This is a genomic window from Chryseobacterium carnipullorum (assembly GCF_003815695.1).
GTDB classification, from domain to species: Bacteria; Bacteroidota; Bacteroidia; order Flavobacteriales; family Weeksellaceae; genus Chryseobacterium; species Chryseobacterium carnipullorum.
The window spans coordinates 3,942,628-4,000,298 of record NZ_CP033920.1 but is presented as its reverse complement, the minus strand read 5'-3'; the positions used below and the strand labels follow the sequence as shown (position 1 = coordinate 4,000,298).

At 36.6% G+C, this 57,671-nt stretch carries 55 protein-coding genes (1 of these 55 running past the window's edge); 6 read left to right on the top strand and 49 right to left on the bottom strand.

Going from position 1 to position 57,671, the window contains the following annotated elements; genetic code table 11:
* Positions 1-42: 42 nt before the first annotated feature.
* From uvrA to EG346_RS18210, 5 genes are all read right to left on the bottom strand, one after another.
* The gene (gene uvrA, locus EG346_RS18230; protein WP_073336614.1) at positions 43-2,874 is read right to left on the bottom strand and encodes an excinuclease ABC subunit UvrA; all 2,832 of its coding nucleotides are present in this window, start codon (positions 2,872-2,874) and stop codon (positions 43-45) included.
* 281 nt (positions 2,875-3,155) lie between these two features.
* Complete coding sequence (locus EG346_RS18225) at positions 3,156-4,088, bottom strand: YiiG family protein (RefSeq protein ID WP_123880603.1); 933 nt, start codon at positions 4,086-4,088, stop codon at positions 3,156-3,158.
* Positions 4,089-4,109: 21 nt separating this feature from the next.
* On the bottom strand, positions 4,110-5,993 hold the full coding sequence (locus EG346_RS18220) for a type VI secretion system baseplate subunit TssF (protein WP_123880601.1): 1,884 nt from the start codon (positions 5,991-5,993) through the stop codon (positions 4,110-4,112).
* 25 nt (positions 5,994-6,018) lie between these two features.
* Positions 6,019-6,459, bottom strand: coding sequence for a GPW/gp25 family protein (locus EG346_RS18215; RefSeq protein WP_123880599.1), 441 nt, complete (start codon positions 6,457-6,459; stop codon positions 6,019-6,021).
* 169 nt (positions 6,460-6,628) lie between these two features.
* Positions 6,629-8,041 (bottom strand): APC family permease, encoded by a 1,413-nt coding sequence (locus tag EG346_RS18210; protein WP_123880597.1) that lies wholly within the window; start codon positions 8,039-8,041, stop codon positions 6,629-6,631.
* 143 nt (positions 8,042-8,184) lie between these two features.
* Between EG346_RS18210 and EG346_RS18205 the strand changes: the two genes are divergently transcribed.
* Positions 8,185-8,700 (top strand): DUF4920 domain-containing protein, encoded by a 516-nt coding sequence (locus EG346_RS18205; protein WP_123880595.1) that lies wholly within the window; start codon positions 8,185-8,187, stop codon positions 8,698-8,700.
* 59 nt (positions 8,701-8,759) lie between these two features.
* Here the strand turns inward: EG346_RS18205 and EG346_RS18200 are convergent, their stop codons facing one another.
* Both EG346_RS18200 and EG346_RS18195 read right to left on the bottom strand, forming a co-directional pair.
* Entirely contained in the window at positions 8,760-9,962 is a 1,203-nt protein-coding gene (locus EG346_RS18200) for an IS256 family transposase (protein WP_123878212.1), read from the bottom strand.
* Positions 9,963-10,149: 187 nt separating this feature from the next.
* Entirely contained in the window at positions 10,150-11,259 is a 1,110-nt protein-coding gene (locus tag EG346_RS18195) for a M14 family zinc carboxypeptidase (protein ID WP_123880593.1), read from the bottom strand.
* 842 nt (positions 11,260-12,101) lie between these two features.
* Between EG346_RS18195 and EG346_RS18190 the strand changes: the two genes are divergently transcribed.
* Positions 12,102-12,638, top strand: coding sequence for a helix-turn-helix transcriptional regulator (locus EG346_RS18190; RefSeq protein ID WP_123880591.1), 537 nt, complete (start codon positions 12,102-12,104; stop codon positions 12,636-12,638).
* Between the two features lie 57 nt (positions 12,639-12,695).
* Here the strand turns inward: EG346_RS18190 and EG346_RS18185 are convergent, their stop codons facing one another.
* The 38 genes from EG346_RS18185 to EG346_RS18000 all read right to left on the bottom strand — a co-directional run bounded on the left by EG346_RS18185 (position 12,696) and on the right by EG346_RS18000 (position 49,840).
* A complete protein-coding gene (locus tag EG346_RS18185) occupies positions 12,696-13,715 on the bottom strand; it encodes a T9SS type A sorting domain-containing protein (protein ID WP_123880589.1) in 1,020 nt (339 codons plus the stop codon).
* Positions 13,716-13,938: 223 nt separating this feature from the next.
* Positions 13,939-15,105: a proline dehydrogenase family protein gene (locus EG346_RS18180; RefSeq protein ID WP_123880587.1), complete on the bottom strand. Its 1,167-nt coding sequence runs from the start codon at positions 15,103-15,105 to the stop codon at positions 13,939-13,941.
* A gap of 64 nt (positions 15,106-15,169) precedes the next feature.
* Complete coding sequence (locus tag EG346_RS18175; RefSeq protein ID WP_123880585.1) at positions 15,170-16,099, bottom strand: UbiA family prenyltransferase; 930 nt, start codon at positions 16,097-16,099, stop codon at positions 15,170-15,172.
* 10 nt (positions 16,100-16,109) lie between these two features.
* Entirely contained in the window at positions 16,110-17,036 is a 927-nt protein-coding gene (locus EG346_RS18170) for a mevalonate kinase family protein (RefSeq protein ID WP_073336688.1), read from the bottom strand.
* Between the two features lie 347 nt (positions 17,037-17,383).
* Positions 17,384-19,549, bottom strand: coding sequence for a T9SS type A sorting domain-containing protein (locus EG346_RS18165; protein WP_123880583.1), 2,166 nt, complete (start codon positions 19,547-19,549; stop codon positions 17,384-17,386).
* A 202-nt stretch (positions 19,550-19,751) separates the two neighbouring features.
* Positions 19,752-20,135: a DUF3060 domain-containing protein gene (locus tag EG346_RS18160; RefSeq protein ID WP_164466227.1), complete on the bottom strand. Its 384-nt coding sequence runs from the start codon at positions 20,133-20,135 to the stop codon at positions 19,752-19,754.
* A 208-nt stretch (positions 20,136-20,343) separates the two neighbouring features.
* Entirely contained in the window at positions 20,344-21,834 is a 1,491-nt protein-coding gene (locus EG346_RS18155; RefSeq protein WP_073336638.1) for an MFS transporter, read from the bottom strand.
* A 106-nt stretch (positions 21,835-21,940) separates the two neighbouring features.
* Positions 21,941-23,119: an acetyl-CoA C-acyltransferase gene (locus tag EG346_RS18150; protein WP_123880579.1), complete on the bottom strand. Its 1,179-nt coding sequence runs from the start codon at positions 23,117-23,119 to the stop codon at positions 21,941-21,943.
* Positions 23,120-23,176: 57 nt separating this feature from the next.
* Complete coding sequence (locus EG346_RS18145; RefSeq protein WP_123880577.1) at positions 23,177-23,590, bottom strand: hypothetical protein; 414 nt, start codon at positions 23,588-23,590, stop codon at positions 23,177-23,179.
* Complete coding sequence (locus tag EG346_RS18140; protein WP_073336644.1) at positions 23,587-23,991, bottom strand: hypothetical protein; 405 nt, start codon at positions 23,989-23,991, stop codon at positions 23,587-23,589. The genes EG346_RS18145 and EG346_RS18140 overlap by 4 nt, the downstream gene beginning before the upstream one ends.
* Before the next feature lie 149 nt (positions 23,992-24,140).
* Positions 24,141-25,238: an OmpH/Skp family outer membrane protein gene (locus EG346_RS18135; protein ID WP_123880575.1), complete on the bottom strand. Its 1,098-nt coding sequence runs from the start codon at positions 25,236-25,238 to the stop codon at positions 24,141-24,143.
* Positions 25,239-25,320: 82 nt separating this feature from the next.
* Positions 25,321-26,034, bottom strand: a complete 714-nt coding sequence (locus EG346_RS18130; RefSeq protein WP_123880573.1) for a hypothetical protein — start codon at positions 26,032-26,034, stop codon at positions 25,321-25,323.
* On the bottom strand, positions 26,000-26,554 hold the full coding sequence (locus EG346_RS18125; protein ID WP_123880571.1) for an RNA polymerase sigma factor: 555 nt from the start codon (positions 26,552-26,554) through the stop codon (positions 26,000-26,002). The genes EG346_RS18130 and EG346_RS18125 overlap by 35 nt, the downstream gene beginning before the upstream one ends.
* A 116-nt stretch (positions 26,555-26,670) precedes the next feature.
* Positions 26,671-28,053, bottom strand: coding sequence for a nucleoside permease (locus EG346_RS18120; RefSeq protein WP_073336663.1), 1,383 nt, complete (start codon positions 28,051-28,053; stop codon positions 26,671-26,673).
* Between the two features lie 22 nt (positions 28,054-28,075).
* Positions 28,076-28,675 (bottom strand): bifunctional nuclease family protein, encoded by a 600-nt coding sequence (locus EG346_RS18115; protein ID WP_073336665.1) that lies wholly within the window; start codon positions 28,673-28,675, stop codon positions 28,076-28,078.
* Between the two features lie 203 nt (positions 28,676-28,878).
* Positions 28,879-29,826 carry an electron transfer flavoprotein subunit alpha/FixB family protein gene (locus EG346_RS18110; RefSeq protein ID WP_076504179.1) on the bottom strand — a complete coding sequence of 316 codons (948 nt, stop codon included), beginning with the start codon at positions 29,824-29,826 and terminating at the stop codon, positions 28,879-28,881.
* A 42-nt stretch (positions 29,827-29,868) separates the two neighbouring features.
* On the bottom strand, positions 29,869-30,615 hold the full coding sequence (locus EG346_RS18105) for an electron transfer flavoprotein subunit beta/FixA family protein (RefSeq protein ID WP_123880569.1): 747 nt from the start codon (positions 30,613-30,615) through the stop codon (positions 29,869-29,871).
* A 154-nt stretch (positions 30,616-30,769) separates the two neighbouring features.
* Entirely contained in the window at positions 30,770-31,474 is a 705-nt protein-coding gene (locus EG346_RS18100; RefSeq protein WP_123880567.1) for an SDR family oxidoreductase, read from the bottom strand.
* A gap of 76 nt (positions 31,475-31,550) precedes the next feature.
* Positions 31,551-32,456, bottom strand: a complete 906-nt coding sequence (locus EG346_RS18095) for a T9SS type A sorting domain-containing protein (protein WP_073336669.1) — start codon at positions 32,454-32,456, stop codon at positions 31,551-31,553.
* A gap of 285 nt (positions 32,457-32,741) precedes the next feature.
* A complete protein-coding gene (locus tag EG346_RS18090) occupies positions 32,742-33,659 on the bottom strand; it encodes a T9SS type A sorting domain-containing protein (RefSeq protein ID WP_164466225.1) in 918 nt (305 codons plus the stop codon).
* Between the two features lie 138 nt (positions 33,660-33,797).
* Entirely contained in the window at positions 33,798-35,177 is a 1,380-nt protein-coding gene (locus EG346_RS18085) for a dipeptidase (RefSeq protein WP_073336673.1), read from the bottom strand.
* A 77-nt stretch (positions 35,178-35,254) separates the two neighbouring features.
* The gene (locus tag EG346_RS18080; RefSeq protein ID WP_073336677.1) at positions 35,255-35,917 is read right to left on the bottom strand and encodes an OmpA family protein; all 663 of its coding nucleotides are present in this window, start codon (positions 35,915-35,917) and stop codon (positions 35,255-35,257) included.
* Positions 35,918-35,972: 55 nt separating this feature from the next.
* A complete protein-coding gene (locus EG346_RS18075) occupies positions 35,973-37,121 on the bottom strand; it encodes a class I SAM-dependent methyltransferase (protein ID WP_228426073.1) in 1,149 nt (382 codons plus the stop codon).
* Between the two features lie 65 nt (positions 37,122-37,186).
* Positions 37,187-37,366 (bottom strand): GxxExxY protein, encoded by a 180-nt coding sequence (locus EG346_RS18070; protein ID WP_123880561.1) that lies wholly within the window; start codon positions 37,364-37,366, stop codon positions 37,187-37,189.
* Between the two features lie 102 nt (positions 37,367-37,468).
* Positions 37,469-37,909 carry a DinB family protein gene (locus EG346_RS18065; protein WP_123880559.1) on the bottom strand — a complete coding sequence of 147 codons (441 nt, stop codon included), beginning with the start codon at positions 37,907-37,909 and terminating at the stop codon, positions 37,469-37,471.
* Positions 37,909-39,072, bottom strand: coding sequence for a methylmalonyl-CoA mutase family protein (locus tag EG346_RS18060; protein WP_123880557.1), 1,164 nt, complete (start codon positions 39,070-39,072; stop codon positions 37,909-37,911). The genes EG346_RS18065 and EG346_RS18060 overlap by 1 nt, the downstream gene beginning before the upstream one ends.
* A 213-nt stretch (positions 39,073-39,285) precedes the next feature.
* Entirely contained in the window at positions 39,286-39,642 is a 357-nt protein-coding gene (locus EG346_RS18055) for an FtsB family cell division protein (protein WP_123880555.1), read from the bottom strand.
* A gap of 1 nt (position 39,643) precedes the next feature.
* Positions 39,644-40,258 carry a uridine kinase gene (gene udk / locus EG346_RS18050; protein WP_073336684.1) on the bottom strand — a complete coding sequence of 205 codons (615 nt, stop codon included), beginning with the start codon at positions 40,256-40,258 and terminating at the stop codon, positions 39,644-39,646.
* A 138-nt stretch (positions 40,259-40,396) separates the two neighbouring features.
* Positions 40,397-42,235: a T9SS type A sorting domain-containing protein gene (locus EG346_RS18045; RefSeq protein ID WP_123880553.1), complete on the bottom strand. Its 1,839-nt coding sequence runs from the start codon at positions 42,233-42,235 to the stop codon at positions 40,397-40,399.
* A gap of 136 nt (positions 42,236-42,371) precedes the next feature.
* Positions 42,372-42,677, bottom strand: coding sequence for an ATP-dependent Clp protease adaptor ClpS (locus EG346_RS18040; RefSeq protein WP_073336331.1), 306 nt, complete (start codon positions 42,675-42,677; stop codon positions 42,372-42,374).
* Between the two features lie 12 nt (positions 42,678-42,689).
* The gene (locus EG346_RS18035) at positions 42,690-44,048 is read right to left on the bottom strand and encodes a hemolysin family protein (RefSeq protein WP_123880551.1); all 1,359 of its coding nucleotides are present in this window, start codon (positions 44,046-44,048) and stop codon (positions 42,690-42,692) included.
* A gap of 355 nt (positions 44,049-44,403) precedes the next feature.
* A complete protein-coding gene (gene atpG, locus EG346_RS18030; protein WP_073336327.1) occupies positions 44,404-45,270 on the bottom strand; it encodes an ATP synthase F1 subunit gamma in 867 nt (288 codons plus the stop codon).
* Positions 45,271-45,346: 76 nt separating this feature from the next.
* A complete protein-coding gene (gene atpA, locus EG346_RS18025; protein ID WP_034745157.1) occupies positions 45,347-46,924 on the bottom strand; it encodes a F0F1 ATP synthase subunit alpha in 1,578 nt (525 codons plus the stop codon).
* A gap of 18 nt (positions 46,925-46,942) precedes the next feature.
* Positions 46,943-47,482, bottom strand: a complete 540-nt coding sequence (atpH, locus tag EG346_RS18020; RefSeq protein ID WP_073336326.1) for an ATP synthase F1 subunit delta — start codon at positions 47,480-47,482, stop codon at positions 46,943-46,945.
* Positions 47,483-47,484: 2 nt separating this feature from the next.
* A complete protein-coding gene (locus EG346_RS18015; protein WP_034745161.1) occupies positions 47,485-47,982 on the bottom strand; it encodes a F0F1 ATP synthase subunit B in 498 nt (165 codons plus the stop codon).
* Positions 47,983-48,069: 87 nt separating this feature from the next.
* Complete coding sequence (gene atpE / locus EG346_RS18010; protein WP_002979108.1) at positions 48,070-48,264, bottom strand: ATP synthase F0 subunit C; 195 nt, start codon at positions 48,262-48,264, stop codon at positions 48,070-48,072.
* A 47-nt stretch (positions 48,265-48,311) separates the two neighbouring features.
* Positions 48,312-49,409, bottom strand: coding sequence for a F0F1 ATP synthase subunit A (gene atpB / locus EG346_RS18005; RefSeq protein WP_123880549.1), 1,098 nt, complete (start codon positions 49,407-49,409; stop codon positions 48,312-48,314).
* Positions 49,410-49,468: 59 nt separating this feature from the next.
* The gene (locus EG346_RS18000) at positions 49,469-49,840 is read right to left on the bottom strand and encodes a hypothetical protein (RefSeq protein ID WP_034725372.1); all 372 of its coding nucleotides are present in this window, start codon (positions 49,838-49,840) and stop codon (positions 49,469-49,471) included.
* A gap of 190 nt (positions 49,841-50,030) precedes the next feature.
* Between EG346_RS18000 and ffh the strand changes: the two genes are divergently transcribed.
* Positions 50,031-51,392, top strand: a complete 1,362-nt coding sequence (gene ffh, locus EG346_RS17995) for a signal recognition particle protein (protein ID WP_073336322.1) — start codon at positions 50,031-50,033, stop codon at positions 51,390-51,392.
* A 62-nt stretch (positions 51,393-51,454) separates the two neighbouring features.
* Here ffh and EG346_RS17990 read toward each other — a convergent pair whose 3' ends face one another.
* The 4 genes from EG346_RS17990 to EG346_RS17975 all read right to left on the bottom strand — a co-directional run bounded on the left by EG346_RS17990 (position 51,455) and on the right by EG346_RS17975 (position 55,608).
* Positions 51,455-52,108 (bottom strand): porin family protein, encoded by a 654-nt coding sequence (locus EG346_RS17990; RefSeq protein WP_073336320.1) that lies wholly within the window; start codon positions 52,106-52,108, stop codon positions 51,455-51,457.
* A 91-nt stretch (positions 52,109-52,199) separates the two neighbouring features.
* Positions 52,200-52,808: an outer membrane protein gene (locus EG346_RS17985; RefSeq protein WP_073336318.1), complete on the bottom strand. Its 609-nt coding sequence runs from the start codon at positions 52,806-52,808 to the stop codon at positions 52,200-52,202.
* 641 nt (positions 52,809-53,449) lie between these two features.
* Positions 53,450-54,103 carry a porin family protein gene (locus EG346_RS17980; RefSeq protein WP_123880547.1) on the bottom strand — a complete coding sequence of 218 codons (654 nt, stop codon included), beginning with the start codon at positions 54,101-54,103 and terminating at the stop codon, positions 53,450-53,452.
* Between the two features lie 548 nt (positions 54,104-54,651).
* Positions 54,652-55,608 (bottom strand): PhoH family protein, encoded by a 957-nt coding sequence (locus EG346_RS17975; RefSeq protein WP_073336313.1) that lies wholly within the window; start codon positions 55,606-55,608, stop codon positions 54,652-54,654.
* A 191-nt stretch (positions 55,609-55,799) separates the two neighbouring features.
* Between EG346_RS17975 and EG346_RS17970 the strand changes: the two genes are divergently transcribed.
* The 3 genes from EG346_RS17970 to EG346_RS17960 form a co-directional block, all read left to right on the top strand.
* Entirely contained in the window at positions 55,800-56,288 is a 489-nt protein-coding gene (locus tag EG346_RS17970) for a YagU family protein (protein ID WP_123880545.1), read from the top strand.
* Positions 56,289-56,471: 183 nt separating this feature from the next.
* Positions 56,472-57,299: an SAM hydrolase/SAM-dependent halogenase family protein gene (locus EG346_RS17965; protein WP_073336310.1), complete on the top strand. Its 828-nt coding sequence runs from the start codon at positions 56,472-56,474 to the stop codon at positions 57,297-57,299.
* Between the two features lie 63 nt (positions 57,300-57,362).
* Positions 57,363-57,671, top strand: partial view of a dihydrolipoamide acetyltransferase family protein gene (locus EG346_RS17960; RefSeq protein ID WP_073336308.1) — the 5' portion only. 1,005 nt of this gene lie beyond the right edge of the window; only the first 309 of its 1,314 coding nucleotides appear in the window; its start codon is at positions 57,363-57,365; its stop codon lies off the right edge, out of view.

Here is a 57,671-nt window from a genome sequence, read left to right as displayed (position 1 = left end):
AAAAGCCACAATCTCACCGTGGCTTTCTGTATTATTCAAAGTCTATTCTAATTCTCTTTTCAAAAATTTTCCGGTCAAACTTTTCTTAGACTTCACGATCTCTTCAGGGGTTCCCTGAGCTACGATTTGTCCACCATGTTTTCCACCTTCCGGGCCTACATCAATAATATGGTCGGCCAGTTTGATCACATCCATATTATGTTCAATAATGATGAATGAGTTTCCTAATTCTACCAGTTGATTAATAGCTTCCATCAGAATCTTTACATCCTCAAAGTGAAGTCCGGTAGTAGGTTCATCTAAGATATACAGGGTGTTTCCGGTTTGTCTTTTTGAAAGTTCTGTCGCAAGCTTAATACGTTGTGCTTCTCCTCCTGAAAGAGTGGTCGACTGCTGTCCTAAAGTAATATATCCCAATCCGACATCCTGCAGAGTCTTTACCTTAGCAAAGATCTTGGGAATCGGCTGGAAGAAATCTACCGCTTCATCGATTGTCATATCCAGTACATCGGAGATGGATTTTCCTTTGTAACGTACTTCCAGGGTTTCTCTGTTGAAACGTTTTCCGTTACAGGTTTCACAATGAACATATACATCAGGAAGGAAATTCATTTCAATGACTTTCAATCCTCCCCCCTGACAGGTTTCACATCTTCCTCCTTTTACATTGAAAGAGAATCTTCCGGGTTTATATCCACGGATTTTACTTTCAGGAAGTTCTGCAAAAAGATTTCTGATATCGGTAAACATTCCCGTGTACGTCGCAGGATTTGAACGTGGTGTTCTTCCGATTGGCGTCTGGTCTACATCTACAATCTTATCAATATTATCAAGACCTTCAATCTTCTTATAAGGAAGAGGCTCCTGAACCGCTCTGTAGAAATGCTTATTTAGAATGGGATATAAAGTTCCATTAATCAATGAAGATTTTCCGCTTCCTGAAATCCCTGTTACCACCACTAATTTTCCTAACGGAATATCAAGGGTAACATTTTTAAGATTATTTCCTGTAGCTCCTTTTAAGAGTATATTTTTTCCGCTTCCTGCTCTTCTCTCTGAAGGGACTTCGATTTTTCTTTTTCCATTAATATACTGTGCCGTAATCGTATCTGCCTTTAACAGATCTTTCGGTTTTCCCTGCCACAATATTTCTCCGCCGAATTTTCCGGCTCTCGGTCCAATATCCAGTACCTCATCAGCTTCCAGGATCATATCTTTGTCGTGCTCTACAACAATCACAGAGTTTCCGATATCTCTGAGGTTCTTCAGTGAGCTGATCAGTCTTTCATTATCTCTCTGGTGAAGTCCGATACTGGGTTCATCCAGAATATACAACACATTCACAAGCTGTGACCCGATCTGTGTCGCCAAACGTATTCTCTGTGATTCACCTCCCGAAAGCGTTCTGGAACTTCTGCTTAAGCTCAGATAATCTAAGCCTACATCCAAAAGGAACTGAAGTCTTGTTTCAATCTCTTTTAAGATCTCGTACGCAATGATTTTATTTTTTTCCGAGAATTTATCTTTAATGTATGATAACCATTCTTTTAAATCAGATAGGCTTAAAGCATTTACCTCAGCGATATTTTTACCGTCTATCTTAAAACTTAAGCTTGCAGGCTGAAGACGCGTTCCGCCGCATTCCGGACAGGTTTCTTCAGTGGTGAAATGTCTCTCCAGCAACACTGCTTCATAAGACTCTCTTTCATCAATGATCTCTTCCATAAAAGTAATCAGACCATCAAAGCTTATTTTTATCTTTTTGGTAATCCCTGCATATTTCAGGTCTTTATTAAATTCTTTATGGCATCCGTTGTAGATATAGTCTAAAGCCTCTTCGGGAATATCCTGCATAGGCGTTGCCATTCCCAATCCAAAAATCTCAAGGATATTTTTGATCTGAGAAAGAATCCATTTGTTGGATTTAATATCTTCCAGTGGTAATAGTCCTCCCTGGTTGATTGACAGTTTAGGATTTTCAATAAAATAATCTGTATTGATCTTTTTAATGGTTCCTAATCCTTTGCAGTCCGGGCAGCTTCCTTTCGGAGAGTTGAAGGAGAATGTATTCGGTTCCGGAAGTGCCAGTGAATGTCCTGTTTCGGCATCCATCAGGTTTTTCGAGAAGTATTCAATATCTGCACCTCCCAGTTTCTGGATTCCTATCACTCCCTCACCCATTTCCATTGCCGTACGCAGGGATTTTTCCATTCTGGATTCGGAGGCATTTTCCCCAATGATCCAGCGGTCGATAACGATGTCGATATCGTGGGTTTTGTAACGGTCAAGTTTGAGATCGTATTCGATGTCCTGAAGTTCACCGTCAATTCTCGCCTGTCCGTAACCTTTTTTAGCCATCTGCACGAAAAGCTCGTGGTAATGTCCTTTTCTGGAACGTACCACAGGAGCCATCAGCATTATTTTTTCACCTTTATAATTTTCCTTGATCGCTTCCAGAATCTGATCTTCTGTATAACTTACCAATCTTTTTCCTGTAGACAGAGAGTAGGCATCAGAAACCCTTGCATATAAAAGACGCAGATAATCGTAAAGTTCAGTAACGGTTCCTACAGTAGACCTTGGATTTTTGTTGGTTGTTTTCTGCTCGATAGCAATTACCGGAGAAAGTCCTTCGATCTTGTCTACGTCAGGACGCTCCAAGCCTCCTAAAAACTGACGCGCATAGGCCGAGAATGTTTCGATATAACGACGCTGCCCTTCGGCAAAGATGGTATCAAAAGCCAAAGATGATTTTCCGCTCCCTGAAAGTCCGGTAATGACAACCAGTTCGTTGCGCGGAATCTTAACATTAATATTTTTAAGGTTGTGTTCACGTGCTCCGTAAACTTCTATATATTCGGTTGATTTACTCATAATTTGGAGTGACTCTGCCTGAAAATCACAATGTGCAAAATTACGGAATTTTATGGAATTGTGTAAGGTGGAAAGTTTTTATTAAAGTTTAATTTTAGTTAAATTTTTAAGGGGTCAATATTGAGAAAAAGCATATCTGTCTTAATAATCAGAAGTGGAATTTCAGTTTCTGCTAACTACCGGCTGTTTTAGTGATTTTAATTGCTTTGTAGTATAAGCTCATAAAAAAGACTGACAGCATAGCATGTATCAGTCTTTTCCTATAAATTATATTGTAATCCCTATTTCACAAATGAATTGTATGAGTTGAGTACAGATTCATACGAGGAATCAATTTGCTGGATATCACCGTCGGAAATCTTTCCTGTGCCTTTAGCATCACGGATCAGTTTTCTATAGGTATCCAAAAAGCTGGAAGCAGTCTTATTGAAGCTTTCAAACTGTGCTTTTTTATAAGAATACTGAGGATCTTTCACGCTGAATTCTAATTTTGAATTGGCTTCTACCGTTTTGGCAAGCTCATCATATTTTTTCTGAGCTTCCGCTTCGTTGAACTTTCCTGAATACTGCTTATCCAACAGATCAATATTGGAATCAAGAGAGTTCATTACATTTTTGGAAGAGATGATGTACTCCTTCATCGGGTGATCCTTAAGAATTACTTCTTCGGCAGCATCGGTTCCCGGCTTAATTTTGGCCACCACGTTTTCTCCTGAAGTAAATAGAGCCTGAGCTTCCGTCTCAATATCCTTTGTGATGGCATCTGCTTTCGCTCCTTTATCGTCTTTATAATCTTCAGAATTCATATAGGATTTAAGCTCTTCAAACTTTTTCTCAATATTTTCTTTTTTAGCCTTGTAGATGTTAAAGTCTGCTTCTATCGCTTCTTTGTCTTTTCCAAACCCTGAAGGCACCTCTTTAATCTTTCCGAATGCATAATCCATTGAGTTGATCACAATAGGCATCATCACAACTCTTTCTCCTTTCGCTTTCGCTGAGGCGGCATCTGCGTATTTAAGTATGCTTTCGATATGTTTGGAAGTACTTTTATAGGAATCTAAAAAATTGTTGTTAAAATCAATAATTGCATTGGCATCATTTGCTCCGCCAAGATTCAAAACAGATTTACCCAGTGTACTGATGTCTTTTTTACAACTGATGACACTTACTGAAGTAAATGTCAGCGCCATTGCAAGTACGATAATCTTTCTCATATTTTATAGTTTAGGTATTATTTATATTTCGTCAAGATCGATGTCTTCATTGCTTATTTTTACTACATATTCGATCCCGTCAATAGCTTTTGAAATGATTTGGTTCCTTAGGATATTGGCCATATTTTCCCAGTAGGCTCTTCCGTAAAAAGAATAGTTCATAGGAATGATTTCCACCTCAACAGTTCTTACAAAACCTTCTTTAGGACGGTTGCTGATCATGGTTCCCCTTTTTACCCTTACTTCTTTCACCTCATCTTTCAGGATCATTCTGCAATAGTTCTTAACGTCTTCGAGTGAAATGATCTTATCTCTTGTGGTTAAAGCATATTTATACGCCTGAATACTATCTGTACCTTTCTGCTCTTCAGAACCACCTATAGTTTCTGTAAGAAGCACAACAGTCTGAGACTTCAGCTGATTGGAAAGTTCTGTTCCCGGACGCATATGATTCGCCAGTGTACAGTGGGTCACCCAGAAAGAAGCATAAGTATGGTCTGTTTTTTCTACAGGTTCCATGATCACGTAATTCAGCTCCTGTCTGATATTTCTTTTGGCGTTGTTTACTTTCTGCACCATGGTCTTCATTTTGTCAGACATTTCGCTGAGTACGCCTTTAACATTATCTCTGTTTAAAAGTGAAAATGCAGCGATCTCATCTCTGGTGAGTTCCAGCACATTGGCGATCATGTCTACCGCATTTCTATTGGTAAAACGTTCCATTCCTCCCTTTCTTACCGTATATAAACCTTTTTTAAGGTCATCGGCAGGAGTAAAAGGAATCTCGGTATATTTTCTTCCATCACCGTCCTGAACTTCATCCACATAGAGGAAATGTTCGCCTTCGTCTGTAACGAGAGGAATATTGTTTCCCATGATATCTAAACTGTATTCTGTTTTCTTCCAGCCTCTGTTATAAATGGGAAAAGCATTCATTACAAACGAAAAATTATCCAGAATTTCGGCAGAAAACTGGGGTGGAAATTCAAAAGTTAGCCATAGATAGCGCTTGTCGCCGATCTGTTTTCTGATATCCTCTTTTCCATCCAGAAAATCAAGGTTCTGCGGAAGCTTTCCAGGCTCTGAAAAAAGACTGCTTGAAAGTCCTGTGATTTCGATAAATTTATGGCGATAGATACTTTTAATATCTTCAATAGCTTTATTCCGTATTGATTGCTCTTTAAACATCTGCTCGTATCCTTCAGGCTGATTATTTGTAAGGTAGCTTAATCCCTCTCTTACAAACAAAGGATTTCCATTACTGGTTACCGTAATATAAGGAAGAAGCTTATAGACAAAGTCCATATGTTCAAAAGCAGGATTTGAGCAGAATACGCTTATATATTTGGGGAAATTTTCACTCGTATATCTGCTGACATCCACTCCTATCGTCACCTTTCTGTAATCTTCCGGTTTTCCCTGGAATCTGGCTACCGGTATTTTATTAAGTCTGTCATCAATGCTGTAGCAGGTATTTCCCACAAACATTACTGCAGTCTGTACCTTATTGATCCGCACATTTCCTACCGGCGTAAAAGGAATATTCAGCTGTTTGTCCGATTCCGATTTCACGGTAGAGGTCATTTGCTTACGGAAGAAGAATTCTGTATGTTCCAGCAGAACCTCCGAAGATTCGTAAGGCAGTGTAAAAGCAACCGCATGGGCAGGAACCGGATGAGTGTAAATGGAAGGCGTCAGAAGTTTTGCCAGTTTCTCAAGGATCCTTGCATTAACTGTCTGAATTTCGTTATTGGCTTTAAAGACTTCCGTACTGAAGGCGTCTATCAGTAATTTCACAAAAGGATCCAGAGATTGCGGGCTTTTCAGTCCCCACACTTTGGTGGCGTTCTGAAGCATTCTTGCTTTTACCGATTCTTTGGAATATATATTTTGATCTAAGTTCATAAATTTTTCTTGCTGTTAAAAACATTTAGTCAATAGACATCGGACTTAAAAATAATTCTGTAGAAAAGCTGAAACGCTCCCCTGTTGCCTCCATTTTTGCATTGATGGCAATTCTTACTTTCTTTTTGATCTCTGTGTGTTCTTTGGTATCGTAGCTGTGTTCTACAAATTGAATATGAGCATCAATCTGTGCCTGTACAATCCGTGGCTCGTATTCCTGAATCTGCCTTCTCAGGCTTTTGATGAAAACGCTTTCCCATACGGCGCTGGTAACTCCATTATCGAATTCCAGACTCCAGACGTCGTTTCCATAGTTGTCATCATATCGGTTTTCGCCTTTTTTGGTGGTGATCAGCAGCATGATATTGTGCGCAATGCTTTCTCCCATGTCGCAGATATCAATGCTCCCGCCTTCAGTCATGAGTGTTGAAGGCACAAAAGGCATTCTGTAATTTGGTGTATCCATAGTCAGCTTCTTATTTACTTCATGATCTAGTTTACTTAAAAAGAACTACCAAAATACACATTTTCATGAAATAAACAGGAAAATACCGCAAAAATATTATCAAAAATAAGGGCTCCCAGATTCGTCCGGAAGCCCTCAAGTAATATAAATTCGGTTAGATTTTAGCGTACTAATCTATTTGTTTTTTTCTGTTAATAAAATAATAAACCGGAAGTCCCAGCAAGACCATTACAAATCCAGGCCATGTGTATTGCTGTTTATAGATCAGAAGCAGTACGCAAAATCCTGTTCCGATCAGAAGATAGATGATAGGAGTTACCGGATACAACCACGTTTTATATGGTCTCTCCAGTTCCGGCTTCTTAAACCTTAAATAGATAACTCCGAAAACAGTGATCATATAAAATAAAACAATCACGAAAGAAATCATATCCAGGAGATTACCATACTGCCCACTCAAGCAAAGCAATGAAGCCCATATTCCCTGCATCCATAAAGCATTTTCCGGCACCTCATTTTTATTATTCTTCTCCGCTGAATTGAAAAACATTCCGTCTTTGGCCATGGTCTGAAATACTCTTGCTCCGGCAAGGATCAGCCCGTTGTTGCATCCGAATGTGGAAACCATCACAAGAACTGCGATAATAACAGTCCCTGCACTTCCAAAGATATTCTGTGATGCAGCCACCGCTACCCTGTCATTCGTAGCAAAAGCAATGCTGTCTCTGTCCAAGGCGTTTAGGTATACATAATTAACCGCCAGATAGAGAATCATCACTGCGGAAGTTCCGTAGATCATTGATTTAACAATATTTTTTTTTGGATTTTCCACTTCTCCGGAAACGAACGTTACACTTTCCCAAGCTACAGAACTGAAAACGGACCCTACCATTGCAGCAGCAATACCTCCAAGTAAAGTCATTCCACCAATCGGCTCCCAACCTTCTTTAAGAAAATTACCACTTATATCTTTTTTGAGATTATTATACGAATCTAACCCGAGACTAAAATTTTCAGACAGATGGGAGAAATCCACCAGAATAAATCCTGCAGCAATCAATCCTAGTAAAGCGATGATTTTTGAACCTGTAAATACATTCTGAAGCAGTTTCCCACTCTGAACACCTCTTGTATTAATATAAGTAAGTAAAAGGATAACGGCTATTGCCAAGATCTGTATCCATGTGATTTTAAATTCTCCACTCTGAAAAAGGGGTGCAGCGTCATTCAATGAGGGAATAAGGTACGCCGTAAATTTACCGAAAGCCATCGCCACTGCGGCAATAGTTCCCGTCTGAATCACTGTAAACAGTCCCCATCCGTAAAGAAACCCCATTTTTTTTCCAAAAATCTCTTTAAGATAAGTATATTGTCCGCCGGCCTTTGGAAACAAAGCTGAAAGTTCTCCATAACTGATGGCCGCTGCTACAGTCATTATTCCCGTAATGATCCAAACGATGACCAGCCAGAAACCGGATCCCAGATTCCGCATCATATCGGCACTAACAATAAATATCCCACTTCCAATCATGGAGCCCATTACCAGCATAATGGCATCCCAAAGTTTCAGTTTTTTTTGCATAGTCAAGTATAGGCGTCAAATATAAACAAATCTGACATTCATTTTGGAATTTGTTTAAAATTTACAGCAACACCTGCTTTTTATCAACTTTTTACCGAATTATTATTCAATTTTAATTAGTACTTTTGAAAAAAATATTAAAAATGAAATTCAAGGCTATTTTATTAGCAACAGCTGTAAGTGTTTCTACTTTAGCTTTTGCACAGGAGACCTTACAGAAAAAGTTCGGACCACCGGCAGGAAATGCTATTGTAGGTGATACTTACGGATCAGGAGTGGTTTCAACTTCAGAATCAAAAGCCATTACAGTAGATAAGCTGAGCAAGAAACTTAAAAAGGATAACAAAAAAGTGGAAGGCGTAGCTGTAAAAGGAAAAGTAACAGATGTATGTGAGAAAAAAGGATGCTGGCTAACGATTCAGACTGAAGATAATTCTCAGTTTTTCGTAAAAATGAAAGACTATGCATTCTTTGTACCGACCGCTTTAAAAGGTAAGACGGTAGTAATGGAGGGAACGGCAGAAAGAAAAGTAACTTCTATAGACGAGCAGAAACATTATGCCGAGGATGCCAAAAAACCTCAGGCTGAAATTGATGCCATTACCTCTCCTAAAGAAGAGATAAGGTTTGTAGCCAACGGAATCAAAGTAGTGAACTAGTCTCCGCTTTAAAGACACTATCCCACAAAGTGTGTAAGTTAAAAAGTTAGGCTTGGATTTTATAATCTGAGCCTTTTTTCAAAAATAAGGATAAATTGATTGAGAACAATGCCCCAATTTTGGATAGGCATCGTCCATTTTTTAGTAGCTTCTTTTAATGCCAGATACACTGATTTCATTACCGCATCATCGGTAGGAAAAGACATTTTGTTTTTGGTGTATTTTCGGATTTTTCCGTTTAGATTTTCAATTAAATTAGTTGTATAAATGATTTTTCGGATCTCTAAAGGAAAATCAAAAAATACAGTAAGTTCATCCCAATTGTTTCTCCAGGATTGGATAGCATAAGAATATTTACTTTCCCATTTATCTGCAAAATCATTGAGTGCTTGTTCAGCTGCTTGTTTTGTTGGAGCGGTGTAAATATGCTTCATATCGGCAGAGAATTCTTTTCTGTCCTTCCATACCACATATTTGCAGGCATTTCTGATCTGATGCACAACACAAATCTGGGTTTGAGATTCGGGAAAGACAGAGCGGATCGTCTGGGTAAATCCGTTTAAATTATCGGTGGCGGTGATGAGAATATCCTCCACACCACGGGCTTTTAAATCTGTGAGAACACTCATCCAGAATGCTGAGCTTTCATTTTTTCCAAGCCACATTCCCAATACTTCCTTTCTCCCGTCACGGCTTAATCCAACAGCCAGATAAACTGTTTTATTAATGACTTTGGAGTTTTCCCTTACTTTGAAAACAATCCCATCCATCCAGACAATGAGATACAAATCTTCAAGCGGGCGGTTCTGCCAACTTACTGCTTCACTTGCAACCGCATTGGTTATTCGTGATATGGTGGAAGTAGAAACCTCAAAATCATACATTTCACGGATTTGTTCCTCAATGTCTGATACGCTCATTCCTTTGGCATAGAATGAGATGATGATGTTTTCTAAACCATCGATAATGTTGTGCCTTTTGGGAACTAATGCGGGCTCAAAACTACCTTCTCTATCTCTGGGAACCTTAATCTCGGATTCCCCAAAAGACGATTTTATCTTTTTGGTTCCATGACCGTTTCGATAATTTCCATTAGTTGTTTTACCATGCTTTTCGTTATCCAGATGACTGTCCAGCTCTGCATCCAACATATGCTCCACGGCTTTTTTGTGCAGTTCTTTGAAGAAGGATGTTAAATCTTCCCCATTCTTAAAGGATTTGTAGAAATCCTTGTTGTTTAATAAATCTTCTTTGTCAATCATAACTATGTAATGTTAAAAATAATAAAAAGTTATTTCCGTAAAATTTTTTGAGCTCTAAGGGCTCAAAATTTTCCAGAATAACTTTTCAACTTACACAGTTAGTGAGACACTACCGCTTTAAAAATAAATAACGTCCTCAAGAAGTACTCCTTTTTGAGGACGTTTCGTTTATGTGTACTCATACCATCTAATCTTCTATTGTAAATTCAGCCTGAGCATCCAGTTTTGGATATTTAGTAGCCGCTATAAACTTCTTTCCTGTACAGTCTATTTCAAGCCAACCTTTTTTACCTTTTACGTCTCCTACTTCCATCACAAACGGAACGAAAGATATCTCATCTTTTCCTTCTTCGATCATTTCGCGGTATTGAACTGCAACATCCAAAATGCATTCATGGTCTGTATTGAGTTTTACATTCCTGTAAATAATATCGTAATGCGTTTCCTTGTTTTCAGGTATTTCAAGGTATTTCTCCCAGCCCTCTGTATCAGAGTTCAATTCACTGATTGCCTTCAAAGCATAATACAAAGCGATCGTATAATATTTTCTGGTTTCTTTTCTCGTATAATCCTCTACGAAATGGCCCCCTTCAAATAAAATCGTAGGCATTCCTGCCTTAATAAAATTATCTCCTGTAGAGGTTGGATAAAACTCATCAGAGTATCTTCCAATCTGGTTGGGAATTAATTCTTTTAAGTTTTCATATACCCTTCCTATAACAGCCATACATTTTTTTCTGTTATCCGTTACCGTACGTTCTACATTTTCTGAAGGAGCCAGAAACGAAAGAGTCGCCGGATGGATCCCGTCTGTTGTGAAAATGGTTCTCTGCTCATGAAGATTTAACGCATAATCATAGGTATCTGAAGCCGCAGCCTTTTTAAGAAATTTAATCTCCTTACTGGACTCATTATGGAAATCTCTGTTCAGATCAATCTCAACAGCATTAAGTCTTGTCCATTTTTCCGATCCGTCAGGATTAAGCATAAAAATAAAATCAAGCCTGATCTTGCTCAAAAGATCTTCTTTCATTTCGGAAGCCTTATCCAAAGTTTCAAGCAGGTCGAGCATCGCATGGGTAGCGTTTGATTCGTTACCATGCATTTGTGACCAGGCAAGAACTTTAACAGTTCCTGTTCCTACGCTTAACTGATAAATAGGCTTATCTAAATATGATCTTCCAATCTCTTGAATGTAACCGCTGAGATTGGCCTGTAAATAAGAAAATAATTTTTCAGGGGAAATATAGCGGTTTGAGAAATTAGGATTTGGAAAATAGATCTGTTCAAAATTCATTATAAATAATTTACAAGAGTCAAATTTAATGATTTTTAGACAGAAAAAATTAGTTAACATTTGTAATTTACCTAAACAAGCCTGACTGCCATTTTGTCTGTGGATAAAATTGTTAATTAAATACAATATAGATAAAAAAATGCAATTAACACTAAATCAGTTTATTATAAAGTTTATATCAATTATATTTACAACATTACTTTAAGCTTAAAAGATACTCAATATCTTTCAATAGGCATAATAAAACTAAACAATAAAAATGTGGAAAACTCAGCAACTGACCTCTGTATACAAATGTAAAATTGGATTTTTTGACATTTAATGCTGAATTTCAGAGTGATTTATAGTTTAAAAGGATCTTAATATGAATTCACAAAATCCGAATTTAGGAAAAGAATGATTCCTTCTCCATTTATAACATAATAGACTTATAATAAAGTGTTTATCCTGTTGTTTACTTTTGTATACACCGTAATAACCCCTTCTTTTATGTATAAAGTGACCTTTTATCATAAAAAAGCGATAATCTATAATTTACATTTGAAAACACCAATAATTAATTGATTAAAAGATAGTTATCCTTATAATTAAACCCATTTTGACATTAGTAAACAAAGTAATATTTAATGATAACTATTTAACAGATAAAACACAGGCATCTATAATTTACTTAGTTAAATAGATATATAATAGAAAATAAAATTATATAAATGACTATATATTAAGTAATTAAATTTAAGTTTACAATTGTACACGACCGAAATTTAGAGCTATTTACTTTTGTAACTTGTCTATGTAAATTATGTTATTTACATTTGTAAAACAATTGACAACTTATTTTTATGAGTTTAAACGAAAGAATTTCCAAAGTTATAGAGTATTCCAACCTCAGTTCTTCTGAGTTTGCAGATGAAATTGATGTGCAGCGATCTTCCATATCCCATATTACTTCCGGAAGAAACAAACCGTCTCTTGAATTTATTATAAAGATCAAATCCCGTTTTCCTGAAATTCTTTGGGATTGGCTAGTGACAGGAGAAGGTGAGATGTTGAAATCTGACTTACCTGAAATAGAATCTTCCCCGGAAGAGAAAACGGAGGAGGAAAAAGTAAAACCTACTCCTCTGACCGATTTATTTACCATGATGAAGGATGATGAAGATTTCGGAACAGAAGAGGAAATTGAGAGCCTTAATGAGAGCCCGCGAGAATCGTTTACACCGCCCCCATATAAAGCTCAGAAAAATATATCCGATTCTCAGCGATTAGACCATTCAAATGATCAAATCATTAATCAAGTTATTGGAAATCAATCCAGTAAGATAAAGAGAATTGTTTTGTTCTATGAAAATGGAAAATTTGAAAGTTTTGAGCCATAAAAAACCTGGCCAAAGAAAATGACCAGGATAAAAAATATTTGAAGAAGAAAACTAAAGCTACTGCTTTATTAATTTTGTAATTTTTGTATGGCCGCCTTCATTCTGTATTTTCAGAATATAGTTTCCTTTCGGCAGATCCGAAACATTGTATTCTTCAGAACCTTTCAATGTTTTTATTAACTTTCCGGAAGCATCTATAATTTCCACACTGTTTATTTTAAGTTTTTCAGGATTATTAATTCTGAAAATATCTTTTACGGGATTCGGATAAGCCTGTACTCTGTTATCATATTGCATCGTTTCCTGTGTTCCTAATGTTGCAGCAGTAAAAGTAATGACAAAAGGCATATCCAAAGGATAGTCCGGGGCAGTTGCAGGATTTCCGGCATCTACAACACTAGTCCAAGTTCCACCAATAGCATCAAACTGTTTGGCATTAAAGGTAGCAAGTCCTCGATTTCCTACGATGGTGACCGGAGGTAAAAATCCGGCGCTAGCAGGAACTACATTTTGCAACTGATATTTTATCCAATACGTTCCCGGGCCTAAAGTTTTAGGAGTACTGGCTGTAATTTTCCATATCTTCCTGATGGTTCCCGGCGTGGTGGGAAGAGGTACCTGACTATTTCCAATCCTGTACATATTGGAATCTACACCAGCACTGAATCTGTTGGTTGTATCATCTCCATATACACTTACAGCACCTGTTATCGAAGGATCTGAACTAAAAATATTAACCCTTACCGTATTAAAAGGTGAAGTAGTCCCCGCGTAGCTGGTCTGATAGGCAAAAAAATCAATGGTAGTCATCTGCCAGCTGGAACCCGCTGGAACTGTAAAATCATCTGCGAGAAAAAAGCTTGCTGTCGAAGAGCTGAATGTTCCACCCAATCCAAGACTGGTATTAGATTCTGTAGTATTCCCTGTGTTATTCTGAAGTTCAGACCATGTATATCCAGTCGGTGCTGCAGTACCGCCTTTAGAAGTAGCTCCGGTACTTAAGCCTCCATTATTATAGGTTTGGGCGAAGGCAAGGTTAGCTGTCATACAGACAGCAACGAGTAATGTTTTTTTCATATATTAGTTTTTATTGGTTGAATCAAATGTAGAAAATTATAACAAATTAAACAATAAAAAGTTAATATTTTTAATAAATATTCAACATAATATTATTTTATATAGATTATCATAAATAGAAGATAACTATCAAAATTCATTATTGGATCACCTTCTTATATAAATAGATTAACAAAAAAACCTGCAAAAATTGCAGGTTTAGCATCTATAATAATAATTATAACTATTTTTTTCTTCTGTCCAGTTCTTTTTTGATAAGACCCAGCTCTCTTCCCGTTTGTCCGGCTACAGAAGTATTCTCTCTTGCTCTTCTTGTAAGATATGGAACCACATCCTTAACGGGGCCATAAGGCAGATATTTAGCCACATTATAGCCTTTATCTGAAAGGTAGAATGAAATATTATCACTCATTCCGTAAAGCTGTCCAAAATAGATGTGTGGATTTCCGTTTTCCAGAGATTTTGCTTTCATTTTATCCATGATCAATTCTGAAGAAATCTCATTATGGGTACCGAAAAATGCAGATACTTTATCTAAATGATTCATGACGAAATCAATTCCCGCATTGTAATTTTTGTCTGAAGCTTCTTTGGTTGGCTGGATAGGATCCGCATATCCTTTTTCTGCGGCTCTTGCCCTTTCCTTCTCCATATAAGCACCACGAACGATCTTATATCCAATGAAATAATTCTTTTCTCTTGCTCTCTGAAGATCTTGCTCCATATATTCCAGTCTGCCTGTCCTGTACATCTGGATGGTATTCCAAACGATCGGCTTTTCCTGGTTATATTTTTCCATCATCTGTTCACACAGTTGGTCTGCCGCATCCTGCATCCAGGTCTCTTCAGCATCTACCATTACTTTTTTATCATTTTCATGACAAAGTCCGCATACTTCATCAAATCTTTTAACGACTCTTGCCCATTCTTCTTTCTGGCTAGAAGTAAGTTCAGCCCCTTTTCCCACCGCTTCATAAAGGTCAATTCTTCCAAAAGCAGTTGGCTTAAATACAATAAAAGGAATCGCCGGATTTCCTACCGAAAATCTGATAATATCTTTAATTTCCTTGCACACTGCATCAAAAGTTTCTTCATCTTCCTTACCTTCAATCGAGTAATCGAAAATACTTCCTACTCCTCTTTTAAACAACTGTTTAACCACTTTCATACTTTCTTCACGGGTCTCTCCTCCGCAGAACTGTTCAAACAAAGTGCTTTTTACAATTCCCGTTACAAAAGGAAAATTGTTGTGTACTGTAAAATTAAGGACAGAAGTTCCAAGACTGGTAAGAGCAGGCTGTTCAATCATTTTAAACATCCAGTAGGCCTTTCTCAATTGTGCATCAGACTTGTCTGCAAATGCAACTTTAGTATCGTTAAAAATGGGCATTCCTTTTTATTAAATTTAGTTTTGCAAAGGTAATAATAACCTCAGTTTATTTAAAGAAATTTTTCTATAATTTATTCTCAATTCCGTTCAATAGCATGGCTATAATTCCTATAAAAACCCAAAATCTTAATATATTGAGGGTAAAGAACTTATTTCTTCGGGAAGAACTCAATAAAAGATAAATACAAAGAATCATCACAAACAGCCCTCCAGTAAAATAGTAAGCCATAAATCCGGAAATACCGGTTTTGGCAATAAGCTTCATAGAAACAGCCATGGTGATCATCAGTAGAGAAATAATAATGATCTGGGTATTTCTGCTTTTAAAATAGTTAGGAATTGTGGTATACCCAAATGCTTTGTCAACACTTTTAGTAAGCATATCTTTGACAATATCGATGCATAAAAGTATTAGGAAAAGAAAAATAGCCATCAACATCACCTTCCTGGAAAACGTTTCATAATACACCATCATTCCAAAAAAAGGATATAATGTGAGACTTACAAAAGTAAGATTATTGATCATCAGCAATCTGCTTAATTTATGGCTGTAAAACCACATAAAAAACTGGTAAACGACAAAGAATGCAAAAACTTTATGGGAAATCGTCCAGGCGACACCAAGAGAGATGGCACTAAGAACAAGATAAGCATATAAAAAATATTTCTGCTTGATGAAACTTTGGATTCTGGTGCGGAAAGGCTTTACAATATGATCTTTTTCAAGGTCATAAAACTGATTGATGATTCCGCCAGCCAGAATAGTCACTACCGTACAGAAAATAATACCGTGTACTTTGAAATCGAAGACAAATTTTCTAAAGGTTTCATCCTGATTAAAAAGGAAAAAAGTAGATACATACAAAGCAAACGTAAGCAATAGTGCTACAAAAAAACGGGCACCGATAAGAAAGCCAACGAATTGCGAAAATCTGTACAATATAGATTTCGAGATGTAATTTTTAGACTGGAAAGTTTCTTTTTCAGAATTCATTCCAGTTTTTTTAAAATCTGTAAATCACTTCTTTCTGGAAGCCTTCAAGCATTTTTTCTGCTTTCGCGTAATCTTTGGTAAAGCCAAGAATATATCCACCTCCACCGCTTCCGCAGAGTTTCAGATAGTAGGCATTAGAATCAAGTCCTTTTTTCCAGATGTTGAAAATACTTTCAGGAATCATAGGGCGGAAATGTTCATAAGCCCAATGGGAAAGCTTTTTCAGATTTCTGAAGAAAGGATTCATGTCTTTTTTAAGGAAAGATTCGATGCATGCATTGTTATAACGGATGAACTCCTCTTTTAGGGTTTTCCGGAAACCTTCGGTCTTCATTTTTTCAAAGAAGATCTGGATCATAGGTCCGGTTTCTCCGGTGATCCCACTGTCGATAAGGAATATTGCTCCTTTTCCTTCCTCTCCATCTGGGATGGAAACACGGTCCAGGTTTTCTTTATTTTCGATAAGAATCGGCAGATTCATGTAACAGATCAAAGGATCCATTCCTGAACTTTTACCATGGAAATAGCTTTCCATCTCTCCGAAGACAGTTTTTAATTTTTTCAGATTATCTTTTGAAATCTGGTCAGGATCTAATTTGCTGATTGCATATTTTTCGAAAATAGCAGCAACCAAAGCTCCTGAACTTCCTACTCCATATCCCTGAGGAATATTGGAATCAAAGAAAAGTCCTGATGCAATATCATTTTTAAAGCGTTCAATATCCAACTGAAAATCATCAGAAAGATCAAGCGCTGCAAGGAAATCAGAATATTTCTGCAGATGTCTGTTGGATTTAAGTTCAAATTCAGAACTCAAATCTGAGAATTTAAGGGTTCCTTTATAGAAACTGTAGGGTACTACAAGACCCTGAGAGTCTTCAATCATCCCATATTCTCCGAACAGAATTATTTTTGCATAAAATAGAGGGTTCGTCATTTTGACAATAAATCTTTTTACAAAGTTAAAATTATTCCGCTGAATATAAGCAAAACTCAAGCCGAATTGCAATTTATTACTAGATAAAAATTCTTTTCCTTTTAATGAAGCCAACAAAAAATCAGGCTATTTTATTAAAACAAAGTAAAAAGCCTGAACTCATCAGGCTTTTATTATTAGGTTTGAACGGCAAAAAGGGATATTAAGTTACAATTAGACCTTTCATTTTCTTACCATTGGCAGAATTTGATGGGTGCTATTAAAATAGAATGACGATAGGTCGTACCTCTTCTATTTTGTTCCTCAACAATTTCCTTTTTCCCATATCAAGCTTCTTAATTCTTTAATTATTGTTTGATAAATTTTTTATTGACCGTCTGCTTATCCGTTTCTACTGTTACAATATAGTTTCCGGTCTGGATAGATGAAACATTTACTTCCTGTTTATTTCCTTTCAGTGAGGATGCCGACATCACAAGTCTTCCTGCTTCATCATATATTGTATAAGATCTTAAAACGTCTTTAGAAGAAATAACGATCATATTTTTGGCAGGGTTGGGATAAACCGTTATTGTATTATCATTTTTAGTGACGTCATTAACCCCTAAAACATTGCACGAAAAATTAACTTTCCATCCATTATCCGTCACTCCGGGATCAGATACAAACTTTACCGTAATGGCTCCGGAAGAATGAGTAGAAGTAAAAGGACCCGGTATTGTGCTTCCTGTGAGATTATTGCCATTCGCAAATACAGGGGAAGCAGTAGAAGGTCCGTTATAGATAGACATGAAATCATAGTCCTGCTCCAAAGCAAATTCTGTAAAATTCATTGTCAGTGCTCCTGAAGAAGGATAAAATGTTTTAACAATTGTTTCGTTATTGTCGTATCCTGCAGTCTGACCTCCAGTATCTGTAAACGATGTGCCATCACACCATGCTCCATCTGTAAGAAAGAGCTGAGTTCTCTGATAAGCATTGGATCCGGAACAGTTCGTTCCTACTGACAATTTATAATACGTTGCAGGCTGAAGGTTACTAAAATTAAGTGCCTGAGCACTTGTATTTCCTGATTGTACAAGGGAACCGTCTGTTTTGGTCAGTTTATATTTCCACGATGCCGACACTGCGTCAGTAAATGCTGCATTAGCGGAAACCTGTGTAATATTTGATATGTTCATTTGTGTAATGGTAGATTCACATGCGCTAGTACAATTGGTTCCCAGACATGGTTTTGACTCAACGGTATTTCTGATCAAAGCAGCAGGCTGCGGTCCAAATCCATTATTAAAGCTAATTCCTACTCCGGAAATGAGGTGACAGTAGCTCATAATAGATCCTTTCACTGTTGTCGAGGGAATTGGTCCTGTACATCCTTCGCTGTAACCAGCCTGAGCTCCGCATCCGTCAATTGCAGTATTATTTCCGTTCCATGCACACGCATGCGTATGCGGAGATCCTAAACTGTGTCCCATTTCATGGGTCATCGCCTGAATCGTCCATGAATACACAGGAACATTAGAATAGGTCTGTGAAATCCCCGAATACGCATGTTTATAGGTCCCACATAGAGAATTGACATACGCAACACTCGTTGTAGCCGGAGCGTTGATCAGATGCGCAAGATCACCATTAAATGTCTGCCTGTTATTCCTAAAACTCAAAAGATTATTGTTTGGAGTTCCCGTGTAGGGATCCTGTGTGGTCCAGATAAAAATCTCATTCAATGCTACTTTAATCTCATCATTACTGTAGAGTGTGGCAATATTGTTATGAACGGCAGTCAGCCAGTTTGTAGTAGTGGTTACATCTGAATTATTATTCTGATAAGGCTTAAAGCATACTTCATAATAGATTCTCACACAATTCTCCGTCATCGCTTTTTTATCTGTAGCCGGATTGAATGAAATATTTTTTGCCTGATTTTCTTTCAGCTCATCTACTCCACATACGAAAGGGTTAGCTCCTGTGAGTTTTGCTTCTGAATAGCTTACAAATTCTTCAGCATTTTTTGCTTTTCCAAGAACCACATTTCCAAGCTCAGAAGTAGAAGCCACACCTACGATATCACCATTAAAGAAACTGAAAGCTGCAATAGAAGTATCATCTCCTTTTACAATTCCAATATAGTAGGCTCCCGGAGTATAGTTTACTATTTCTCCCTTATTGGTCACCACTTTGAAATCATTGGTGAAAATCTGATTTTTATAAAGCTCTACAGTAATCTGTTTATCTCCTTCAAAAGGAAAGCTTATTTCAAGGTAATCGGGTTTTTCAGCAACAAGCCTTTTCAGTTGTGCAGATTTAACATTCATGACGGTAATGTCGGTCGCTGCTCTTTTGTATTCGGCGAGCTTTTGTGTTGACTTATTCACGTCAAACAGATCATACTTCTGAAAAGTATTTTTTTCTGCATGATAGTCGGATATTTTTTGTGCAACAGGTCTCAGTTTTTGGGAAAAGCCAAGGACAAAGCATTGCAGCAAGCATAGCAGTAGAATTTTTCTTGTCATATTTCACTTAATTAGATATACAAATAAACAAAAAAAATCAAACTATAGTGAAAAAAATAATTACATTTTAATACAAATTTTAATGTAACTATCAATGAAATGACAGATAGAACAACATTTCTTAAATGGAGGTCAACTTAAATAAAAGGAACTGAATTTTCACATCCAGTTCCTTTGCTATTTTCTTACTATACAGTTTTTTCTATTTTTTTTGAACACTATTCCCTACTCCTGTTGTAGAAATATTGGGTTTACCTGTTTTTGTAGGTGACTCTCTATAAAAAACTTTATTTGTTGTTCCTTCCAGGACAACGCGGGTCACCTTATCTACGTAGACCGTATTACCTGAACCTGACACTTCAAGTTTTGCAGCAAAACCATTGATTGTAATTACGTTGTTGACCCCCGAAACAGTAGCATTGCCACCATCTGATGAAAAACTCTGCTTGTGGCCCACCCCATCAATTTCAATATTTTTCCCTTTCTTAGTACTTGTTCCAAATTCAGAATTTGTTTCCGAATTTTTTTGAGCATGTGTTAAACCTATCCCTATAAAAAGAATAGATGCGATAAGTGTTTTTTTCATAATATTCATATTAATTTTGATTCAAAACTGCTGCAATTAAAATGCCAGTAAGCTGATTCACAATGATAAAAAGAATTAACATCTGTTCATTTGTGAGGGTATAAAGTAGTAAAATACCTATTCTGCATCACAAAAAAGGATGTCCTAAAGTAAGACATCCTTTTTATTGTTCTTTTGCTAAAATTATATTTCAGCATTTGAAATTCTTTTACAAAGTATCTCTGTCTTTCAACATATTGACTTTCAAGAATCGGATCAGGATAAGTCCCGTCGCGAAAAATAAGGTCATTGAAAGGGCTGCGATACGCATATTATTGAAATGTTCAATGAGTGTCGCAAAGATAAACGTCCCGATAATGATCGCTATTTTTTCCAGTACATCGTAGAAACTGAAGTAGGTGGTATTTTCCATAGAATTTTCAGGAAGAAGTTTTGAATAAGTAGATCTGGACATCGCCTGCAGCCCGCCCATGACCAATCCTACTACTGCCGCCACCCCATAAAACTGATATTCCACCGTAGGGTTTTCTTTGTTCAGGAAATAGGCCCATAGACAAGCAACGATCCATAATACAATCGCAATAGAGATGACATTCTTATTTCCAATCTTTCTTGATAATCTGGAGAATATAACAGCTCCGATAATGGCTTCGATCTGAATTACCAAAAGCGTTCCGATGAGTTTATCCTGAGCCAGATTGATTTCACTTTTTCCAAATAAGGTCGCCATTAAGAAAATGGTCTGCATTCCTACACTGTAAAAGAAGAAACTGGAAAGGAAAAACTTCAGGTTTTTATCTTTAAACAATTCGCCGCCTACTTTAAACAGCTCATGAAAGCTTTCTTTAGCAATATCTTTATAAAAGCTCATATTGTCCTTCAACACTTCAAAGAAACCGCCCTGCTCTTCATGTCTTTTAAAGATATTCTTATAGTTGAGAAGCACCAGGTCTTTGGGTAATTTCTCTTTAACATCTCCAAACTGAGGAAGGTGCTTGAAAGTATACTGGGAAAAACCGAACCACCAGGCACCGGTCAACAGAAAGCTTATTCTTGTGAATAAAAGTTGTTGTGCCGCTCCTTTGGCAAAAACCTGAATCAGTACCAGGCAGATCACCACAAGAACTACAGAACCCAGATATCCGTACACATATCCTTTTGCGGAAAGTGCATCCTGTTTATCCCGCGTTGCAATATCCGGCAGAAAGGAGTTGTAAAACACCAGACTCCCCCAGAATCCGACACTCGCGGTAATACTGAACAAAAGGCCTAAAAATACATTATGCATTCCTGTAAACATCGCCAGCCCCATACATGAGGTAGCTCCAAGATAACAGAAAAACTGCAGGAATGATTTCTTATTTCCAATGGTATCAGCCAGTGAAGACAGGAACGGAGAAAGCAATACGACAATAAAAAATGATATCGTCAGTGAGTATCCGTAGACTGCATCAGGCTGATATTCTCTCCCGAATATTTTTATCATGTGCCTTACCGGAACATCAATCCACGATTTTGTTTCTTCCACATACTCCTTTTTCTCGTAAGCAGTAGTCAGGATAGAATAGTAGATAGGGAAAATAGTAGAGGTAATAACCAATGAGTAAACAGAATTCGCCCAGTCGTATACGGCCCAGGCTTTCATAATCCGTGGATTATTCTTTATGTTTTGAGGTTGTTGATTCTCAATTTCAGACATTTCAATTAAATATTAGTAGCACAAAAATAGAAAAACCATTAAGAAATCGATTAGAATTTAGAAAAATTATCGATTCCTTAATGGTAAAATATTCTTTGAGAGTATATTACATATTTTCAATCACGATAGCAGAAGCTCCACCACCACCGTTACAGATCGCTGCAGCGCCGTATTTTGCATTATTCTGCTTCAATACATTGATCAGCGTCACGATGATTCTGGATCCTGAACTTCCCAGTGGATGTCCGATCGCTACTGCTCCTCCGTTGACATTCACTTTAGATGCATCCAATCCTAAGATTTTATTGTTGGCAAGACCTACTACAGAGAACGCTTCATTAAATTCAAAGAAATCGATATCTGAAATCTCTAAACCTGCTTTTTTAAGAGCGATTGGTAAAGCTTTTGCAGGGGCGGTTGTAAAGTTTTCAGGCTCCTGAGCAGCATCAGCATAAGAAACGATTTTAGCTAAAGGCTTAAGTCCTAATTCTTCCATTTTTTCTTTAGATACAAGAATTAAAGCAGAAGCTCCATCATTTAATGTAGATGCATTGGCTGCCGTTACTGTACCATTCTCTTTTTTGAAGACCGTTGGAAGTGTAGGAAGTCTGTCAAAATTAACCGCTTTGTATTCTTCATCTTCTGAAAAAACAATGGGATCACCTTTTCTCTGAGGAATCTCAACTGATATTACTTCTTCAGCAAATTTACCTTCGCTCCATGCTTTTGCAGATCTTTTATAAGATTCTACAGCGAAATTATCCTGATCTTCTCTTGAAATACTATAATCTACCGCACATTTTTCTGCACATACTCCCATGTGAACTTTACCGTAAACGTCTGTAAGACCATCCAGCATCATTCCGTCCTGCAATTTGATATCGCCTAGCTTAGTGGCAACTCTTGCATTATAATAATGGGGAACCAATGACATATTTTCCATTCCTCCGGCAACGATCACTTCAGCATCACCCGCTTTAATAGCCTGTGCTGCCATCGTAACGGCTTTCATTCCTGAAGCACATACTTTATTGACTGTAGTAGCAGGAGTCTCAATAGACAATCCTGCTCCCAGAGCTACCTGACGAGCCGGTGCCTGACCTTCTCCTGCCTGCAGCACATTTCCCATATAGATCTCCTGAACATTTTTAGGATCAAGATTGATTTTTTCTAATGCTCCTTTTACAGCAGCAGATCCCAGCTTTGTAGCAGGAACCGTTGAAAGGCTTCCCATAAAACTCCCTATCGGTGTTCTTACTGCGGAAACGATGAATACTTCTTTCATGTGTATTATATTTTACTTATTTTGACGAAATTCAGCCTTGCGGCTTTATTACCCTGTTTATTTTTTTTCTTTGATATAGATCACCTCGAACTGGTTATTATCAATCCTGGACTGTACTTTTATCAAATTATCCTGAGTTTCTACAATTTTATTGTTCAAAACATCCCCTATCTGTACGGGATCATTTTTATCTGATTTTTCCAGAACGATGGACTTGTAATTACAATCATCCACAAAAACAAGGGTAGATTTTATGTAATCTTTACCATTGTTGAAATATTCAGTCTGAACATTGTCTTTAATGGTCATATAAAAAATTCCTTCCGGGTAGTTGGCGCGCAAAAACTTCCCTGCTCGTATGTTTTTGCATTTTGCAGGCTGATCAGGCTTTTCAAACTCTGTATTTTGAGATTTAGCCTGGGAAAATGCCAGCATTAATAGAGCGGCTGATGCTATTTTTAAATGTTTCATATCTGTGTCCTTTGATCTCCTTTTTTATTACCTACTGCAAAAACCATAAGGATCGCTCCTAAAAATTCTACTATCCAGCCCCATTTTAACTTTACCACTCCTGCAAAAGTTTCTCTCCAGGATTTAAAAGGCAGAAAGCTAAAATACTCCAGAGACTGCATTTTGACGGCCACTAATGTCAATGCAAACAAAAGGATAAGCAGTATACCAAAGACCCTCACCACCTTAGCGCTGCTATTCACAATTCCAAAAACCGCACATGCTGAAAGAATCCAACAGGTAATAGCCAGATAATGGTCTAGTTTCCAGTAGTTCCAATTTCCGATAATAGGTACGTGAACAAGTGGCATAAAGCTGCCCGCCACGACTAATATCAATCCTAATAACTGAATGTTTTTCATATTTACTAAAGTGCCAAAATACAAAAAAAAACACACTTTTAAACAGTGTGTTTTAAAAACGGATGATTCCCGTACAAACATTTGTTAGTATCAATGAAAATTGATAAAAATTAAATAATATTCAATTAAAAGCCCATTTTATTATTTAATTAAAAAATGATGTTAACAAATTCAATACCAATCTGTACTCCGTATTTATTCTTCAGAAGTGCACTATCATTGAATATGGGGGTAAAATCCTTCTGAACAAATACTTTAAAACTTCCGTAGCTGATTCCAAATTTTCCACCCACGATAAAATCATTTACCCCATCCATTATTCTTTCTCTTTCTACAATTCGTCTTGAATTTTCATTGGAATATTTTATATAGTTTACGCTTCCTACTTTCACCCCACCATATACTCCCAGCACAAGGCTCAGTTGTCTTTTTTTATTATCAAGATATTGAACCCCTTCATATTCTAAATATTTTGGATTCAGTACAAATCTTAAATCAACAGGGATATACAGGTACGTATTGTTGAACTGGGTTTTCTTTAAATTGCCCCTGTCGAAATCATCTACAAATAAATTATGATCTTCCTGCTTAAAGACTTTTCCGTATTTGGGAACATACTGATCAAATCTAACTCCTAAGCCTACACGATAAAACACGGGACTTTTAAAGCCTCCGATCTGACCTTCATATCTCAATGCCATCTGTGAAGAATTGATGATTGTATTTCTGGTGTCGGAGTCTTTATTGTAGAAGTTAAAAGGTTCATTTTTTGAAGTCAGTCCACTTCCCATCATACTGGCAGAAAGTTCTACGGTTTGTAAGGAATGTTGTGGACTTTTCTTTTTGTTCTGTCCCAATTTCATATTAAGACCATTAAGTCCCACCCACATTTCGTTTCTATGGTTACCGGCACTATCCCGATCCATAAAAACAGCATTCTTCACCATCTCTTTGGTGGCAGACTGCAGTTCACTCTGCTGGGCATCTACTTTCTCATTGATGGTTTGCTGGTATTTGGAAGCAATTTCCAAACGCTGCTTTTGCTTTTGTTCTGAGGTGATTTTCTTTTCTTTAAAATCTTTATCTATGATATCCAGTTCTGCATTCATTTTGGATTTTTCTGAAACCACAATGCTGTCGATTTTCTTGGAATAAGTTTTAATCTGTAGATTTCTGTCCGGATTTCTCTGGGCAGCAGTATAGGTAAAAGCCATTACAGCAGCCATGAAGATTAATTTCGTTTTCATATTTTTTTATTAATTTTTAGACAATACTTTTACTCTGTCCTCACTTCAGGACAGTAGGTTGATTTTATGAAAAATTTCAGATTTATTTAGATTCCAGATAAACGGTGACTCCCAAAACGGTTACATTCCCTACATTAGGAACAACTTTATCAAATTTGAAAGCTCCTAATTTTCGTTCATCTTTACTAGATTTCTCCCGGGCTTTATCCAACTCTCTGCCCAAAAGAAGTTCATCCGGATTGATATAATTTGATTTTTTAGCTTCTGCAATGACAGGAGAATTGGATATAACTGCATTCTCTGTATTTATCTTATTAACAGGAGTGTTTTCAGGTTGTTTAAAAGCATTTAGCTGTTCTTTATGCTCTGCAACCTGTATATTTGATACTTTTTTTTCTTTTTGGGGAATCAAAATTTTATCAGAGCTCATTTTTTCGTGATTTTCACTTACCTTTTTCTCTTCTATTCCCTTAATGGAATAGTCATTGGAGATAACGGACTGATTTTGAAAATCAGTATTGAGTGGATCTCCTGTTTTTTCAATCGCTTTTTTAACAATATAATTTGTTTCTTTATTATCAAATTTTGTTTCATAATTGTTAAAATAAATGAAAGTTCCTGCAGAAATGAACAGCAAGACAACTGCGGCATATTTCCACCACTGAAAAGAGGTTTTTAAAGGGATTTCAGACACTTCATCCAACTTCTCGTCTAATCTATCCCAAAGACCTTCAGAAGGCTTTATTTCGAGCCTTTCGTAGTCAGACTTTAACTGTTTCAGTATCTCTTTTTTCATTTTCTTCTGTTTTTAAAAATTCTATCAGCCATTTTTTCGCTTTGCTCAGCTGGCTTTTGCTGGTTCCTTCTGAAATATTCAGTATTTCAGAAATTTCCTGATGCTTTCTCTCTTCAAAGACATATAAATTAAAGACAAGTCTGTATCCTGCGGGCATCTTTAAAAATATTTCCTCAATATTGAATCCCTCCAGTTTTTCATCCATATCTTCATCCGAATAATCATCTGCAATTTCTATATCAGCATAAAGAATATTCCTGTTTTTTCTGACAAAACTTATGGAATCATTTACAACAATCTTTCTCAGCCAGAAAGGAAAACTTTTCCAGTCTCTGCATTCATCAAGTCTGGTAAAGCATTTCATAAACGCACTCATCAGAATATCTTCTGCATCATGAAGGTTATTCGTATAAGAATTTGATAGGGCCAGCATTTTAGCTGAAAACATATCGTAAAGAGCTTTCTGAGCTTTCCGGTCCTGTTTTTTAGCCAGTAAAAAATTCTTTTCGAGGTTCTCCATGTATCGGTTTCTATCTATAAGACGGAATGTTTTGCAAAAGGTTGCCTGAAAATAAAAAAAAATTGCACCTTTTTTCAAAAGTGCAATGTAATACTTTAATAATCAATCCGATAGAATTAATGTTTCACTGAAGAAATATCTTCCGGATTATGCTTGTGCCTGAATAGAATAGCAAAGAATATAGCAAGAATCAATGCATAGATCGCAAATGAAAGCCAGATATTCTGCCAGTCTTTTACCATCACTACAGATGAAAGCGTTCCGTCAGCGTTCACCGCTGAATTGAAACTGTCTTTAAGAATTTGCAGGAAAGTAGGATTATCAGGGGTGGTATCCAGATAGGTTGACAGATCTGCAGCATTCGTAAATTTATGGGTGAAAAATTTATCGATCGCCCAGCCTGCAATATAACTTCCAAACAAAGCTCCAAAACCGTTCGTCATCATCATAAATAATCCCTGAGCAGATGAACGTATTTTTTTATCAGTCGTAGTTTCTACGAAAAGAGAACCTGAAATGTTGAAGAAATCAAATGCCATTCCGTAAACAATACAAGAGAAAATGATCAGTGAAAGTCCAAATCCATCCGGAACACCGTAGGCAAAGAATCCAAATCTCAGTACCCAGGCCAGCATTGACATCAGCATTACTTTTTTAATTCCAAATTTCTTCAGAAAGAAAGGAATTGCCAAAATAAATAAGGTCTCCGAAACCTGAGAAATTGACATGATAATCGTAGATCTCTGTACGACAAATGAATCTGCATATTTCGGGAAATGAGAGAATTCACTTAAGAATACATCTCCATACGCGTTGGTCAGCTGAAGTGCTGCCCCTAACAGCATAGAAAACAAGAAGAACAAAGCCATTTTGTAGCTTCCGAAAAGCTTAAATGCATTCAGACCTAATTGCTCAGATAAGGGTGCGCTTTTATCAATCAGTTTCTGTGGCGGACATTTTGGTAAAGTGAGCGCATAGATTCCTAATAATATAGCAATAGCCCCACCGATGTAGAACTGTCCTTCTGTTGCTTTATTTCCTGTAAGATTGGTAATCCACATGGCTACAATAAATCCAATGGTTCCCCAAACACGGATTGGCGGAAAATCCTTCACCACATCCAGATTACTGTTTTTCAGAATCGTATAAGAAATGGAATTCGCAAGAGCAATGGTTGGCATATAAAAGCACATAGCCAGAAGCATCAGCGAGAAGAAAGAATTGGGATCAGCGGAATGAGGCAGTATAAAAAGTACCACACCATACAGGATGTGCAGTACCGAAAAGATACGCTCGGCATTGATCCAGCGGTCGGCAATGATTCCGGTAATGGTCGGCATAAAAATAGAAGCTATTCCCATGGTTCCGAAAACGGCTCCAAACTGGGTTCCGTCCCAGTGTTTTGTACCGAACCAAAAATTAGCCATCGTAATCAGCCAGGCTCCCCAAACGAAAAACTGGAGAAAACTGAGGATGGTCAGTCGTAATTTTAAATTCATAGTTTAGTATAAAATGTCTCTTTTAATCAATTTTCTTTTTTCTCCTTTTAATTTCTTCCTGAATTTCCAGAGCGGTATCAAAATCTTCTTCTTTTACGGCTTCATCAAGTAATTTTTGAAGTTCTTCCATAGAAACAGCTTTCAGATTATCTTCTGATTGCACGGTTTCTGAGAATGGCTGTTCTTCTTTTGAAACATCTTCCAGTTCCAGAAGAATTCCTGCTTCATTCAGTACCTGCTGTGTGGTGAAAATAGGCGCGTCGAATCTTACGGCCATCGCCACCGCGTCAGAAGTTCTTGCATCCAGAATCAGCTCTTCATCGTTAGCTTTATTTTTGAAATTAATATTGGAAAAAAATACGCCGTCTACGATCTGATAAATGATCACTGAAACCAATTCATAATTGGCTGAAACTATAAATTTTGTGAATAAATCATGGGTAAGCGGACGAGGCGGATGGATGTCTTTTTCCAGTCCTAATGAAATGGACTGAGCCTCGAAATTTCCTATGACAACAGGTAATTTTATATGTGTCTCTTCATGTTCCAGTAACAAAGCGTACGCCCCCGATTGGGTCTGACTGTACGATATTCCGCGAATAATTAGCTGCTTATAATCCATAGCTACAAATATAGATTAATTTTTTATTGTGATTTTAGTTTTACGCAAAAATAAAAGCCCGGAAAAGCCCGAGCTTTTATTTTTTATGTGTGAAAATTGTAAATAGTGAATGGGCAATTTTACTTCATAAGTGAATGCATGCTGTAACGTATTGATTTTATTCAATTGACAGCGTAGCAAATTGGCAATTCCCTATTGACTTTTTATCCTTTAATTGCTTTAATTTTCTCTGTTAATGCAGGAATAATCTGGAAAGCATCTCCTACTACCCCGTAATCTGCAGACTTGAAGAATGGTGCTTCAGCGTCATTGTTGATCACTACAATAGTTTTAGAAGAGTTTACCCCAGCTAAATGCTGAATAGCTCCTGAAATACCTATTGCGATGTAAAGGTTAGGTGAAATTGCTTTACCTGTTTGCCCTACGTGTTCTGTGTGAGGTCTCCAACCGATATCAGAAACAGGCTTAGAACAAGCTGTAGCAGCTCCAAGAACGTTAGCAAGCTCTTCAACCATACCCCAGTTTTCAGGGCCTTTCATCCCTCTTCCGGCAGAAACAACAACTTCTGCTTCTTTAAGGTCTAATTTACCTGAACTCTGCTCATGAGAGATCACTTTAGTATCTTCATTGGCTACTGAAAGGTTTTTAACCTCTTCAGAACCTGATACTGCATTTTCTTTTACACCGAAAGCATTCTGAGAAACGGTGATGATCACCCCGCTCCCTTCTGCTTTGGCATGCATAAATCCTTTTCCAGAGAATGCTCTTCTTTTCACCTGGAACGGAGAAAGGCTCTCAGGTGCTTCCAAAACATTGGTAATTAAAGAATAGTTCTTCATTACAGCAAGCATGGGAGCAACTGAAGAAGCATCTGTAGTGTGAGGAAAAACAATAGTGTTTCCGTCTGCCACTTCACTTACAGCCTGAGCAAATGCTTTTGCTGAAAAGTTCTTAAGACCTTCATCCTTGATATTGATGACGTTTGATGCTCCATATTTATACAATAAATCTGAAGAATCTGTAGGGTTTACAGAGATTGCCGTAACGGTATCTCCTGCCTGGTCTGCCACCGCTTTAGCATAAGAAACTGCTTCGAAAGCTGCTTTTTTGTAAACTCCGTTTATATTTTCTGCGTATACGAATACTGCCATTTTTTTAAAATTTAAAGATTAAAAAATTTAAGGAATAAAAGATTAGATAACTTTAGCTTCTTCGTGAAGTAATCTTACCAACTCATCCAGATTATCAGGAGAAACCATTTTCACAGCAGCTCTTGGCGGAACGCTGTCATAAGATACTCCCTGAACTTTCACTTCAGAAGAAGTGGGCTCTACTACTTGTAAAGGCTTCGTTCTTGCAGACATAATTCCTCTCATATTCGGGATGATAAGATCTTTTTCATCTACCAATCCTTTTTGTCCTGCAATCACGGCAGGTAATTTTACTGATATCGTTTCTTTTCCGCCTTCAATTTCTCTTACAGCAGTAGCTTCGCTTCCGTTTACATCCAATCCTACAGACGCGTTTACGAAAGGCTGATTCAATAACTGAGCGACCATTCCCGGAACAGATCCACCATTGTAATCGATCGATTCTTTTCCACAAAGAATAAGGTCATAAACTCCGTTTTGAGCAACGGCAGCAATTTCTTTTGCTGTAGAATAGCTGTCCTTAGGATCAAGGTTTACTCTCACTGCATCATTGGCACCAATAGCTAATGCCTTTCTGATTACTGGTTCTGTAGCAGCATCTCCTACGTTGATCACTGTTACAGTTGCACCCTGAGATTCCTGAAGTTTAACCGCTTTTGTTAATGCAAATTCATCTAAAGGATTGATTACCCACTGAATTCCATTTTTGTCGAAAGCAGATTTATCTGCCGTAAAGTTAATCTTGGAAGTAGTATCCGGAACACTACTGATACAAACTAATATTTTCATGTGTACTATTTTATTTTTTCCCGTTTGTGCATAAAAAACCTTACTGTTTTATGCTGAGATTTTGTTATATTTTACTTTTGCTAATATAATTAAAAAATATATTATGCATGCATAATACTTATTTTTTTACTATTCAATACATTAAATGCTTTTACTAGGCTGGTTTTGTTGCCCTAAACTCTATCTTGCTGGGTAATACGCGTGGATTCATTTTTAAAATATCGAGCACCAGATTCCCCATGTCATCAGGCTGGATCTTCCAGTTATCTTTTTCTGAAGGAACATTTCCGTTGAAATTTGTCGCTACAGATCCCGGCATAATAACGGTAGATTTGATATTGTATTTCCGGAGGTCAATCATTGCTGCCTGAGTAAATCCGACTACTCCAAATTTTGACGCATTATAACCCGTTCCGTTTTCAAAGAAGTTGGCTCCTGCCAGACTTGAAACCGTGATATAATACCCTTCCGTCTTTTTTAATTCTTCTACTGAAGCTTTTAATGTGTAAAAAGCACCTGTGAGATTGGTCTCTATCATATCATTCCATTTCTGGGCAGTCAGCTCATCTACAGGTTTAAATATTCCCAGCCCTGCATTGGCAATGACAAAATCCAGCCTTCCGAATTTCGCCACGGTAGATCTTACAGCATCTTCTTCACTTTCTAGGCTTCTTACATCCGAAACGACTCCTAGCACATTCTCAGAATACTGTTTAAGCTGTTCCTCAGCTTTCTCCACCTCCTGTCTCTTACGTCCTGAAAACGCCACTGAAATACCGTTCTCCAATAATATTTTTGCTATTCCAAAACCTATTCCTTTGGTCCCTCCGGTTATATAAGCTACTTTATGATCTGACATATTTGTAAATTTTAATGCTCTAAAATAACAAAAACGCTCCAATTGGAGCGTTTTTGTAGTTAAGAATTATTCTATCTTATTTTTTTACAATTCTCTCTGTTACTTTCCCGTTTGGAGTCTCAATATTCAGGATATAAACTCCGGATGATAAGTTACTCAAATCAACTTTATTACCAACAACAGGTGCTGCTAACTTTTTGCCTCCAAAATCATATACTTCTATTGAGTTTATTTTATCCTTAGATTCAACTATAACATAATCAGAAGTTGGATTTGGATATACTTTATAATTTAATTTCTGAGTCACTTCAGATGTTCCCAGCACACCGCTCACTACCTGAATTCCATCAAAATAAGCTGAACTATTATAATTATCATTGGTAATCGCTATATTTCCAACGAGAGTCCCTCCTGCAACTTGTCCAGTATGGATTAATGTTCCGTTTTGATAATATTTTGCCTCATTATTTGTAAAATCTAATTGTATCTTATAAGTATTCCATGCATTTCTGGTAAAATCCGCCCCTGTGTCAATGTAAGCAAGCTGAAGAGTTAGTGGATCCATATCAATTACCTGAATATTGTTCTGGAAATCAAATCTCATCCTTGCATTGATTGTACTTTGAGCAGGTGACTGTGGGGAAAAAAAGAAATCACATTCATCTCCTGCCGGAATGGATGATGTAAAATAGGCATTAAAATATATGGTTACAATCGGCCCATTTACAGTTACAGTAGGGCTGATGGGACCTGCTGCGGCATGATTTGTTCCATTATTACCTGTAATCTTTAATGACTGTGTTCCAGGCTTAGCCTGTTCTGTTGAAACCACTGCAATATGTGCTGCTGCTGTTCCACCCCAGCCTCCCTGGCCAGATATATTACCTGCATTAAATCCCTGAGCTGTTTCAAAGCTATAATTCATTTGTGCATTACCTATTAAAAAGCTGAATAATGCAGCAGTGAGTAAAATTTTCTTCATGATATTTTTTTATTATTAATTACTCCAGTAAATATAGAACTTTTATTCTAATTCGGAAAAATATCAACTTGAAAGAAAGTATAAGATTAATATTTTAACTAAAAAACAGAAAATATATCAATATTATCGATTTTAATAAATAAACACTACACTAATCGTTTTTCTGAAAATATGAAACATTAAGAATATTTTAACTGAAAAATTAGTAAAAATCAACAAAATTCACCAAAAAAGGATTAAAACACAGTAAATCAATGAAATTCAAATCAATACACAATATTTGAGTTATTTTTTAATGAACTTCTGAGAAAAATCGCCTGTCTCCGTTTTTATATTTATCAGATAGGTCCCAACCGGTAGATTTGACAAAGCCACTTTGTCATTTTCCAGCTTGACCTGAACTTTTTTCCCTGCAGAATCATATATTTCAATGCTTTTTATCTTACCCGGATAGCTGATCTTTATAAAATCTGAGGCGGGATTCGGATATAAGGATACATTGTTTTTATCTAAGGTATTATTTGCTGCAGATAGCAATGCTTCACTGTATACCTTAAGATTATCTATATATGCAGTTCCATCTGCGTTATCATGTACAAAACGCAATTGGTTCATCCCCATTGATTCTGCTGCTGTTCCTGAATAAATCAAAATTCCATTCAGATAATATTTGACATCTGCTGAAGTCCCTATCACTGTAAGTCTGTACCAAAGATTGGGTTGCCAGGTCCCTGATGTAGCCTCCATAACAGGAGTTCCTGAAATCATTCTCAGAACTTTAACATTTCCCGTATTATCAAAATCAAGTCTTACTACATATTTTTCTTCTGCGCTGCTTAATCCCTGAAAACTAAAAATTGATCCGTTGAGCTGTGACATATTGATATCAAAAGATACTGTAAAATTATCATAAGGAAGCATCATGGGAAGGTTGTCAAAGGCTCCGATGATAGGAATAGATTGCGTTCCGTAAGTATTTTCTTTTACAATCTTCAGGGAGTTCATTCCGTCCGTTGCATTTTCCGTGCAAATGGTCTGATTAAGTATATAAGGAGGGACATCTCCCGTTGGCGTACTGATCCACGTTCCCTGTGTGTGAATATCTCCCGTATAAAATCCATCTAAACTTTCAAATGAAATGATCTGTTGCGCCAGGGAAACCGTTGATAGCAAACAGATTGCGATAATGTAAATTTTTTTCATAGCATTATTTTTAGGTTGAATTAAAAATAAACACATAGATTAAGTAAAAAAATATCATTTGATAGGGATATTATCATAAAAAAGCATAAAGCGCTCCGAAATCCGAAGCGCTTTATACAATATTTTTTAAAATATTAACTATTTAGAATAATTCTCAAAGAATAATGGAATGCTTTCAATTCCTTTATAGAAATTAAACAAGCCGTAATGTTCATTCGGTGAGTGAATTGCATCTGAATCCAGTCCAAAGCCCATTAATACTGACTTAGCGCCTAGTACTTTTTCAAACATAGAAGTAATGGGAATACTTCCTCCACTTCTGTATGGAAGCACCTCTTTACCAAATGCCGTTTCCATAGCCTGTTTAGCTGCCAAAAATTCTTTAGTATCACTTGGCAATACATAAGGCATACCTCCGTGGTGAGGTGTTACTTTTACCTTTACGTTATCAGGAGCTATTTTTTCAAAATATTTTGTAAATTTTTCTGTGATTTCTTCGGGAGTCTGATAAGGAACCAGACGCATTGAAATTTTAGCAGAAGCCTTTGAAGGAATGACTGTTTTGGCCCCTTCTCCTGTATACCCTCCCCAAATACCATTGCAGTCCAAAGTAGGACGGATAGATGTTCTTTCAAGGGTAGTATAGCTTTTTTCACCTTCTACTCCGTTCAGACCGATGGATTTTTTGAATTCTTCAGGATTATCCTTCAGCTTATTCATCTCTGCTCTCTCTTCATCTGATACCACTTCTACGTTATCATAAAATCCGTCAATCGTAATATGTCCGTCTTCGTCAATCAGTTTAGCAATCATTCTGGAAAGTACATGGATCGGGTTTGGAACAGCTCCTCCATAAAGCCCCGAATGCAGGTCTCTGTTTGGACCTTCTATTTCAACTTCCACATAGCTTAAACCTCTTAATCCTGTAGTTACGGTAGGCTGTTCATTACTGTAAATATGGGTATCTGAAATCAGGATACAGTCACAAGAAAGCTTTTCTTTATTTTCGTTAACGAAATCTCCTAAGCTTACAGATCCCACTTCTTCTTCCCCTTCTAAGATAAATTTAACATTGCAAGGAAGTGTATTGGTTTTCATCATTGCCTCAAAAGCTTTCAGATGCATGAAAAACTGTCCTTTATCATCTGCTGAACCTCTTGCGAAGATGGCTCCCTCAGGATGCAGTGCTGTTTTTTCAATATATGGCTCGAAAGGCGGCTTTTTCCATAATTCCAGAGGGTCTGCAGGTTGTACATCATAATGTCCGTACACCAGCACCGTAGGAAGGTTTTTATCTAAAATTTTCTCTCCAAAAACGATCGGATAGCCTTTTGTTTCGCATACTTCCACATGATCTGCACCTGCATTTTTAAGATATTCTGCACATACGTCCGCACATTTCAATACATCATTTTTATAAGCCGGATCTGCAGAAATAGAAGGAATTCTGAGTAACTCAAATAATTCATCCACGAAACGCTGTTTGTTTTCGTTAATGTAATTTAATGTCTCTTGCATTTTAAAAATTTGTTTTGTTAAAAATAAAAAAAATGCCTTGCATGGGCAAGACATTGATATTTCTTTATTGTAAATTACTATTTGGTAAATCGAACAGACATTTTTCTGTCTGACGCTCTTTCCGAGTCAGAAGCTTTTGCATCTACGTGAGCAAACTGACTTCCGTATCCTTCAGCAGAAACGATTTGTGCTGTAGCTCCCAGTTTAGAAAGTTCAGCTTTGATAAAATTAGCTCTTTCCTGAGATAATTTTAAGTTTTTAGCTTCATCACCTGTCTTATCTGTATACCCTCCAATTTTGATTTTTGCATCCGGATAAGCCTTTAGAATTTTAGCTAAATTATCCAATTGGTCATGAGAACCAGCTTCCAATTGGTTAGCAGATCCTGTTTTAAAATTTACGTTGTCAAAATTATACCAAGTATTCTTCAATCCGTCTTCAGTAGCAGATGCATACTGTCCGGATTTCAGGTATTTGATCATACTGTCTTCCATTCCATTAGCAAAGCCTTTTAAAGCTACACCGTTCAAATCAATAGAAACCTGAGCTTTTTTTTCAGCATGTTCAGAACCGTGACCAGCTGCTGCTTCATGCCCATGACTTTCACCACCCTGGTGATCATCAGAATATCTTTCTATTCCTTCTTCCAGTTTTAGAGTATTCTTGTTTCCTCCTGCCTGGATTTTTTTACAGCTTACAGCTACAGTTGCAATGGCTAAACATATAACTAATTTTCTCATGCTTAAATTTTAGATTCCCCAAAATTAAGCAATCCTGTTTTTTTCGGCAACATTTTTATACTGATTTTAAAATAATTTTACCTTTTTTGGATTGTGTAAAAATAAGATAGTCCTTTCCACCGTCTTTTATGGCATATTTCTTTTTGATATCTTCCGGTTTTAAAGGATAGTTCTTGGCAATGATATTGAACTGTTCTTTCTTTTTAATCTGTTTAGATTCAATAACTTCCATTTCAAAAACTCTTCCGGGGAAATCACTGATCTTTTGATCTGAAGTATAAAGATGGGTATTGGAGTGAAGTTTTTTCAGCCCCAATCTTTCTGAGATCAGATTAAAAATTCCGGCTTTTAAAACCGCATGATTGGGAATATAGATGAACTTTTCGGGTTCAGAGTATACAGCAAGCGAAGTTTCTTCTTCCCCAAAAGTAAATGTAAACTCAGATTCTCCACTTTCAAGATTAATACAGTTAACGGTAATTCCTTCGTTTTCCTCAGTGGAAAGGAAAATAACGACCTCCTTGACATCGTTTTTTACCGCTATGATTTCTATCCTGAAAATACATGGCAAAACTGATATGAGATATTTCAAATCGATCAAGGGAGAGAGCTTTATGATGACCTGATCTGCTGTCTCGAGTAATTTTTTTCTGATTTGAAGAATATCAGGCGAAAGATCTTCCAGAAGAAAGACTTTATTTTTGTTCTGATCTCTTCTTGCCGGATCTAAATAGATAATGTTGAAATATTCTTTATTGATCTGTAAGAAATCTTCCAGATTTTGATTGATAAACTTTGCTTTTCTGCCTAAAACATTCCAGTTATGTTCTACAATACCTAATAATTCCTGATTCTGTTCTACCAAAGTAACTTCATCAAAATTTTGAGATAAATAATAGGCATCAATTCCGAAACCGCTGGTCAGATCGACGAATTTCTTTCCTTTGAGGATTTGTGATTTATAGACTGCCGTTTTCTCTGATGATGCCTGCTCTAAATTAAGCTGTGGCGGGAAAACAATCCCTTCTTTCAGTAAGAAAGGAAATTTCTTCTGAGCAGTCTGTTTTCCTTTGATCTGCTGCACGATTTCCTGCATCGAAACATCTGGAAATGGAGATTTTTTCAATAGTTGAGCATGCAGATCTGTATTTAGATTTGCATTGATATAGTCCTGAATTTCTTTGTTTTTTATAATATTTCCCACAGAATACACAAATACCACAGATTTAAAGCCTATTAATTAATTTATAACTCCATTTATTTTTCTAATTATACTTTTCCCTTAAATTTAATCGGAATATCAACCTGTGTTTGAATGTTCAATCCATTATTTTGTAATTCATGAGCTAGTACTTTTTCATATACTTTCTCAAAAAGTCCAGGTCCAAGTTCATTATAAACAGAAAATATAGACTTCCTGATATAAAAACTAATTTCATTTTCAGTCATTTGTGTAAATTTTGCTTATAACAAATCTACAAAATCTGTGTTATCTGAAAAATCTGTGGGAGCAAAAAAAACACTCAAACGACCTCTGTACAACAATAAAATTTACCTCTTATAAAAAATATAATCGGTGAGCAAAGGTTCAATGTCGTTTTGTTTTAGAAGAGAATTGATCTGCCCTCTGTGATAGGTTGAGTGGTTTATAGCGTGGAACAGCATTTCAAAAATACTGTTTTCAAATTTCGCACCTCTTGAATTGTGATATTCCTTTCTTGTATCAAGATCCTGATTTTGAATAATATCAATACTTTTCAAAAAGTTTTGATGATTAATTCCATCAAGAAACTCAAAGGAATTGACTTGCCAGACTTCAAACGATTTCTCATCGAGTATCCGTGAGTTCCAGATCTGCTGGGCATTCAGGGTATGATTGATGAGACTGACCGTTTTTTCATCTACTTTTGTGATGTTTTCAGAAATAACTTTAATCATTTCTTTGTTGAAATGATAGGTATACTCAAATAAATCAATCAGTTTTTCTTTCATTACTCAAACATTTCAGCCCAACGTACGGCTTTAATTTCTTTTTCGCTGTACATATCCCCGATTGATCTTTTAACGTCTAATTTGGGGTATAAATTGACTCCTATCAGCTTTATTTTTCCTTCTTCTACCCATTTTTGCTCTTCAACAGCCTGGTCGTAGATCTTTTTCTGAATACTTCCCTGCTTTAAAAGTTCAAGATAACCGCCACCTTCTTCGATCTCAATAAACCAGGTCCATGTTTTTTCTGCAATCTGGCGGGTAATGTCTTCCACGTAATAGCTTCCATTCGATGCATCTTCAAATACATTGATGATGCTTTCGTACGCCAGCACAATCTGTTGCTTAAAAGAAATCTCTTCAGAAATATCCGTACTTCTGTTTATCTGATAATTAGTACTGAAGACAGCGTCTGCTCCGGCGATCATGGCTGAAGCTAGCTCTAACGTTGAGCGGATAAGGTTATTTTCATTATCTGCAATCGCCTTATTTCTTGAAGAAGTTTCGGCAAAGATGTAGGGCGTGTCATTTAAACCGTATTCTTTGGAAAGTTGATTAAAGACTATTTTAAAAGCTCTGAGTTTAGCCATTTCAAAGAAATAATTTCCTCCTACTGCTATTCTGAAGATCAGTTTATTTAAAATTTCAGGGCCATATACTTCAACAAGCTCCTTTGTTTTCGCCAGGGCAATTCCCAATTGCTGGTAAATCGCTGCTCCGGCATTCTGGTGAAGCGAAACATCAACGCAGATATTCCTTATAAAATCTTTGGATAAAAGTTCTTTGGCCAGCTGATCATCAATCATGCCTTCATTTTCATTAAAAACATCAATCAATGAGAAGTATTGATCTTCTTCTTTTGGGCTGATGTGACCGGCCAGATCTTTATTATTAACAAAAATTGTTTTTTCCTCAAGATTGTCTACGTTTTGGTCTAAAATAAATGCAAATACATCTTCTTCCAGACTTTCATGATATTTTGCAACCAAATGGGTACTTTCTTCAACTTTTGGCAGGTTAACCAATGGTTTCTGAACTTCGCTGTAAAAAGGTTGGACATCAATTCCTTCTAAATTTTCTTTCTTCAGGATAGAATAAATATCTTCTGTTTTAAGCTGCTTTTTAACTAATTTTTCCCAGTTTGGAAGGATATCTGTATTGGACATTGGCTATTTTTTATGGTCAATAGTGAATTTTTGCTTTGCAAATCAATGGTGAATCTATAAAAAATTTACGCTTGACGATTGACAATTAACTGTTGATATTTATATTACTTATCTTGTGAATGCTGAATTTTTACTCCGCAAGTCTATAGTGAATCTATAAAAATTAATGATTGACACTTCGTTACAAAGCTAATTGACTACTCACATTTCAAATTATTTTTTAGCGACATTGGCACTGTCTACCACCAAAATGAAGATCTCTTCATCCGGTTTTTTCATAAAATAATTTTCCCTTGCGTATTTTTCTTTTTCCGATTTATTGTTCATCAGTTTTTTATAAAAAGTATCATTTTTTTCATATTCCTTTTTATAGTATTCCAGCTGATCTTCGTAACGGCTTATTTCGCCATTGAGTTCATTAATAACAAGAAAAGAGGTTTTATCAAAGAAAATCATCCAGACCAGAAACATACAGATGGTAATGGTGTATTTATTCAGAACATATGTCTGAATGGTTTTGAACGTTTCAGACTTGGGCTGAATGTCTTTGATAAGCTTATTTTCTTCCATTTTAATGTTTTCTCAACGAATTTTTAATGACGGTGGTTAAAAAATCAATCGCTACGGAGTTCTGTCTCATGTTCGGAATGATCAAATCGGCTTCATTCTTCGACGGTTCTATGAATTCCTGATGCATTGGCTTCAATGTGGTCTGATAACGGTGAAGAACTTCACTCAGGTCTCTTCCCCTTTCCTGGGTATCTCTCCTGATTCTCCTAATCAGTCTTTCGTCCGAGTCAGCATGAACGAATACTTTTAAGTCGAATTCTTTCAGTAACTCTTTATTCGTAAGGACCAGAATACCTTCTACTACCAATACATTTTTAGGTTCTACAGTGACGTGGTCGCCTGTTCTGGAATGCGTTACAAAGCTGTAAATGGGCTGTTCTATGGGCTCATTATTTTTTAAAGCTTTCACATGTTTTATCATTAAATCAAAATCGATCGACTTCGGATGATCATAGTTAAGCGCTTCTCTCTCGGTCAGTGTCAGATTCTGGTTATCGTGATAATAATTATCCTGAGAGAGGATATTCATTCCTTCAATATCAAGCTGTTGAAGTATTTTATCAACAACTGTAGTTTTGCCGGATCCTGTACCTCCAGCAATTCCTATTACAAGCATTCTTTTTTTGTTTCTTTATAGTTGGTACAAATATACTATTTTAGATGAATGCAAGTAAAACAATCCCAGCAGAATTTAGTTTAAACTAAAAAAATCCGATGCACTGCCACCGGATTTTAAAGATTCTCTTCAGGTTTTTTATTTCTTGATGAATTTTGCAGATAATTCAATTCCTTTTACGGTCAGAATATAATTTCCGGACGGAAGATTGGAAACATTAATTTTGTTATTGTTATTTCCAATGGTTGTTTCCATTACTTTTCTGCCTTCCATATTATAAATTTCGGCTTTTTCTTCTTTATTTCCTTTTAATATAACGATCAATTGGTCAGAAACCGGGTTGGGATACACTGAAATCAAATTTTCTTTAGCTGTTTCTTTTGTACTCAGTACACAGCTGTATTCAGGAAGTACATATCCGGCTGCTGTAAATTCTTCTGTCATAGCCGTGATATTATTACAATTGAACCCGAACTGCCCCAACATATCTATAGCAGCCTGTCTTACAGCAATAGCAGCATTCTGTTGGTTTGTAGTTGAAGTTGTAAGGTCTAATCCTTCCAAAAAGGCCCTGTCTGTTTTTTCTTTACCTATTCTGTCGTAGATTCTCATCAATGCAGCAGACCATATCTGTGCTTTATCATAGTAAGATCCGGATCCGGGATAAGTCATGGTTGTATTGGTAATTCTTCCTGCCCAAAAAGGATTATGCCCGTCCCAGTTAAACATCCACTGATACTCGGGAGCTGATGAAGGCCATTGATTTAAGCTTCTGCTGTAAGAATGTGCCCAGTAGTCTCCGCATCCTTCGCTCAGACCGTCTGCGTTGGAAATTCCTCCGGCCAGCCAGTGATGAATTCCGTGTCCTAATTCATGCAGGATAACGTCGGCATCTTCGGCATCATCCACCCCTCCTTCTCCGAATCCAAGGGATTCACTTCCTGTCAGGTAATGAGAATTATCCGAACCATTAAAACCATGCGGATCGAATCTTAATACCCCATTGTTTTGTGAAGGCTTACAAACAATTCCTAAAGTTACGTTGATGTATCTAAGGCTGTTATCAAGGTGCCAATAGGCATTAGCCGCTTCAAATCCATCATCACTTCTGTTAAACAAAAACTGATTGGTAGACTGTGTAAAAATACCTTTTGCAGGTGCTTCTATTTCTTTAATCTCCGCATACGTTCCTTTTAGGGTATAAACACCTCCTGTAAGATCAATTTCAGGAATGGTCACTAAAGTCCTTGCCGCATCCAGACTGGCATTGGTAGCATCGTTATTATCTACAAAGTTACCTGCATAGGTTGATCCTGTTTTAGATAAAGGGTCTGGTTGAAAAATATAGGCACTTCCGGTTACAGAAGCTTTCTTTGCTTTTATTTTTTCATTTTTTTTCTTAGGAGATGGCTCATTTTTGTCATGGTGTTTCACTGCAATATCTTTCATACTGATTACAGTACCTGTTTTTGCATCTACAATGGTTTCCCAACTGCCGGGATTATCGAAGGAACTGGTCAATACTCTGTAAACCAGTTTTGTGTCTCCTGAATCTGTAATATAAATAAACAGCTTATTTTCCTCATAGGTAATTTGTCCTTTTGATGCTGAAGCAATATGAGCTTTTTTAACCGCCTCTGAGGCAGGGAAAGAAGGAACTGTACTTACCTCCTTTAGATTATGTTTCAAGCTTTCTGTACCTGTATAGCTTATTTTACCCTCTTTATTGAAATGAATTACAATTTCAGACTGAAAAACAGGAACATCTTTTACCATCTGCTGAAAACGCAGCGTTTCTCCTGTATTTCCTTTACGTACTGATCGTAGTGTAAGTTCAGTGAATCCTGGAATTCCTAAACTTCTTGTATTTTCTTTGATCCAACCTCTTGCGTTAGTTTCAAAAGATGATTCCTGAGCCTGTACTACAGAGCAGCATAATATACCACAGAGAATCAGCGAAGTAATTTTTTGTTTCATTTATTAATATTTTAAAATAGTGTCTATTAATTGCTAATATAAATAAATTTAGTTCAATTATTCACCAATCAGTGCGTATTATTTATAATAAATGATGTTTTCAATAAAAAACTCTGCCAATGGCAGAGTTTTTTATTTATACTATTTCGCTTGATAATTCTCTTGAAAGCAGTTTCTCATGCATGGGCTTAAGCAGATCAAGTGAACCCGTTTTTACGGTGCATTTGCCTTTGTAATGCACCAGCATGGTACATTGTTCTGCCTGCTCCAATGTATGCTTGCAGATTTCAATCAGACAGTCGATCACATAATCAAATGTGTGAATGTCATCATTATGAAGAACAATCTTATATACTTCGTCCGTATCATCCAAAACCAGTACTTCTTCTTCATACTGGCGTTTCGGATCTTCGTAATCTTTTATGCTGTTATAAAAAATCATGTCTATCTCTCTTTAAACTTCACCTAATTTATCAGCCAGATCGCTTAATACATTCGGGCCTTCATATACTAATTCTACGAGTTCTACACTCTTATTGTTCATTTTAAGAATTTTGAAATGGTAATTTTCCATGTCAAATTCGTCATTTTCTTCCGGAATATCTTCCAACTCATGGAGAATGAATCCTGCCAGTGAATTGTATTCACTTTCTTCGGAAAGGGGCAGTTTTTTAGGCAGATGTTCATTGATTTCATCCAGAGGCTGTGTAGCCTGAACCCAATAGATGTTATCTCCTATTTTGTCTACCAGTTTATCTTCATCATCTTCCTCATCCTGTATTTCCCCTACCAATTCTTCAAGAATATCCTCCAGGGTAATAATACCTTCGGTTCCGCCAAATTCGTCAATAACGATGGCAAGGTGTTGTTTTTTTTGCTGGAATATCTTCAGAAGGTCAGAAATCTTTTTACTTCCTACCACGAAAAATGCATCACGCATCAGATCTTTAAGGTCTTCATGATTAAGATCTCCTTTTCTTTTGACAAATTCCCTGATAATTTCTTTAGTATAGAAAATACCTATTACATTGTCAATGGAGTCAAGATAGACAGGAATACGGGAATATCCGCTGTCCATGATCTTATTGATGATCTCATTGATGTCTTCTTCAAAATCAATAGAAGTGATATTCTGTCTTGGAACCATGATCTGTTTTGCAGAATGATCGGTAAAATCAAACGCATTTTTGATGATTTCATAGTTTTCTTCTTCGATCTCACCGCTATCTGCACTTTGCTTTACCAAAAGCTGAAGCTCTTCAGTAGAGTGAATTTCCTGTTCAGAAGCCGGATGGATCTTTACCAATCTTAAAAAAGTATTAGACATCAGATTCATCAACCAGATAAACGGTTTAAAGACCGTGTAAAAAACTCTCAATGGAACTGCTGTAGCCATTGTAGTTGCTTCCGACTTTCTGATGGCTATTGATTTTGGAATAAGTTCTCCAAAGACAATGTGCATGACAGTAATTAAAACAAAACTGGTGACCACTGAAATCGTGGTAATGGTCGTTTGAGCCAATTCAACATTCAGAGAATGGAAAATACTTTCTACGACATGGTGAAGGGCACTTTCCCCTACCCAACCCAATGCAAGAGACGCTAACGTAATCCCAAGCTGCGTTGCAGATAGATACTCATCAAGATGCTTGATAATGTGTTCTGCCTGCTTCGCCATAGAATTACCTTCGGCGGCTTTTAATTGGATTTGTGAGTAACGAACTTTAACAATTGAAAATTCTGCGGCTACGAAAAAGCCATTTAGTAAAACAAGAAATAAGGCTAGCAAAAGCCTGACTATGTCCGAGTCCATTTAGAAGTTGTATAATATTTTAGTGTACAAAGATAGATAAAATAAAAATAACCTGTATTGGGGTTAAGATATTTTGGGAATGTAATTTTCTAAAAGGCAAGGCAGAAGCGGGAAAATGGAAGCGTGTAGAGTACTTAAAAACAATTTAAAATCTTTTTTGAACAAGCACTATAGATACGGAAAGATGAACGGTTTTAAAGGTAAAAGAATGATTAACATATTATTGACTGCTGATAAAAAGGGTCTAAAATCAAAGAAAATAATTTTAAGCATCCACCTTCCCTCTTCTGAACTTTAATCCCACAAAAAAAGCACCGACAGTGTCGATGCTTCGGTATGATATTTAAATAATTCTTTATGAATTTTTCAAAGCTTCCGCTCCTGAAACGATCTCTAAGATTTCGTTTGTAATAGCAGCCTGTCTTGCTTTGTTGTAGAAAATGACAAGATCATTTTTAAGTTCCTGTGCATTATCTGTAGCTTTGTGCATCGCCGTCATTCTCGCGCCATGCTCAGATGCTACTGAATCTAAAACAGCCTTGAAAACCTGAGTTTTGATCGCTTTAGGAATCAAATTGTCCAAAATTTCATTTCTGTTCGGTTCAAAGATATAATCTGTTTCTACCTGAGTTTCTTCAGCTTTTTCAGCCATAGAAATCGGAAGAAGCTGTTCAGTAGTGACTTCCTGAGTAGCAGCATTAACAAATTTATTATAGATCAAATAAACTTCGTCAAATTTACCTTCTTTGAAGCTGTTCATTACTCCTTCAGTAACGTGAGATACGGTATCGAAGTTTAAGTTATCAAAAACAGCACTTTCATTAGAGTATACTGTACGTGTTTTTCTTACCGCATCAAAAGCTTTTTTACCGATGGTAAGCACTTCAATTTCGTACTGAGACTGGTCTCTAAACTGAATGTTAAGTTCTTTTACAATAGATGAGTTAAAAGCTCCGGCAAGACCTCTGTTTGAAGTAACAGCGATGAAAAGAATTCTCTTCACTTCTCTTTTTTGAGCATAAACAGAAATCTGATCAGGATCAGAGCTAGAATTTACATTCTGGATGATTTCCTGTAATTTTTCAGAGTAAGGTCTTAACATCACGATTGCATCCTGCGCTTTTTTAAGCTTCGCTGCGGAAACCATTTTCATAGCACGTGTGATCTGCATCGTAGATGAAATTGACGTAATTCTGCCTCGTATTTCTTTTAAGTTTGCCATTAATTTGGGTTCAAAGTTTATGGTCTAAAGTTTAAGGTTTAAAACTTGACATTCTAAACCTTAAACAATGAAGATTTTAGTTATATTTAGAAGCTAAATCGTTAGCTGCCTGCTTAAGAACGTTTGTAATATCGTTGTCGATCTTACCAGCTTTAATCGCTGCCATTGTATCAGGATGCTTAGATCTTAAGAATTCGATATATTCTAACTGGAATTCTTTTACTTTTTTAATAGGAACGTTTCTCATTAAGTTTTCAGTACCAGCATAGATCATAGCTACCTGACTATCTACAGGAAGCGGAGAGTTTACCGGCTGCTTAAGAAGCTCTACGTTTCTTTCTCCTTTAGAGATTACGGCTAAAGTAGAAGCATCAAGGTCAGAACCGAACTTAGCGAACGCTTCCAATTCTTTATATTGAGCCTGGTCTAATTTAAGAGTACCAGATACTTTTTTCATTGACTTGATCTGAGCGTTACCTCCTACTCTTGATACAGAGATCCCTACGTTGATCGCAGGACGAACCCCTGAGTTGAATAGATCAGATTCCAAGAAGATCTGTCCGTCTGTAATAGAGATTACGTTGGTTGGAATATACGCAGAAACGTCACCAGCCTGAGTTTCGATAATTGGAAGGGCAGTTAATGAACCTCCTCCTTTTACGATGGGTCTTAAAGACTCAGGTAAATCATTCATTTGACTAGCAATTTTGTCATCAGCGATAACTTTTGCAGCTCTTTCCAATAGTCTTGAGTGAAGATAGAAAACGTCTCCAGGATAAGCTTCACGGCCCGGTGGTCTTCTCAATAGTAGAGAAAGCTCACGGTACGCTACTGCTTGTTTAGATAAATCATCATAAACGATCAATGCCGGTCTACCAGAGTCTCTGAAGAACTCACCGATAGATGCTCCTGCCATTGCAGAATATACCTGCATTGGAACTGGATCTGATGCGTTAGCCGCAACAATGACAGTATATGCTAAAGCTCCTTTATCAGATAGGGTTTTAACGATTTGTGCTACAGTAGAAGCTTTCTGACCGATCGCAACATATATACAATATACAGGCTGACCTGCATCAAAAAATTCTCTCTGGTTGATGATCGTATCGATCGCAACAGTAGTTTTACCTGTCTGTCTGTCACCAATGATAAGCTCTCTCTGTCCTCTTCCTACAGGGATCATAGAGTCAATCGCAACGATACCTGTTTGTAAAGGCTCAGTTACCGGCTGTCTGAAGATAACTCCAGGAGCTTTTCTTTCCAATGGCATTTCGTAAAGTTCTCCTTCGATCGGTCCTTTACCATCGATTGGATTACCTAGAGTATCTACTACTCTACCTAACATACCTTCTCCTACTTTGATAGAAGAGATTCTGTTTGTTCTTCTTACTGTATCTCCTTCTTTTACTAATTTACTTTCACCAAGTAAAGCAACCCCTACGTTGTCTTCTTCAAGGTTAAGTACAATACCTTCTACATCACTAGCAAATTTTACCAACTCACCGTACTGTACATTTTCTAACCCGTATACACGAGCAATACCATCACCGATGGTTAAAACTGTACCTACTTCCTCAACGTTGGATTGAGTGTCGAAGTTGGCCAACTGTTGTTTTAAGATCGCAGATACTTCTGCCGGATTTATTTCTGCCATTATATGGTTGTTTTTTTCTTAATTTAAATGAAAATCTTTTTTAATCTGACTCAATTTGGTTTTCACAGATGCATCAATCTGCTGGTCTCCTACTCTTAAAATATACCCTCCTAAAATATCAGGTTTTACGTTTACATTAAGATCAAAGTTTGAATCTGCTTTTACCAGATTGGTAGATCTCAGGATCTGATCAATATTCTCCTTAGAAAGCTGAGTCGCTGTAGTAAGAGTAATTCTCTGTACTCCGTTGATATCTTCTACCTTGTTGATGAACTCCTGAGCAATATTCTTCAGCTGGTTTTCACGCCCGTGCTTGATCACTAGTCTGATCAGGTTCAGTGAAGAAACCGACAAACTTTTGAAGATCTGGTCTGCTACCTCTATTTTCTTTTTTGCATCAATGTAAGGGGTAAGAAAGAACTTGTTCAAATCTACAGATTGAGACATGATCTTCACTACATCTTTCATTTCAGAAAATACAGCAGCTGTCTGGCCCGATTCGTTGGTGAAGTCAAGCAATCCCTGTGCGTATCTTTTAGCTACTTTAGATGTAAGCATTCTTAGTTAAGGTTAGATTTGTTTAAATAATTTTGAACTAATTCATTTTGAGCTTCGTTGTTGTCCAACTTCTGCTTAAGGATAGATTCAGCGATGTTTACAGATAAAACACCGATTTGAGTTTTGATGTCTGCCATGGCAGCGTTTTTCTCAGTCTGGATCGTCTGCTTAGCAGCTTCAATGATTTTGTCTCCTTCGTTTTTAGCAGCATCTTTAGCCTCACCTACGATTCTATCTTTAATTTCTCTGGCCTCTTTAAGGATAGCATCTCTTTCGATTTTAGCTTCACGAATAATTCTTTCGTTATCCTCTTTTAAAGTCTCCATCTCTTTTCTTGCTAATTTAGCTTGATTAAGAGCATCAACAATAGAAGTTTCTCTGTCGTTGATCGATTTTAAAATAGGTTTCCAAGCAAATTTGCCTAACAAAAATAATAATGCTAGAAAAATAACAGACTGGATAATAAATAATCCTGATGAAAACTGGTGAATTAATTCCATTATATAAATGTATAAATAATTATTACTTTTTTTTCTTAAATAACCATTACCCGTAACCAACCGTTATGGGTAATGGTTTGATTTTAATTAGTTTACTGCGAATAGAGCAGCAAACGCAACACCTTCAACAAGTGCAGCAGCGATAAGCATAGCTGTTTGGATTTTTCCAGATTGCTCAGGTTGTCTAGCGATAGCCTCAAGAGCAGCAGCTCCGATTTTACCAAGACCAATACCTACACCTAGTACTACGATACCAGCACCTACAATTTTAGGGATTTCCATAATATATAATTTTAAAAAATTTGTTTTACTTTAATTTATAATTCCAATTAGTGAGCAGCATGATGTTCGTGCTCGTGCTCCTGTACTGCCATTCCGATAAACAAAGCGGATAACATCGTGAAGATATAAGCCTGTAAGAATGCTACCAATACTTCAAGTAAATAGATTACCAATGTTAAGAACGGGAATGCAACCCCTGCTGCAAAGTTCTTAAACACATAGATCAATCCTATCAAACTCATAACTACGATGTGTCCTGCAGTCATGTTAGCAAAAAGACGGATCATCAATGCGAAAGGTTTAGTGATTGTTCCTAATAATTCGATTGGCAACATGATCAGCTTCATTGGCACAGGAACTCCCGGCATCCAGAAGATATGCTTCCAGTAATCTTTGTTAGCAGAGAATGTAGTGATTAAATAAGTAAGGATAGCCAGGAAGAATGTCATCGTAATATTACCTGTAACATTGATTCCGAATGGCATTAATCCTAATACGTTAAGGAATAAGATAAAAAAGAACACTGTTAACAGGTACCCCATAAATCTTTTGTATTTATGACCGATGTTCGGGATTGCTACTTCGTCTCTTACGAAAATGATTAACGGCTCTAAGAATCTTGCCGCTCCTGTAGGAACAACAGACTTCTTATAAGACTTCGCCATTCCGCCAAATAATACCAACATAAAGATGGATACTAATAAAAGAATAAGGACACTCTTTGTAATAGAAAGATCTAGAGGCTTTTCATTGGTAGGATGACCATCCTCTCCAAGGGTTAAGGTTCCGGCTGCGTCTGTTTTATAAATTTTCTCGTGGTGTAATTTATAATAAGAACCATCTACTTCAGTTGGCTCACCGTGCATGAAACCTTCTTTGTTACTCATGAAAGAATGAATACCGTTATCATAAAAAATAACTGGAAGAGGGAATCCGATGTGGTGACCATCTTTATCCACCATCAATGTAAAGTCATGAGCATCCAACAAGTGATGATCGATGAACTCTTTGTTTTCTTTACTTGTTTTGTCTTTTTCTGAAAGCTCTTGTCCAGGAGCTGTTCCAGCAGCAGCCTCACCGTGCTGTGCGGACACTAAGTTTAATACAAAAATACTGTAGAATAAAACTGCGAATTTCTTAAACATTGATAGGTTTTTTTCGTTGTGCAAAAATATAATTTTTTTTCTATTTTCAATAAATAATTTTACTGTTTTTTGTCATGATTAATCAGCTTAATCGCATAGTAGGTAAGCAGCGTCGTCAGGACGAAATAAGGGATAATAAAATGAAATTTATAGCCTGGAATGACTTCAAAGTTCAATTTTTTCCTGATTAAGTACATTAAACCGAATTTTAAAAGGATCAAACCGATCACAGAGAGTCCTAAAAATTCCGGCACTACTCTATTAATTAAAACAATCATTGTAATCATCAGCATAAACATGACACTTAAAAAAAGATAAAATTTAACAATAATAATCTCATCTAAGTGAAAAACAAATTTCCAAAGGGAAAAATGGATCAAAAATGTTAAAAAGAATAATACCGTGACCAGGATATTAGGATTTAATTTCATTATAAACTTATTTTCAACCTCTATAAATACCAAGGTTTATTTTAACTGATCGCAAAAATAGACTTTTTCTATCGTATTTTCATACGATTTGATTTTTATCATTTTTTCTATATATATAATATTACGTGTCAGAACACTTTAGATATGCTAAAAATTCCTTATTTTTGCAAACCTATAATTTACAATCAATATGTTTAATAGTTTACAGGATAAATTAGACAAGGCTTTACATAATATTTCCGGACGCGGAAAAATCACAGAGATCAACGTAGCGGAAACCGTAAAGGAGATCCGTAGAGCGTTGGTAGATGCCGACGTTAACTATAAAGTTGCAAAAGATCTTACCAAAAGAGTTCAGGATAAAGCTTTAGGGCAAAACGTTCTTACTTCCCTTACACCGGGACAGTTGATGACGAAAATCGTTCATGACGAATTAGTAGAACTCATGGGAGGTTCTCAGGAAGGAATTAATCTTTCAGGGAAACCGTCTGTGATCCTTATTGCGGGTCTGCAGGGTTCCGGTAAGACTACTTTTTCTGGAAAACTTGCTCATCATTTAAAAACAAAAAGAGCAAAAAAACCTTTATTGGTAGCCTGTGACGTTTACCGTCCCGCTGCGATCGACCAGCTTAAAGTATTAGGTGGCCAGATCGGCGTTCCGGTATTTACGGAAGACGGTTCTACCAATCCATCTACTATTGCTGAAAATGCCATCGCCTTTGCAAAGGCTAACGGTCACGATGTGGTCATCGTCGATACGGCAGGACGTCTTGCGATTGATGAACAGATGATGAACGAGATCAAATCTGTACATTACTTCATTAAACCTCAGGAAACATTATTCGTAGTAGATTCCATGACGGGTCAGGATGCTGTGAATACAGCTAAGGCATTCAACGATGCTTTGAATTTTGACGGTGTTGTTCTTACCAAATTGGACGGTGATACGAGAGGGGGTGCTGCTTTAACGATTCGTTCAGTAGTAGAAAAACCAATCAAATTCATCTCTACCGGTGAGAAAATGGAAGCTTTGGATGTTTTCTATCCGGAAAGGATGGCAGACAGAATTCTGGGAATGGGAGACGTTGTTTCCCTGGTAGAAAGAGCTCAGGAGCAGTTTGATGAAGAAGAAGCTAAAAAACTTCACAAAAAGATTGCTAAAAATGAGTTTGGTTTTGACGACTTCCTGAAGCAGATCAACCAGATCAAGAAGATGGGTAATATGAAAGACCTTATGGGCATGATCCCGGGAGTTGGAAAAGCCATCAAAGATGTTGAGATCAGCGATGATGCATTCAAGCACATTGAAGCAATCATCTACTCTATGACTCCGGATGAAAGAAGAAGACCTTCGATCATTAACAGCCAGAGAAAACAGAGAATTGCCAAAGGAGCAGGACGAAAGATTGAAGATGTCAATCAATTGATGAAGCAGTTTGACCAGATGGGTAAAATGATGAAGATGATGCAGGGACCTCAGGGAAAACAAATGATGCAGATGATGAGCAAAATGCCAAATATGCCGGGAATGGGCGGAATGATGGGCAAATAAAATCTCTTAAAGCAATAAGACATAAAAAAACTCTCAGAATTTCTGAGAGTTTTTTATTTTTTTTATTTGAATTTGTATCCTAAACCGATCTGGAAGAAATTCATTCTTAACTTCTCGTCGTTGGATGGATTTTTAATCATATTGGTAAGTCCGAAACTGTAACGGGCATCTACAAATAACCCTTTGTATACATTATAGTCAGCTCCTAAAAACAGTCCAAATTCTGTAGACTTAAGATTGTCTTCAAAATTTTTCTCCAAAGCATTTTCACCTGCATTCAAGACCTGTTGGTCTGCTATTCCTCCTGATACATCTATATTCACTTTAGTACTTGTTCTGAAGCTTACAAAAGGGCCTGCATACAATCCTAATTCAGGAGTAGCATAATATCTTGCCGATACCGGAACTACGATTCTGTTAAAATTTAATTTTTCTGTAACCGTGATGCCCATTGTTGAAACTTCAACATTACCTCCTAAGTTGGCATACTGAACTTCTCCCTGCAAAGCAAATTTAGTCGTGAATTTATGCTCTACCAAAGCACCTACATAAAACCCTGATTTAGATTTCAAGCCTCCGTTGGCCCCTTCAAAAGCATCAAGATCTTCATTAGATTTTAAATTTGATAAGGCGTATCCTGCTTTTACTCCAAATTTTGTTTGTGCATTCATGCCTGCAAAAAATGCAAGAGCTGATGCTAATAAGATTTTTTTCATGATTATTATTAATATAAAATATTGTTTTTAAAGATAAAAAAAGCCCCAAAATAAATCTTAGGGCTCTTAATTTTATAAATGTGTTTGTTAATTACTTAGCAAATACATATTTAACTCCAATTCCAACTGATGCTAAATCAAGACCGAAATTATAGTTATTTACGCTCTTAGCATCCTTGTATTTAAAGTTACTGTAACCGAATTCACCGATAGTAGCTTCAAGAGTCCAGTTTTTGTTTAAGAAATAATCTAAACCTGGCTTAACAGCAACTCCGAAAGAGTTGAATTTCTCTTTTGTTGTCACTGAAGTGTTGCTTGTAGATACTTCATTCTTATCATTTCCAAATTGCATTGGTACTGATAACTGACCGAAAATAAAGAATTTCTCTCCTAAAGTCCAGTACTTTCTTACGAAAGGCTCAACAACAACAGCAGATTTAGTGAATTTTGTGTCAACTAAGTCACCGTCTACTTTCTCAGTTGCAGAAGCATATCCTACTCCTACCCCAATAGCTACATTAGAAGCAACAAAGTATCCTACTGTAGGAACTAAAGTTAACTCGTTATTTGTTTTATTGTTATTGTTGTTTTCTGTTGAAGAAAAGTTTAAAGTTCCTGACACATAAGTTGTTCCTTTTGCAATCTGTGCATTAGATAAACCGAAAAGTGCAATTGCACCAGCTAATACTAATTTTTTCATTTTATAATAATTTTAATACTTTCTGAGGGCAAATTTACAGTGGGTCCCGCTAATATTAAAATTTGTTAACGTGATTAATATCATTGATGAATATTGGTGTTTTTCGACATTAAAACGTATTCATTAGAGGCTTTTGATTTTTTCACAATATTTAGAATAAAAAAATTACAATTTTACAACAGGAGTGAAATATACTTGATTTTTTAGATTTATCATTTTCTTACAAATTCCTTATTATTTTAAATTATTGTGAACGATATTATCTTAAAATGTTAACATTTAAGACATTAGTCTTAAAAATTAAACAATAGCTTGTATATCAGGAAGATTTCTCTCTTTACAATAAATATATCCTCTTATTCATTCATAATAGCTGGACATATCGAATATTCGTCAGGGCTTTTACAGAAAAAATCCAACCAGAAAGCCGGAATTGAATGTATTACTCCTGCTATTTTCTTATTTAAGGAAGAAGTTGTACCCAATATTTACAGTAACGATGAAGTACCGATGTGTCATCCTGATTTAAAACCTTCCTGCGCGTGAGCTGCACTACTTAACAGCTCGAAAGCACCTATGGTAACAATAAAAAGCGGGACAAAATTTGTCCCGCTCTGTGTTTTTAAATCAGTTCTAAAGAATTAGTTTCCTCCGAATTTGAAACCTACACCCACTTGTAAAAAGCTGTTGGTTAGTTTTCCGTCTCCAGAATCTTTTGCCAAGTTAGATACTCCCATATTGTATCTTGCGTCAAAGAACAATCCGTTTTCCAATGCATATTCTGCACCAAGGAAAGGAGCGATATTTAAAGTATTGGTCTGATCTTTAATATCAACGTCATCTCCTATTGAAATATCAAATCCCGGTAAACCAAGTCCTGCATTCACTTCATATTTCGTTTTTGCAGAAAGAATAAAGCCAAAACTTGCTCCCGCAGAAACTGATAAACCTTCAGTAATGAAATATTTAGCAGAAACCGGAACCATTAAAGTTCCAAACTTAATTTTTGATTTTGCTCCAACAAAAGCTTCTTCGGTACCCTCCGATGCTTCTATTTTACCTCCTAATGGAGAATACAAAACTTCTCCCTGAAGAGCAAATTTATCACTTAGTTTATGCTCTACTAAAGCACCTACATAGAAAGTGTGTGAAGGATCTGAATTTTCAGAATTTCCACCGTCCTTAAATTTTAAAGTTGAAAGAGAGTAACCAGCCTTAGCTCCGAATCTAGTTTCTTGAGCGCTTAAATTAACGCTAACCGCAGCTGCTGCTGCAATAAGTAAAAGTTTTTTCATGATTTTCTTTTAGTATTCGGATGCAAAACTAATGTTTTTTTTCAAAAACACCAAATAGTGTCTAACATTATCAAATTTCAATTTTGTTCAATAAAAATTCTTCAAAATTTTACTTTTTTTTAAACTTATAATCTACCCATCAGAAGGTCGCTGTTTTTTAAGTTCCACAACCTTCCGCATGTTTGTTTTTAGCCATATCTTATCATCCGAAAGTATAACGCACATGTACGAACCAACCCTTATTCAGATTATATTCCACTCCAAAGAACGGGTTGACAGAAAATGTTTTGATATCGGTATTAAGATCTGTATTACCAATCAGTAAGTCCTAAAAAAGATAACCTCCAATAAAAAGTCCGTGATTTACATTGGATTCAAAATTAAGATTGGGATCATCAGCAAAGACTGTTTTCAAAGCTGTACGACTTAAAAAAATTTCCTCAGGGCAATTTTTTGAGATTTTATTGGGTAGATCGATCTTAAACTGCAGAATTGTCATTCTGCAGTAGAGCTAATTCATTCAAAAATAATATTCAGATCACAAAGACTTAATCTTTCAGTCTCTTATCCTCCTCGTTATAGGCTAGAATAATCTTTTTAACAACCGGATGCCTTACCACATCTTCTTCCGTAAGATAGACAAAACCAATTTCTTTAACATCTTTCAAGATCCTCATCGCCTCCTTCAGCCCTGATTGTTGCTTTGGAGGTAAATCGATCTGAGTAGGATCTCCGGTGATGATAAACTTGGCATTCATCCCCATTCTGGTCAGGAACATTTTCATTTGAGCATGAGTGGTATTCTGGGCTTCGTCAAGAATCACAAAAGCATCATCAAGAGTACGCCCTCTCATGAAAGCCAATGGTGCTACTTCAATCACTTTTTTCTCCATAAAACCTTCCAGTTTTTCGTGCGGAATCATATCTCTCAATGCATCATATAAAGGCTGTAAATAGGGATCAAGCTTTTCTTTCAGGTCTCCGGGAAGAAATCCCAGACTTTCCCCTGCCTCTACCGCCGGTCTTGTCAAAACGATTCTTTTGACTTCTTTATCTCTTAAAGCTCTTGCCGCCAATGCTACACTGGTATAGGTTTTACCTGTTCCTGCGGGGCCAATGGCAAACACCATATCTTTTTTCTCGGTTTCTTTTACCAGTTTTTTAAGATTCGTAGTTTTAGCTTTGATAATCTTTCCATTCACTCCTTTGACAATAATATCCTGGTCAAAAATCAGATGTTTTTCGTTCTCATCCTTGATATTCAGTACATTCTCTAAATCTTTCAGAGCAATAGAATTATTTTCAGAGATAAATTTTACAATGTCATCCAGTTTTAGTTTAAATATATCTAAAGCTTCCTGATTACCCATCGCGAAGATAAAATGATCTCTCCCTGTGATCTTAAGCGTAGGAAAGCTTGATTTTAATAAATTGAAATATTGATTATTAACGCCATAGAAGGTCTTTACATTGACATCTTCCAAATCATATGTTAATTCAAACATGCAGTATTTTATTTTTATTTAGATTTTAAAATTAAAGCTTTTTTTCAAATTTATGCCAATTCTTTTCTACAATCTTTACAACCTATAGTTGTTTATTCTTACTTGCAAAAACTGTAAACAATAATTTGTACATTTATTCTGTTATGTATCTATTCCATTTTAACAATTCATCAATATCATCAAAAACACAAATGAAAAAATTCCCTTTATGCAAAGCAACCCTCATAGGCGGCTTTTTATCTGCGATTGTTAAATTCGGATGGGAAGTGCCTTTTCCTCCCCGTACTCCGGAAAGGGATGCTACCAATCCTCCGCAAACTTTACTGGAACAGCTGGGAATGTCCAAAGATCTCTCCCATTACTCTTATCTGTACAATGAAAATGCCAGACCTATTTTTAGTTTTATCGTGCATTTTGGGTTCAGTTTTTTCTTTGCATGGCTCTATTACTGGCTCAGTGAGCGCTACAAAACAATAACTCTGGCGAACGGAGCATTGTACGGGGTAATCGTTTATGTACTTTTCCATGTCGTCATTATGCCGCTGATGGGTACTATTCCCGCCCCATGGAATCAGCCCTGGGAAGAACATATTTCTGAGCTGTTCGGGCATATTGTATGGGCATGGTCTATTGATATCATCAGAATCTATGTAAAAAACAATACATCTGTTGCGCTTTGATCTAATTCCACAAAACTCATTCAAATAAAGCACATTAATTAAAACATAAGCATTATAAACCTCTGCCTTCCGGAAACCAATTCGGAAGCAGACGAGGATTTTATAAATTTTTTATGACCCTTAACCTCCCTATTTCCCTTTATTTTAAATAAATTTGCATTTCTATCATTCTACAAATTACAAATGTCGATTATTACCATTACTTCAGATTTCGGAAATTTAGACTACAGAGTTGCCGCTGTGAAAGGCAAAATTCTGTCGCTGAATCCTGAGGTAAATATCATTGATATTACCCACGATATTCAGGCTTTCAATCTTATACAAACCTCGTACATCGTACGAAACGCATATAAATATTTTCCTAAAGGCACCATTCATATCCTTTCTGTAGACAGTTTTTACCACAAATCAAGGAAAAACATATTGTATAAAGCAGATGGTTCTTATTTTCTGGCCGCAGATAACGGACTTTTAGGTCTTGTCTTTTTCGACATCAAACCGGAAGCAATCTACGAGATCACATTGAACAATCGCTTTGATGATATTGTGAACTTCACGTCTACGGACGTTTTTGTCCCTGCTGCCGTCCATTTGGCCAATGGTGGGCTTCCTGAAGTGATCGGGCGGAAAATAGATTCAGCTAAAGAGCTTTTATTTCCAAAGCCTGTCTTCAATGAGTCTGAAAAGATGATCATTGGTGAAGTAACCTATATTGATAATTTCGGAAATATAATCTCGAATATCAGTAAAGACTTTTTTGAAAGCACCGGTAAAGGCAATGAAGGTTTTACCATAAAATTCAGGAATTTAACACTTTCAAGAGTCTTTTCAAGTCACACCGAAGTCGTTTCGGACTGGGAAAGGGAAACGGAATTCCACGGACAGTCGGCTGCGATCTTCAATGACAGCCAGCTTTTGGAGCTCACGATCTATAAAGGAAGTAAAAAAAACGGGGCCAAAAGCCTGTTTGGACTTAATGTAGGCGAGAATATTTATGTTGAATTCGTCTAAGATTATATATTTCATAAAAAAACCGATTTTTTTTATATATTTGTCAAAATCTAAAAATTAAAAATGGCAGAATACAAATTATTGCTTCCTTCCATGGGAGAAGGTGTTATGGAAGCGACAATTATCACTTGGTTATTCAATGAAGGTGATAATGTAAAAGAGGATGATTCCGTAGTTGAAATTGCAACAGATAAGGTAGATTCAGACGTTCCGACACCAGTTTCGGGGAAAATTGTAAAAATCCTTAAACAGAAGGACGAAGTTGCTAAAGTTGGTGAAGCCATTGCTATTTTAGAAATTGAAGGAGAAGGCGGAAATACAGCTTCAGAGGAGGTGACAACAGAAACTCCCGCAGCTGCTCCGGATACTGAA

Bases quoted from the DNA above. Each gene is read 5' to 3' on its own strand.
- uvrA (WP_073336614.1), bottom strand. From the start codon at position 2,874: ATGAGTAAATCAACCGAATATATAGAAGTTTACGGAGCACGTGAACAC.
- EG346_RS18225 (WP_123880603.1), bottom strand. From the start codon at position 4,088: ATGAGAAAGATTATCGTACTTGCAATGGCGCTGACATTTACTTCAGTA.
- EG346_RS18220 (WP_123880601.1), bottom strand. From the start codon at position 5,993: ATGAACTTAGATCAAAATATATATTCCAAAGAATCGGTAAAAGCAAGA.
- EG346_RS18215 (WP_123880599.1), bottom strand. From the start codon at position 6,459: ATGGATACACCAAATTACAGAATGCCTTTTGTGCCTTCAACACTCATG.
- EG346_RS18210 (WP_123880597.1), bottom strand. From the start codon at position 8,041: ATGCAAAAAAAACTGAAACTTTGGGATGCCATTATGCTGGTAATGGGC.
- EG346_RS18205 (WP_123880595.1), top strand. From the start codon at position 8,185: ATGAAATTCAAGGCTATTTTATTAGCAACAGCTGTAAGTGTTTCTACT.
- EG346_RS18200 (WP_123878212.1), bottom strand. From the start codon at position 9,962: ATGATTGACAAAGAAGATTTATTAAACAACAAGGATTTCTACAAATCC.
- EG346_RS18195 (WP_123880593.1), bottom strand. From the start codon at position 11,259: ATGAATTTTGAACAGATCTATTTTCCAAATCCTAATTTCTCAAACCGC.
- EG346_RS18190 (WP_123880591.1), top strand. From the start codon at position 12,102: ATGAGTTTAAACGAAAGAATTTCCAAAGTTATAGAGTATTCCAACCTC.
- EG346_RS18185 (WP_123880589.1), bottom strand. From the start codon at position 13,715: ATGAAAAAAACATTACTCGTTGCTGTCTGTATGACAGCTAACCTTGCC.
- EG346_RS18180 (WP_123880587.1), bottom strand. From the start codon at position 15,105: ATGCCCATTTTTAACGATACTAAAGTTGCATTTGCAGACAAGTCTGAT.
- EG346_RS18175 (WP_123880585.1), bottom strand. From the start codon at position 16,099: ATGAATTCTGAAAAAGAAACTTTCCAGTCTAAAAATTACATCTCGAAA.
- EG346_RS18170 (WP_073336688.1), bottom strand. From the start codon at position 17,036: ATGACGAACCCTCTATTTTATGCAAAAATAATTCTGTTCGGAGAATAT.
- EG346_RS18165 (WP_123880583.1), bottom strand. From the start codon at position 19,549: ATGACAAGAAAAATTCTACTGCTATGCTTGCTGCAATGCTTTGTCCTT.
- EG346_RS18160 (WP_164466227.1), bottom strand. From the start codon at position 20,135: ATGAAAAAAACACTTATCGCATCTATTCTTTTTATAGGGATAGGTTTA.
- EG346_RS18155 (WP_073336638.1), bottom strand. From the start codon at position 21,834: ATGTCTGAAATTGAGAATCAACAACCTCAAAACATAAAGAATAATCCA.
- EG346_RS18150 (WP_123880579.1), bottom strand. From the start codon at position 23,119: ATGAAAGAAGTATTCATCGTTTCCGCAGTAAGAACACCGATAGGGAGT.
- EG346_RS18145 (WP_123880577.1), bottom strand. From the start codon at position 23,590: ATGAAACATTTAAAAATAGCATCAGCCGCTCTATTAATGCTGGCATTT.
- EG346_RS18140 (WP_073336644.1), bottom strand. From the start codon at position 23,991: ATGAAAAACATTCAGTTATTAGGATTGATATTAGTCGTGGCGGGCAGC.
- EG346_RS18135 (WP_123880575.1), bottom strand. From the start codon at position 25,238: ATGAAAACGAAATTAATCTTCATGGCTGCTGTAATGGCTTTTACCTAT.
- EG346_RS18130 (WP_123880573.1), bottom strand. From the start codon at position 26,034: ATGAAAAAAGAGATACTGAAACAGTTAAAGTCTGACTACGAAAGGCTC.
- EG346_RS18125 (WP_123880571.1), bottom strand. From the start codon at position 26,554: ATGGAGAACCTCGAAAAGAATTTTTTACTGGCTAAAAAACAGGACCGG.
- EG346_RS18120 (WP_073336663.1), bottom strand. From the start codon at position 28,053: ATGAATTTAAAATTACGACTGACCATCCTCAGTTTTCTCCAGTTTTTC.
- EG346_RS18115 (WP_073336665.1), bottom strand. From the start codon at position 28,675: ATGGATTATAAGCAGCTAATTATTCGCGGAATATCGTACAGTCAGACC.
- EG346_RS18110 (WP_076504179.1), bottom strand. From the start codon at position 29,826: ATGGCAGTATTCGTATACGCAGAAAATATAAACGGAGTTTACAAAAAA.
- EG346_RS18105 (WP_123880569.1), bottom strand. From the start codon at position 30,615: ATGAAAATATTAGTTTGTATCAGTAGTGTTCCGGATACTACTTCCAAG.
- EG346_RS18100 (WP_123880567.1), bottom strand. From the start codon at position 31,474: ATGTCAGATCATAAAGTAGCTTATATAACCGGAGGGACCAAAGGAATA.
- EG346_RS18095 (WP_073336669.1), bottom strand. From the start codon at position 32,456: ATGAAGAAAATTTTACTCACTGCTGCATTATTCAGCTTTTTAATAGGT.
- EG346_RS18090 (WP_164466225.1), bottom strand. From the start codon at position 33,659: ATGAAAAAAATTTACATTATCGCAATCTGTTTGCTATCAACGGTTTCC.
- EG346_RS18085 (WP_073336673.1), bottom strand. From the start codon at position 35,177: ATGCAAGAGACATTAAATTACATTAACGAAAACAAACAGCGTTTCGTG.
- EG346_RS18080 (WP_073336677.1), bottom strand. From the start codon at position 35,917: ATGAGAAAATTAGTTATATGTTTAGCCATTGCAACTGTAGCTGTAAGC.
- EG346_RS18070 (WP_123880561.1), bottom strand. From the start codon at position 37,366: ATGACTGAAAATGAAATTAGTTTTTATATCAGGAAGTCTATATTTTCT.
- EG346_RS18065 (WP_123880559.1), bottom strand. From the start codon at position 37,909: ATGAAAGAAAAACTGATTGATTTATTTGAGTATACCTATCATTTCAAC.
- EG346_RS18060 (WP_123880557.1), bottom strand. From the start codon at position 39,072: ATGTCCAATACAGATATCCTTCCAAACTGGGAAAAATTAGTTAAAAAG.
- EG346_RS18055 (WP_123880555.1), bottom strand. From the start codon at position 39,642: ATGGAAGAAAATAAGCTTATCAAAGACATTCAGCCCAAGTCTGAAACG.
- udk (WP_073336684.1), bottom strand. From the start codon at position 40,258: ATGCTTGTAATAGGAATTGCTGGAGGTACAGGATCCGGCAAAACTACA.
- EG346_RS18045 (WP_123880553.1), bottom strand. From the start codon at position 42,235: ATGAAACAAAAAATTACTTCGCTGATTCTCTGTGGTATATTATGCTGC.
- EG346_RS18040 (WP_073336331.1), bottom strand. From the start codon at position 42,677: ATGATTTTTTATAACAGCATAAAAGATTACGAAGATCCGAAACGCCAG.
- EG346_RS18035 (WP_123880551.1), bottom strand. From the start codon at position 44,048: ATGGACTCGGACATAGTCAGGCTTTTGCTAGCCTTATTTCTTGTTTTA.
- atpG (WP_073336327.1), bottom strand. From the start codon at position 45,270: ATGGCAAACTTAAAAGAAATACGAGGCAGAATTACGTCAATTTCATCT.
- atpA (WP_034745157.1), bottom strand. From the start codon at position 46,924: ATGGCAGAAATAAATCCGGCAGAAGTATCTGCGATCTTAAAACAACAG.
- atpH (WP_073336326.1), bottom strand. From the start codon at position 47,482: ATGCTTACATCTAAAGTAGCTAAAAGATACGCACAGGGATTGCTTGAC.
- EG346_RS18015 (WP_034745161.1), bottom strand. From the start codon at position 47,982: ATGGAATTAATTCACCAGTTTTCATCAGGATTATTTATTATCCAGTCT.
- atpE (WP_002979108.1), bottom strand. From the start codon at position 48,264: ATGGAAATCCCTAAAATTGTAGGTGCTGGTATCGTAGTACTAGGTGTA.
- atpB (WP_123880549.1), bottom strand. From the start codon at position 49,409: ATGTTTAAGAAATTCGCAGTTTTATTCTACAGTATTTTTGTATTAAAC.
- EG346_RS18000 (WP_034725372.1), bottom strand. From the start codon at position 49,840: ATGAAATTAAATCCTAATATCCTGGTCACGGTATTATTCTTTTTAACA.
- ffh (WP_073336322.1), top strand. From the start codon at position 50,031: ATGTTTAATAGTTTACAGGATAAATTAGACAAGGCTTTACATAATATT.
- EG346_RS17990 (WP_073336320.1), bottom strand. From the start codon at position 52,108: ATGAAAAAAATCTTATTAGCATCAGCTCTTGCATTTTTTGCAGGCATG.
- EG346_RS17985 (WP_073336318.1), bottom strand. From the start codon at position 52,808: ATGAAAAAATTAGTATTAGCTGGTGCAATTGCACTTTTCGGTTTATCT.
- EG346_RS17980 (WP_123880547.1), bottom strand. From the start codon at position 54,103: ATGAAAAAACTTTTACTTATTGCAGCAGCAGCTGCGGTTAGCGTTAAT.
- EG346_RS17975 (WP_073336313.1), bottom strand. From the start codon at position 55,608: ATGTTTGAATTAACATATGATTTGGAAGATGTCAATGTAAAGACCTTC.
- EG346_RS17970 (WP_123880545.1), top strand. From the start codon at position 55,800: ATGAAAAAATTCCCTTTATGCAAAGCAACCCTCATAGGCGGCTTTTTA.
- EG346_RS17965 (WP_073336310.1), top strand. From the start codon at position 56,472: ATGTCGATTATTACCATTACTTCAGATTTCGGAAATTTAGACTACAGA.